The organism is Cupriavidus sp. 01L45 (assembly GCF_056399885.1).
On record NZ_JBFTSG010000045.1, the window covers coordinates 1 to 57,671 of the forward strand.

Annotated in this window: 51 protein-coding genes (1 of these 51 running past the window's edge); 43 read left to right on the forward strand and 8 right to left on the reverse strand. The window is 62.5% G+C overall.

What is annotated here, in order from left to right:
- The 13 genes from cheA to AC1DT6_RS27290 all read left to right on the forward strand — a co-directional run.
- On the forward strand, positions 1 to 1,599 hold a 1,599-nt coding region (gene cheA / locus AC1DT6_RS27230), incomplete at its 5' end, for a chemotaxis protein CheA (protein WP_477115085.1).
- Positions 1,600 to 1,620: 21 nt separating this feature from the next.
- On the forward strand, positions 1,621 to 2,115 hold the full coding sequence (gene cheW / locus AC1DT6_RS27235) for a chemotaxis protein CheW (RefSeq protein WP_035866976.1): 495 nt from the start codon (positions 1,621 to 1,623) through the stop codon (positions 2,113 to 2,115).
- 73 nt (positions 2,116 to 2,188) lie between these two features.
- Positions 2,189 to 3,091 carry a CheR family methyltransferase gene (locus AC1DT6_RS27240; protein WP_441637018.1) on the forward strand — a complete coding sequence of 301 codons (903 nt, stop codon included), beginning with the start codon at positions 2,189 to 2,191 and terminating at the stop codon, positions 3,089 to 3,091.
- Positions 3,091 to 3,747 (forward strand): chemoreceptor glutamine deamidase CheD, encoded by a 657-nt coding sequence (gene cheD, locus AC1DT6_RS27245; protein WP_477115086.1) that lies wholly within the window; start codon positions 3,091 to 3,093, stop codon positions 3,745 to 3,747. The genes AC1DT6_RS27240 and cheD overlap by 1 nt, the downstream gene beginning before the upstream one ends.
- A gap of 23 nt (positions 3,748 to 3,770) precedes the next feature.
- Entirely contained in the window at positions 3,771 to 4,847 is a 1,077-nt protein-coding gene (locus AC1DT6_RS27250; RefSeq protein WP_035866982.1) for a protein-glutamate methylesterase/protein-glutamine glutaminase, read from the forward strand.
- 88 nt (positions 4,848 to 4,935) lie between these two features.
- Positions 4,936 to 5,331 (forward strand): chemotaxis response regulator CheY, encoded by a 396-nt coding sequence (gene cheY, locus AC1DT6_RS27255; protein WP_043357014.1) that lies wholly within the window; start codon positions 4,936 to 4,938, stop codon positions 5,329 to 5,331.
- A 10-nt stretch (positions 5,332 to 5,341) separates the two neighbouring features.
- Positions 5,342 to 5,977, forward strand: a complete 636-nt coding sequence (gene cheZ, locus AC1DT6_RS27260) for a protein phosphatase CheZ (RefSeq protein WP_035866991.1) — start codon at positions 5,342 to 5,344, stop codon at positions 5,975 to 5,977.
- A gap of 257 nt (positions 5,978 to 6,234) precedes the next feature.
- Positions 6,235 to 7,377: a flagellar biosynthesis protein FlhB gene (flhB, locus tag AC1DT6_RS27265; RefSeq protein WP_441637021.1), complete on the forward strand. Its 1,143-nt coding sequence runs from the start codon at positions 6,235 to 6,237 to the stop codon at positions 7,375 to 7,377.
- Positions 7,374 to 9,461, forward strand: a complete 2,088-nt coding sequence (gene flhA, locus AC1DT6_RS27270) for a flagellar biosynthesis protein FlhA (protein ID WP_035866989.1) — start codon at positions 7,374 to 7,376, stop codon at positions 9,459 to 9,461. The genes flhB and flhA overlap by 4 nt, the downstream gene beginning before the upstream one ends.
- Positions 9,462 to 9,474: 13 nt before the next feature.
- On the forward strand, positions 9,475 to 11,922 hold the full coding sequence (gene flhF / locus AC1DT6_RS27275; RefSeq protein ID WP_477111320.1) for a flagellar biosynthesis protein FlhF: 2,448 nt from the start codon (positions 9,475 to 9,477) through the stop codon (positions 11,920 to 11,922).
- Between the two features lie 3 nt (positions 11,923 to 11,925).
- Entirely contained in the window at positions 11,926 to 12,744 is an 819-nt protein-coding gene (locus tag AC1DT6_RS27280; RefSeq protein WP_441636780.1) for a MinD/ParA family ATP-binding protein, read from the forward strand.
- Positions 12,745 to 12,783: 39 nt separating this feature from the next.
- Positions 12,784 to 13,500: an RNA polymerase sigma factor FliA gene (locus tag AC1DT6_RS27285; protein WP_006162649.1), complete on the forward strand. Its 717-nt coding sequence runs from the start codon at positions 12,784 to 12,786 to the stop codon at positions 13,498 to 13,500.
- Entirely contained in the window at positions 13,497 to 13,925 is a 429-nt protein-coding gene (locus AC1DT6_RS27290) for a flagellar protein FlhE (RefSeq protein ID WP_441636782.1), read from the forward strand. Before AC1DT6_RS27285 ends, AC1DT6_RS27290 begins: the two co-directional genes overlap by 4 nt.
- 762 nt (positions 13,926 to 14,687) lie before the next feature.
- On the opposite strand, the gene AC1DT6_RS27295 is transcribed toward AC1DT6_RS27290, so the two are convergent.
- The 3 genes from AC1DT6_RS27295 to flgA all read right to left on the reverse strand — a co-directional run bounded on the left by AC1DT6_RS27295 (position 14,688) and on the right by flgA (position 16,383).
- Complete coding sequence (locus AC1DT6_RS27295) at positions 14,688 to 15,146, reverse strand: flagella synthesis protein FlgN (protein ID WP_441636784.1); 459 nt, start codon at positions 15,144 to 15,146, stop codon at positions 14,688 to 14,690.
- Between the two features lie 55 nt (positions 15,147 to 15,201).
- Positions 15,202 to 15,504, reverse strand: a complete 303-nt coding sequence (gene flgM / locus AC1DT6_RS27300; RefSeq protein WP_441636786.1) for a flagellar biosynthesis anti-sigma factor FlgM — start codon at positions 15,502 to 15,504, stop codon at positions 15,202 to 15,204.
- Positions 15,505 to 15,663: 159 nt separating this feature from the next.
- Positions 15,664 to 16,383 carry a flagellar basal body P-ring formation chaperone FlgA gene (gene flgA / locus AC1DT6_RS27305; protein ID WP_441636788.1) on the reverse strand — a complete coding sequence of 240 codons (720 nt, stop codon included), beginning with the start codon at positions 16,381 to 16,383 and terminating at the stop codon, positions 15,664 to 15,666.
- 220 nt (positions 16,384 to 16,603) lie between these two features.
- Between flgA and flgB the strand changes: the two genes are divergently transcribed.
- The 11 genes from flgB (at position 16,604) to flgL (ending at position 27,318) form a co-directional block, all read left to right on the forward strand.
- Positions 16,604 to 17,017, forward strand: coding sequence for a flagellar basal body rod protein FlgB (flgB, locus tag AC1DT6_RS27310; protein WP_035874951.1), 414 nt, complete (start codon positions 16,604 to 16,606; stop codon positions 17,015 to 17,017).
- A gap of 7 nt (positions 17,018 to 17,024) precedes the next feature.
- The gene (gene flgC, locus AC1DT6_RS27315) at positions 17,025 to 17,432 is read left to right on the forward strand and encodes a flagellar basal body rod protein FlgC (protein WP_035874954.1); all 408 of its coding nucleotides are present in this window, start codon (positions 17,025 to 17,027) and stop codon (positions 17,430 to 17,432) included.
- 13 nt (positions 17,433 to 17,445) lie between these two features.
- Positions 17,446 to 18,117 (forward strand): flagellar hook assembly protein FlgD, encoded by a 672-nt coding sequence (locus tag AC1DT6_RS27320; protein ID WP_045235724.1) that lies wholly within the window; start codon positions 17,446 to 17,448, stop codon positions 18,115 to 18,117.
- Positions 18,118 to 18,150: 33 nt separating this feature from the next.
- Positions 18,151 to 19,392, forward strand: a complete 1,242-nt coding sequence (flgE, locus tag AC1DT6_RS27325) for a flagellar hook protein FlgE (RefSeq protein WP_441636791.1) — start codon at positions 18,151 to 18,153, stop codon at positions 19,390 to 19,392.
- A gap of 59 nt (positions 19,393 to 19,451) precedes the next feature.
- Entirely contained in the window at positions 19,452 to 20,195 is a 744-nt protein-coding gene (flgF, locus tag AC1DT6_RS27330) for a flagellar basal-body rod protein FlgF (protein ID WP_441636793.1), read from the forward strand.
- Positions 20,196 to 20,245: 50 nt separating this feature from the next.
- Positions 20,246 to 21,031 carry a flagellar basal-body rod protein FlgG gene (flgG, locus tag AC1DT6_RS27335; RefSeq protein ID WP_035874965.1) on the forward strand — a complete coding sequence of 262 codons (786 nt, stop codon included), beginning with the start codon at positions 20,246 to 20,248 and terminating at the stop codon, positions 21,029 to 21,031.
- Positions 21,028 to 21,711, forward strand: coding sequence for a flagellar basal body L-ring protein FlgH (gene flgH, locus AC1DT6_RS27340; RefSeq protein WP_441636795.1), 684 nt, complete (start codon positions 21,028 to 21,030; stop codon positions 21,709 to 21,711). Before flgG ends, flgH begins: the two co-directional genes overlap by 4 nt.
- A gap of 14 nt (positions 21,712 to 21,725) precedes the next feature.
- Entirely contained in the window at positions 21,726 to 22,859 is a 1,134-nt protein-coding gene (locus tag AC1DT6_RS27345; protein ID WP_441636797.1) for a flagellar basal body P-ring protein FlgI, read from the forward strand.
- 2 nt (positions 22,860 to 22,861) lie between these two features.
- Positions 22,862 to 23,896 carry a flagellar assembly peptidoglycan hydrolase FlgJ gene (gene flgJ / locus AC1DT6_RS27350; RefSeq protein ID WP_035874971.1) on the forward strand — a complete coding sequence of 345 codons (1,035 nt, stop codon included), beginning with the start codon at positions 22,862 to 22,864 and terminating at the stop codon, positions 23,894 to 23,896.
- Between the two features lie 239 nt (positions 23,897 to 24,135).
- Positions 24,136 to 26,052, forward strand: a complete 1,917-nt coding sequence (gene flgK, locus AC1DT6_RS27355; RefSeq protein ID WP_477102220.1) for a flagellar hook-associated protein FlgK — start codon at positions 24,136 to 24,138, stop codon at positions 26,050 to 26,052.
- A 36-nt stretch (positions 26,053 to 26,088) separates the two neighbouring features.
- A complete protein-coding gene (gene flgL, locus AC1DT6_RS27360; protein ID WP_477102221.1) occupies positions 26,089 to 27,318 on the forward strand; it encodes a flagellar hook-associated protein FlgL in 1,230 nt (409 codons plus the stop codon).
- Positions 27,319 to 27,397: 79 nt separating this feature from the next.
- On the opposite strand, the gene fdhD (AC1DT6_RS27365) is transcribed toward flgL, so the two are convergent.
- A complete protein-coding gene (gene fdhD / locus AC1DT6_RS27365; protein WP_441625031.1) occupies positions 27,398 to 28,252 on the reverse strand; it encodes a formate dehydrogenase accessory sulfurtransferase FdhD in 855 nt (284 codons plus the stop codon).
- 375 nt (positions 28,253 to 28,627) lie between these two features.
- Here fdhD (AC1DT6_RS27365) and AC1DT6_RS27370 point away from each other — a divergent pair, with 375 nt between their 5' ends.
- The 13 genes from AC1DT6_RS27370 (at position 28,628) to AC1DT6_RS27430 (ending at position 47,830) form a co-directional block, all read left to right on the forward strand.
- Positions 28,628 to 30,907, forward strand: a complete 2,280-nt coding sequence (locus tag AC1DT6_RS27370; RefSeq protein ID WP_477115087.1) for an FdhF/YdeP family oxidoreductase — start codon at positions 28,628 to 28,630, stop codon at positions 30,905 to 30,907.
- A 477-nt stretch (positions 30,908 to 31,384) separates the two neighbouring features.
- A complete protein-coding gene (locus AC1DT6_RS27375) occupies positions 31,385 to 32,329 on the forward strand; it encodes a bestrophin family protein (protein ID WP_441625035.1) in 945 nt (314 codons plus the stop codon).
- A gap of 1,071 nt (positions 32,330 to 33,400) precedes the next feature.
- On the forward strand, positions 33,401 to 35,713 hold the full coding sequence (locus tag AC1DT6_RS27380; RefSeq protein ID WP_441625037.1) for an FdhF/YdeP family oxidoreductase: 2,313 nt from the start codon (positions 33,401 to 33,403) through the stop codon (positions 35,711 to 35,713).
- A gap of 122 nt (positions 35,714 to 35,835) precedes the next feature.
- Positions 35,836 to 37,233, forward strand: a complete 1,398-nt coding sequence (locus AC1DT6_RS27385; protein ID WP_477102223.1) for a cytochrome ubiquinol oxidase subunit I — start codon at positions 35,836 to 35,838, stop codon at positions 37,231 to 37,233.
- Between the two features lie 47 nt (positions 37,234 to 37,280).
- A complete protein-coding gene (locus tag AC1DT6_RS27390) occupies positions 37,281 to 38,258 on the forward strand; it encodes a cytochrome d ubiquinol oxidase subunit II (RefSeq protein WP_477102224.1) in 978 nt (325 codons plus the stop codon).
- A gap of 162 nt (positions 38,259 to 38,420) precedes the next feature.
- Positions 38,421 to 38,831 carry a phosphate-starvation-inducible protein PsiE gene (locus AC1DT6_RS27395; protein ID WP_441625043.1) on the forward strand — a complete coding sequence of 137 codons (411 nt, stop codon included), beginning with the start codon at positions 38,421 to 38,423 and terminating at the stop codon, positions 38,829 to 38,831.
- 172 nt (positions 38,832 to 39,003) lie between these two features.
- Entirely contained in the window at positions 39,004 to 40,419 is a 1,416-nt protein-coding gene (locus tag AC1DT6_RS27400; protein ID WP_441625045.1) for an aminotransferase-like domain-containing protein, read from the forward strand.
- A gap of 1,080 nt (positions 40,420 to 41,499) precedes the next feature.
- Complete coding sequence (gene fdhD / locus AC1DT6_RS27405; RefSeq protein ID WP_477115088.1) at positions 41,500 to 42,312, forward strand: formate dehydrogenase accessory sulfurtransferase FdhD; 813 nt, start codon at positions 41,500 to 41,502, stop codon at positions 42,310 to 42,312.
- An 83-nt stretch (positions 42,313 to 42,395) separates the two neighbouring features.
- On the forward strand, positions 42,396 to 42,911 hold the full coding sequence (locus AC1DT6_RS27410; RefSeq protein ID WP_441625049.1) for a molybdenum cofactor synthesis domain-containing protein: 516 nt from the start codon (positions 42,396 to 42,398) through the stop codon (positions 42,909 to 42,911).
- 294 nt (positions 42,912 to 43,205) lie between these two features.
- Complete coding sequence (locus tag AC1DT6_RS27415) at positions 43,206 to 45,224, forward strand: FUSC family protein (RefSeq protein WP_441625051.1); 2,019 nt, start codon at positions 43,206 to 43,208, stop codon at positions 45,222 to 45,224.
- A gap of 43 nt (positions 45,225 to 45,267) precedes the next feature.
- Positions 45,268 to 45,480, forward strand: a complete 213-nt coding sequence (locus tag AC1DT6_RS27420) for a DUF1656 domain-containing protein (protein ID WP_441625053.1) — start codon at positions 45,268 to 45,270, stop codon at positions 45,478 to 45,480.
- Positions 45,477 to 46,394 (forward strand): efflux RND transporter periplasmic adaptor subunit, encoded by a 918-nt coding sequence (locus AC1DT6_RS27425; RefSeq protein ID WP_441625055.1) that lies wholly within the window; start codon positions 45,477 to 45,479, stop codon positions 46,392 to 46,394. Before AC1DT6_RS27420 ends, AC1DT6_RS27425 begins: the two co-directional genes overlap by 4 nt.
- Positions 46,391 to 47,830, forward strand: coding sequence for an efflux transporter outer membrane subunit (locus tag AC1DT6_RS27430; RefSeq protein ID WP_477115089.1), 1,440 nt, complete (start codon positions 46,391 to 46,393; stop codon positions 47,828 to 47,830). The genes AC1DT6_RS27425 and AC1DT6_RS27430 overlap by 4 nt, the downstream gene beginning before the upstream one ends.
- A gap of 87 nt (positions 47,831 to 47,917) precedes the next feature.
- Here the strand turns inward: AC1DT6_RS27430 and moaD are convergent, their stop codons facing one another.
- Both moaD and moaA read right to left on the reverse strand, forming a co-directional pair.
- On the reverse strand, positions 47,918 to 48,175 hold the full coding sequence (gene moaD, locus AC1DT6_RS27435; RefSeq protein WP_441625059.1) for a molybdopterin converting factor subunit 1: 258 nt from the start codon (positions 48,173 to 48,175) through the stop codon (positions 47,918 to 47,920).
- A 44-nt stretch (positions 48,176 to 48,219) separates the two neighbouring features.
- Positions 48,220 to 49,257, reverse strand: a complete 1,038-nt coding sequence (gene moaA, locus AC1DT6_RS27440; RefSeq protein ID WP_441625301.1) for a GTP 3',8-cyclase MoaA — start codon at positions 49,255 to 49,257, stop codon at positions 48,220 to 48,222.
- 592 nt (positions 49,258 to 49,849) lie between these two features.
- On the opposite strand from moaA, the gene AC1DT6_RS27445 reads away from it, so the two are divergent.
- The 3 genes from AC1DT6_RS27445 to AC1DT6_RS27455 all read left to right on the forward strand — a co-directional run bounded on the left by AC1DT6_RS27445 (position 49,850) and on the right by AC1DT6_RS27455 (position 52,352).
- On the forward strand, positions 49,850 to 50,590 hold the full coding sequence (locus AC1DT6_RS27445) for an EAL domain-containing protein (RefSeq protein ID WP_477115090.1): 741 nt from the start codon (positions 49,850 to 49,852) through the stop codon (positions 50,588 to 50,590).
- Between the two features lie 280 nt (positions 50,591 to 50,870).
- Positions 50,871 to 51,632, forward strand: coding sequence for a helix-turn-helix transcriptional regulator (locus tag AC1DT6_RS27450; protein WP_477115091.1), 762 nt, complete (start codon positions 50,871 to 50,873; stop codon positions 51,630 to 51,632).
- Positions 51,633 to 51,863: 231 nt separating this feature from the next.
- On the forward strand, positions 51,864 to 52,352 hold the full coding sequence (locus AC1DT6_RS27455) for a nitrate reductase associated protein (protein ID WP_441625065.1): 489 nt from the start codon (positions 51,864 to 51,866) through the stop codon (positions 52,350 to 52,352).
- Between the two features lie 37 nt (positions 52,353 to 52,389).
- On the opposite strand, the gene AC1DT6_RS27460 is transcribed toward AC1DT6_RS27455, so the two are convergent.
- Both AC1DT6_RS27460 and AC1DT6_RS27465 read right to left on the reverse strand, forming a co-directional pair.
- Positions 52,390 to 52,746 (reverse strand): hypothetical protein, encoded by a 357-nt coding sequence (locus AC1DT6_RS27460; protein ID WP_441625067.1) that lies wholly within the window; start codon positions 52,744 to 52,746, stop codon positions 52,390 to 52,392.
- A gap of 446 nt (positions 52,747 to 53,192) precedes the next feature.
- Entirely contained in the window at positions 53,193 to 53,552 is a 360-nt protein-coding gene (locus tag AC1DT6_RS27465; protein ID WP_441625069.1) for a hypothetical protein, read from the reverse strand.
- Between the two features lie 562 nt (positions 53,553 to 54,114).
- Here AC1DT6_RS27465 and AC1DT6_RS27470 point away from each other — a divergent pair.
- The 3 genes from AC1DT6_RS27470 to AC1DT6_RS27480 all read left to right on the forward strand — a co-directional run.
- Positions 54,115 to 54,432, forward strand: coding sequence for an ArsR family transcriptional regulator (locus AC1DT6_RS27470; RefSeq protein WP_441625071.1), 318 nt, complete (start codon positions 54,115 to 54,117; stop codon positions 54,430 to 54,432).
- A 927-nt stretch (positions 54,433 to 55,359) separates the two neighbouring features.
- Positions 55,360 to 56,760, forward strand: coding sequence for a hypothetical protein (locus AC1DT6_RS27475; protein WP_441625073.1), 1,401 nt, complete (start codon positions 55,360 to 55,362; stop codon positions 56,758 to 56,760).
- A 322-nt stretch (positions 56,761 to 57,082) separates the two neighbouring features.
- Positions 57,083 to 57,671, forward strand: the 5' portion of a protein-coding gene (locus AC1DT6_RS27480; protein ID WP_441625075.1) for a dihydrofolate reductase family protein. It continues 77 nt past the right edge of the window; 589 of the gene's 666 nt are visible here — the first part of the coding sequence; the start codon lies at positions 57,083 to 57,085; the stop codon falls past the right edge of the window.

A 57,671-nucleotide genomic window follows, 5' to 3' on the forward strand; every position in this document is an offset into this window, starting at 1 on the left:
GGCGGGGCGGCAGCCGCCGCGCCGGCGCCGGCGCCCGCGCCCGCAGCGGGCGGCGGGTTGAAGGTGACGCTGATCAAGGTATCGCCGTCCGACCAGGCGCTGTTACGCGAAGAGCTCGCCAACCTGGGCGAGATCACGGGCCAGCAGGAAGTGGGCGGCGATCTCACCGTCTGGCTGCAGAGCCAGTGCAGCGCCGACGACATCATCGCCGTGTGCTGCTTCGTCGTCGACGGCGACCAGATCGTGGTGGAAGCGGCAGACGCGCCGGCTGCCCCGGTAGCAGCGGCAGCAGCACCGGCACCGGCTCCCGCTCCGGTTCCGGCTCCCGCAGCCGCCGCACCGGCGGCCGCCTCGGCACCGGCTCCCGCAAAGGAAAAGGCCAAGGCGCAGCCCGCTGCCGCGGCTCACGCACAGGAGTCCGGCTCCATCCGTGTGCCGACCGAAAAGGTCGACCAGATCATCAACCTGGTGGGCGAGCTGGTCATCACGCAATCGATGCTGGCGCAGACGGCCTCGGCGCTCGATCCGGTGCTGTTCGACCGGCTGTTCTCCGGCATGGGTCAGCTTGAGCGCAATGCGCGCGACCTGCAGGAAGCCGTGATGTCGATCCGCATGATGCCGATGGACTACGTGTTCTCGCGCTTCCCGCGCCTGGTGCGCGACCTGGCCGGCAAGCTGGGCAAGCAGATCGACCTGGTCACCTTCGGCAAGGCCACCGAGCTCGACAAGAGCCTGATCGAACGCATCATCGATCCGCTCACCCACCTGGTGCGCAACAGCCTGGACCACGGCATCGAGACACCGGACTTGCGCGTTGCCGCGGGCAAGGAACCCACCGGGCAACTGATCCTGTCGGCGCAGCACCATGGCGGCAACATCGTCATTGAAGTGAGCGACGACGGCGGCGGCTTGCGCCGCGACAAGATCCTCGCCAAGGCGCTGCAGAACGGCCTGCCGGTGTCGGAGAACATCAGCGACGAGGAAGTCTGGCAGTTGATCTTCGCGCCGGGCTTCTCCACCGCCGAAGCGGTGACCGACCTGTCCGGCCGTGGCGTGGGCATGGACGTGGTCAAGCGGAACATCCAGGAAATGGGTGGCCACGTCGAGGTCACGTCGCGCCCCGGCCAGGGCACCACCACCCGCATCGTGCTGCCGCTGACGCTTGCGATCCTGGACGGCATGTCCGTCAAGGTGGGCGCGGAAACCTTCATCCTGCCGCTGAACTGCGTGATGGAGTCGCTGCAGCCCAAGCCGGAAGACGTGCACACGGCTGCCAACAACGACCGCGTCATGCACGTGCGCGGCGAGTACCTGCCGTTGCTGGAACTGCATCGCGTGTTCAACGTGGCCGATGCCGTGCATGAGCCCACCCAGGGCATCGCCGTGATCCTGCAGGCCGAAGGCAAGCGCTTCGCGATGCTGGTGGACCAGCTGATCGGCCAGCACCAGGTCGTGCTGAAGAATCTCGAAACCAACTACCGCAAGGTGCCTTGCATTTCCGCCGCCACCATCCTCGGCGACGGCAGCGTGGCACTGATCGTGGACGTCGGTGCGCTGCAGCGCACCGGTGTGCGCCGCCAAGACCCGGCGCTTGCTTAACGCTCAGGAGAACAAGACATCATGGCCGGCATCGGACACATCGATACCCCGGGGAGCGAAGCCTCCGGGCAGGAATTCCTGGTTTTCACGCTGGGGAGCGAAGAATATGGCATCGACATTCTCAAGGTACAGGAGATCCGCGGCTACGACGCGGTGACCCGCCTGGCGAACGCGCCTGACTTCATCAAGGGCGTGACCAATCTGCGCGGCGTGATCGTGCCGATCGTCGACCTGCGCCTGAAGTTCCGGCTCGGCAACGTGCGCTATGACCACCAGACCGTGGTCATCATCCTCAATATCGCCGGACGTGTCGTCGGCATCGTGGTGGATGGCGTTTCGGATGTGCTGACCCTGACCGGCGAAGCCATCAAGCCCGCACCGGAGTTCGGCGTTTCGGTCTCGAACGAGCACCTGACCGGCCTCGGTACCGTCGACGGCCGCATGCTGATCCTGATCGACATCGAAAAACTGATGACCAGCCCGGAAATGGAACTGGTGGAAGCCGAGTTCGCCTGATCCCGCATTCCGGTACGCGCAAGCACGCAAAAGCGCGCCTTAGCAAGACCACGGCCAACCGCCCTCGCAACACATGACGCAGCCTCGACCAACCGCCTTTGCCGCCGGCCCGCAATCGGCGCAGCCCGCTTCCATGCGGCGCGACGAGCCGCGTGACTTCCTGCTGACCGAGCGCGACTTCGAGAAGATCCGCGCCATGATCCATCGCCGCGCGGGTATCTCGCTCGGCGCCCACAAGCGGGAGATGGTGTACAGCCGGCTGGCCCGGCGCCTGCGCACGCTGCAGCTCGTCGACTTCGGCACCTACCTGGCCATGCTCGATGCCGATGATGGCTCCGACGAGTGGGAGTTCTTTACCAACGCGCTCACCACCAACCTGACATCGTTCTTCCGCGAGGCGCATCATTTCCCCTTGCTGGCGGAGCATGCGAAGAAGATCGGGCGGCCGTACTCCGTATGGTGCTCGGCCGCGTCGACCGGCGAGGAGCCATACTCCATCGCCATCACGCTGGCCGAAGCGCTGGGCGAGCGTGCCGCCACCGTGCTCGCCACGGACATCGATACGCAGGTACTGGCCAAGGCCCGTTCCGGGGTCTATACCACCGAGCAGGTGAACAAGCTCTCGCAGGAAAGGCTCAAACGCTTCTTCCTCAAGGGCACCGGCCAGCGCGCCGGCGCGGTCAAGGTCAAGCCGGACCTGGCAAGCACCATCAGTTTCGAGCCGCTCAACCTGCTGGCGCCGGACTGGGGGATTCGCGAGAAGTTCGACGCGATCTTTTGCCGCAACGTGATGATCTATTTCGACAAGCCCACCCAGGGCAAGATCCTGGAGCGCTTCGTGCCGCTGCTCAAGCCGCACGGGCTGCTGTTCGCGGGCCACTCGGAGAATTTCTCCTACGTGACGCGCGCGTTCCAGCTGCGCGGGCAGACCGTGTATGAACTGGCGCCGCCTTCGGCCCGGCTGGGAGGTTCGTGATGCGCACCCCGCAGTTGCCTGAAGCGATCGCCACCCGCAGCTATTTCGACCGCGAGTTCGGCAAGCAGGCCATCAAGCTGTTGCCGAACGAGTATTACGTGACGCGCGAGGACGTGGTGCTTACCACCGTGCTGGGTTCGTGCGTGGCTGCCTGCATCCGCGACGAGAAGGCCGGGGTGGGGGGCATGAACCACTTCATGCTGCCGGACGACGACGGCGCGGGTGCGGACCGGCTGCTCTCCGCATCGATGYGCTACGGCTCCTACGCCCTGGAAGTGCTGATCAACGAATTGCTGAAGATGGGCGCGCGCCGCGAGCGGCTCGAAGCCAAGGTATTCGGCGGTGGCGCGGTGCTGGCCAATATGACCACGCTGAATATCGGCGATCGCAACGCCGAGTTCGTGCTCAGGTACCTGAAGGCCGAAGAGATACGCGTGGCCGCCCAGGACCTGCGCGGCCCGCATGCGCGCCGCGTCAGCTATTTCCCGCTTACCGGGCTGGCGTTGGTGCGCCGGCTCACACGCCAGGATGACCAGGTGGTGGTCGAGCGCAACGAACGCGCCCTGGCGCGCGCCATTGCCAGCTCCGGCACCGCGCCCGAGAAGGGCGGCGCGGAACTGTTTCCACGGCGCACGCCATCGGCTGCCGTCTCCTGAACCGACAAGGATTTTTTCAAGACATGACCGCGGCCAAGATCAAGGTATTGTGCGTGGACGATTCCGCGCTGATACGCAGCCTGATGACGGAGATCATCAACAGCCAGAGCGATATGGAGGTGGTGGGAACCGCCCCCGATCCGCTTGTGGCTCGCGACCTGATCAAGCGACTGAACCCGGATGTGCTCACGCTTGACGTGGAAATGCCGCGCATGGATGGTCTGGATTTCCTGGAGCGGCTGATGCGGCTGCGGCCAATGCCGGTGCTGATGGTATCGTCGCTGACCGAGCGCGGTTCGGAAATCACGATGCGCGCGCTGGAGCTGGGTGCGGTGGATTTCGTCACCAAGCCAAAGCTCGGTATCCGCGACGGCCTGATGGACTACACCGACACCATCGCCGACAAGATTCGCGCGGCTTCGCGCGCGCGCATCCGCAGCGCCGCGCCGGCCAGCGCGGAGGCGGCAGTGCCTGCGGCCCCGATGCTGCGCAGCCCGTTGCTGTCCACGGAAAAGCTGATCATCGTCGGCGCATCCACCGGCGGCACCGAGGCCATCAAGGAATTCCTGATGCCGATGCCGCCGGATTGTCCGGCGGTGCTGATCGTCCAGCACATGCCGGCCGGCTTTACGCGCTCGTTCGCGCAGCGCCTGGACGGCCTGTGCCGGATCACGGTCAAGGAAGCGGAGCACGGCGAACGCGTGCTGCCCGGCTACGCTTATATCGCGCCGGGAGACTCGCACCTGCTGCTCGCGCGCAGCGGGGCCAACTATGTGGCCCACCTGTCGCAGGAGCCGGCGGTCAACCGCCACCGGCCGTCGGTGGAGGTGCTGTTCGACTCCGCGGCCAAACATGCCGGCAAGAATGCCATCGGCGTGATGCTGACCGGCATGGGCAAGGACGGGGCGCAAGGCATGCTGCGCATGCGCGAGGCCGGCGCCTACAACCTGGCGCAGGACGAAAGCAGTTGCATCGTATTCGGCATGCCCAAGGAGGCGATTGCCGCCGGCGGGGTGCATGAGGTAGTACCGCTGCACGCGATGAGCCAGCGCGTGATGGCGCGCCTGGCCACCTTCGGGACGCGCGCGCAGCGGGTTTGACGGGGCACAAGCGCTTGCCCGGCCGCATACCGGTGGGGCAGGCGCAGGTATTGAAGCAACTTTCCACAACTGTATTGGAGCCGTTAGAGTGGACAAGAACATGAAGATCCTGGTGGTCGATGACTTCCCCACCATGCGTCGCATCATCCGCAACCTGCTTAAGGAACTGGGCTTTGCCAACGTCGAGGAAGCCGAAGACGGCGCCGCCGGCCTGGAGAAGGTCAAGGACGGCAGCTTCCAGTTCGTCATTTCCGACTGGAACATGCCGAACATGGATGGCCTGAGCATGCTGCAGGCGATCCGCGCCGAAGGGCCGCTGGCCAAGCTGCCGGTGCTGATGGTGACGGCCGAGGCCAAGAAGGAAAACATCATCGCCGCGGCGCAAGCCGGCGCGAACGGCTATGTGGTCAAGCCGTTCACGGCAGCGACGCTCGACGAGAAAATCACCAAGATTTTCGAGAAACTGGCGAAGGAAGGGGCATAAGGTGGGCGATATGTCGACGACTCCGACTCTCAGCAACGAATCTGCCGAGCAGCTGTTCCAGCGCATTGGCGCCCTGACACGGATGCTGCGCGACAATATGCGCGAATTGGGGCTCGACAAGGAAATCGAGCGTGCCGCCCAGGCCATCCCCGATGCGCGCGACCGGCTCAGCTATATCGCCTCCATGACCGAGCAGGCTGCCGAGCGCACGCTGACCGCGGTGGAGCTGGCGCAGCCGATCCAGGCCGGCATGGAGAAGCAGGCCGAGGCGCTGGACAAGCGTTGGGAAGCCTGGTTCGACAAGCCGGTGGAGCTGGGCGACGCGCGCGAGCTGGTGCTCGATACCCGTGCCTTCCTGACGGACGTGCCGCAGCAGGCCCGCGCCACCGGCAGCCACCTGCTCGACATCATGATGGCGCAGGACTTCCAGGACCTGACCGGCCAGGTCATCAAGAAGATGATGGACATGATCCATTCCCTGGAGCAGGAATTGCTGCAGGTGCTGATTGATAACGTGCCGGCCGATCGTCGGGTGGAGGCGCCGGCTACGCTGATGAACGGGCCGCAGGTCAACCCGGAAGGCAAGGCCGATGTGGTCTCCGACCAGTCGCAGGTGGACGACCTCCTGGCCAGCCTGGGGTTCTGACCGTCCTGGCCAGGCAGCGGTGGCGCCCTTGCCGCGGCGCCGCGGCGGCCTGGCCGGATTTGCCGGCGCATTGCCGGTAAAGCCTCCGCCGCCATGGCGGAGGGTAGCGCGCCGCATCCGCCCGCGCCGCGCCTGGGGCGACGCCATCCTGCAAACAGCGCCAGAATCCCCGCCCTATTCCCCCTAATGCCCGCCGCTTCCCGCTCCGATAATCGTCCCTGACGAACGGCCGCATGCCGCTTCGTAACGGAGCGGCCATGTCCGAAGAAAGCGATCTCGAGAAAACCGAACCTGCCTCATCGCGGCGCCTGGAAAAGGCGCGCGAGGAGGGGCAGGTCGTGCGTTCGCGGGAACTCGCCACGCTGATCATGCTGATGAGCGGTGTGGCGGGCCTGTCGATGCTGGGCGGCACGCTCGCCAGCAAGCTCGACGCTGTATTGCACGCCGGCCTGGCCTTCGAGCCGGCCGTTGCCTTCGATACGTCGCGCATGATGTCGCACTTTGCCGTGACGGTCTGGGAGGGCCTGCTGGCCTTCCTGCCCCTGCTGCTCCTTTTTGGCGTGGCGGCGCTGGCCGGCCCCATGCTGCTGGGCGGCTGGCTGTTCTCCGCCAAGTCTTTCGCCCCCGACTTTTCCCGGCTCTCGCCGCTCAAGGGGCTGGGCCGGCTGTTCTCCTCGCAATCGCTGGTGGAACTGGCCAAGGCCATCGCCAAGGCATTGCTGGTTGGCAGCGTGGCCGGCTGGGTGCTGTGGCGGCGGCTGCCCGAGGCTGTCGCGCTGATGAGCGCACCGATCCACGAGGCGCTGCTGCACATGCTGGAGATGGTGCTGAGCGCCTGCGCCATGGTGGCGGGTTCGCTGGTGCTGGTGGCGGCGATCGACGTGCCCTGGCAGTACTGGACGTTTTACAAGAAGCTGCGCATGACCAAGGAAGAGGTCAAGCAGGAGCACAAGGAAAGCGAAGGCGACCCGCATATCAAGGCGCGCATCCGCCAGCAGCAGCGCGCCATGGCAAAGCGCCGCATGATGTCCGAGGTGCCCAAGGCTGACGTGGTGGTGACCAACCCCACGCACTTCGCCGTGGCGCTGCGCTATGAAGAAGGCCGCATGAGCGCGCCGCGCGTGGTGGCCAAGGGCAGCGAGGCGATTGCCGCGCGCATTCGCGAGATCGCCGTCGAGAACGGCGTGCCGTTGCTGTCCGCGCCGCCGCTGGCGCGCGCGCTGCACCGTCACGTAGAGCTGGGCCAGGAAATTCCGGCCGGCCTGTACACCTCCGTGGCTGAAGTTCTGGCCTGGGTCTATCAACTGAAGCACTGGCACCACAGCAACGGCCCGCACCCGGAGGCACCCTCCGAGTTGCCGGTGCCTGACGAGTTTGCCGTACCGGAAAGCCAAGCATGAACGCATTGACCTCGCTGTTCAACCTGCCCGGCGGGCGGGGAGGCGGCCAGATGAAGGCCCTGGCCGGCCCGCTGCTGATCATCATGATCCTCGGCATGATGATCCTGCCGCTGCCGCCCTTCGTACTGGACTTGTTGTTTACGTTCAACATCGCCCTGTCGATCATGGTGCTGCTGGTGGGCATGTACACGCAGAAGGCGCTGGATTTCGCCGCCTTCCCGGCGGTGCTGCTGTTCACCACGCTGCTGCGCCTGTCGCTCAACGTGGCCTCGACCCGGGTCGTGCTGATGGAAGGGCACACCGGGCCGGACGCCGCGGGCAAGGTGATCGAGGCCTTCGGCCACTTCCTGGTGGGTGGCAACTTCGCCGTGGGTATCGTGGTGTTCGCCATCCTGGTGGTGATCAACTTCATGGTCATCACCAAGGGTGCGGGGCGTATCGCCGAAGTTGGCGCGCGCTTCATGCTCGATGCCATGCCCGGCAAGCAGATGGCGATCGACGCCGACCTCAACGCCGGCCTGATCAACGAAGACGGCGCCAAGAAGCGCCGCGCCGAGGTATCGCAGGAATCGGACTTCTACGGCGCCATGGACGGTGCCAGCAAGTTCGTGCGCGGCGATGCCGTGGCGGGCCTGATGATCATGTTCATCAACGTTGGCGCCGGCATGGTGGTGGGCATGGTGCAGCACGACCTGGACTTCGCCACCGCGGTGCGCAACTACACCCTGCTGACCATCGGCGACGGCCTGGTGGCGCAGATCCCGGCGCTGGTGATCTCCACCGCCGCCGGTGTGATCGTGTCGCGGGTCTCCAACGAGCAGGACGTGGGCCAGCAGCTGACCGGCCAGCTGTTTTCCAATCCGCGCGTGCTGTACCTGACCGGCGCCATCATCGGCATGATGGGCATCATCCCCGGCATGCCGCACTTCGCTTTCCTGGCCTTTGCCGGCGCGCTGGTGTGGTTCGGCCGCTACGTGGCACGGCGTGATGCATCGCAGGCGCAGGAGAAGAAGCGCGAGGACCGCGCTCCCGCGATGGTGCCCGAGTCGACCGAAGCCAGCTGGGACGACGTCAGCCTGGTGGACCCGCTCGGCATGGAAGTGGGCTACCGCCTGATCCCGCTGGTGGACCGCGCGCAGAACGGCGAACTGCTCGGCCGCATTAAGAGCATCCGCAAGAAGGTGGCGCAGGAAATCGGCTTCCTGGTGCCGGTGGTGCATATCCGCGACAACCTGGAACTCAAGCCCAACGCCTACCGCATCACGCTCAAGGGCGTGGAGATCGGCCGCGGCGAAGCGACGCCCGGGCAGTGGATGGCGATCAACCCCGGCCAGGTCTCCGGCCCGTTGCCGGGCACGCCCGGCCAGGACCCGGCATTCGGCCTGCCGGCGGTGTGGATCGAGGGCGGGCTCAAGGAGCAGGCGCAGATCTACGGCTACACCGTGGTGGATGCCAGCACAGTAGTGGCCACTCACCTTAACCACCTGATCCATATGCACGCGGCCGAACTGCTTGGCCGCCAGGAAGTGCAGTCGCTGCTGGACCGCATCGCCAAGGAATCGCCCAAGCTGACTGAAGACCTGGTGCCCAAGGTCATCACCCTCACCGCGCTGCAGAAGATCCTGCAGAACCTGCTGGACGAGAGCGTGCCGATCCGCGACATGCGCACCGTGCTGGACGTGGTGGCCGAGCACGCGCCGAAGATCAGCGATCCCAACGAACTCACGTCGCTGGTGCGCGTGGCGCTGGGGCGTGCCATTACCCAGCAGTGGTTCCCCAACGGCGCTGACCTCCAGGTCATCGGCCTCGACGCCGGGCTGGAACGCGTGCTGTCGCAAGCGCTCACTAACGGCGGCGGCATCGAGCCTGGCCTGGCCGATGCCCTGCTGCAGCAAACGCAAAATGCGGTGAACAGGCAGGAACACCTGGGGCTGGATCCCGTGCTGCTGGTGCCGCATCCGCTGCGCCCGCTGCTGGCGCGCTTCCTGCGCCGGACCATGCCGCAGCTCAAGGTGCTCTCGCATGCCGAGGTGCCGGACAACAGAAATATCAGGATCACCGCCATGATCGGTGGCGCAGCGTGAGGGGTTTCGCAAGATGAGCGTAGCTAAATTCGTGGCGGCCAATGGCCGCGAGGCCTTGCGCCAGGTGCGCGAGGCAATGGGACCGGACGCCGTGGTGCTGTCCAACCGCACCGTCGAGGGGGGCGTGGAGATTGTCGCCATGCGCGACACCGATCTCGGCGCCATCGCCAGCACCGCACCGGTATTCACGCCGCCGCCCGCCGCCGTGGTGGCCGTCGACGGCGCCCTTGGCGACCTGCGCGGCGAACTGCAGACCATGCGCGCCATGATGGAGCGGCAGTTCTCCGGCGTAGGCACCCACAGCCTGCCGTCGCTGGGCGGCGATCCGCTGCGCGATTCGCTGTTTACCTGGTTAGTGACTGCTGGCTTCTCCGGACAGCTTGCGCGATCGCTGCTCGGCCACCTGCCGCTGGGTCATGACCGGCCCGCCGCCATGACCTGGATCCGCCAGGAGCTGGCGCGCAAGGTCCCGGTGCTCAACGACGAAGATGCGCTGTTCGCGCAGGGCGGCGTGCTGGCGCTGGTCGGCCCCACCGGCGTGGGCAAGACCACCACCACGGCTAAGCTGGCAGCGCGCTTCGTGCTCAAGCACGGCCCGGAACGCCTGGCCTTGCTGACCACCGACACTTTCCGTATTGGTGCGCACGAGCAACTGCGCATCTACGGCGACATCCTGGGCGTGCCTGTGCACGCGGTCAAGGATGCGGCCGACCTGCGCTTCGCGCTGGCGGCGCTGACCGATAAGCACCTGGTGATCATCGACACCGTCGGCATGAGTCAGCGCGACCGCAACCTGTCGGAGCAGATCGCCATGCTGGCCGGCGTGCAGGCGCCGGTGCAGCGCATCCTGTTGCTCAACGGCGCCAGCCACGGCGACACCCTCAACGAAGTCGTGCACGCCTACCGCCACGATGCCACGCCCGACGGCGGCATCGACGGCTGTATCGTCAGCAAGCTGGATGAAGCCACGCACCTGGGCTCCGTGCTCGACGTGGTGATCCGGCACCGCCTGCCGGTCTACTACGCCTCCACCGGCCAGCGCGTGCCCGAGCACCTTGAACTCGCCAACGGCGTGTCGCTGGTCGAGCGCGCGTTCCAGACGCCGCGCCGCGGCTCCGTATTCGCCGACGCGGAAGCCGCGCGCCGTGCCATGCCCGCGCAGGACGATGGCGACGCCACCCGCGCGACCAGCGCCGGCGGCGCCGACGGCATGCTGCGCTCGCTGACCGACAACGCCAACGCGGTGGGCGATTGCGTCCAGCAGCTGAACGCTGGCAGCTACAGCTTCGAGCTGGTCCGCTCGCTCTGGCAGCAGCGCACCGAGAACGCGCCCTCGCCGCGCCTGATGGCGCAGCAGGTGCGCGAAGCCGCCTGCCGCGACCTGAGCCGCCATTGCGATCGTTTCGTGCTTTCGCTCAGCGCCACGGTCGCCGCGCCGGTGGCAGGGCGCCGCGCGCCGCGCCCCTGGCAACACACGCTCTGGCTGGCTGACCGCGACGGCCTGCCGCTGGCGGCCGCCGCCGCGCCCGCCGGCCGCACCGGCCCGGCGCTGCAAGCCGGGCAAGGCGGATGGGAAGCCGACGCTGCCACCCTGTGCGCCGCCATCGCCGCCGCCCGTACCGTGGTCAATCTGCTGGATGCCATGCCCGCCGCCGCCACGCTGGCGCGCTGGCAGCAAGCCGGCGAGCGCTGGCTTGCCACCGCGCGCAAGACCACGCGCGTGGTCAGCGGTGGCGCGGCCGTCAAGCTCGATGCGCTGGCCGAAACGCTGACCTTCCACGCGGTGGAAGATATGGACTATCGCGGCCGCGACGCCGTGCAGTGGATCGCGCAAACGCCGGTGCGCGTGCTTGAGGGCCAGGCACGTGGCACGCGCGGCGCCGCCGAGAGCGGCATCGAGGCCGGCCTGCTGGTGTCGCGCGTGGTCGATCGCGAGAACGGCCAGACGCTAGCGGTTCACTACCTGCTGTGCGACCCGGCGTTGTCGGCCGAGGGCGTGCAACTGGCCCGCTGGGCCCGCTGGGCTGAAGCCGGCGAAGCGCAACTTCGCACGCTGCGCCACGCAATGGATCACCTGGGGCAGGGCGGGCAGGCAGGCGGCAACGAATCCTCGCTGGCCGAAGCGCAAGCCTGCGCGCGTCTGCTCGCCCTGCAGATGGCGGTAGCCGCGCTGCGGCTGGAGCAAGCGTGCGACGATAGCGCCGCCGCGTTCCTGGCGCGGCTGACCGGCCGCGCGCCCGCCCGCCAGATGCCGGCCGCCGCCGTGCTGGTGGAAGGCCTCGGCCGTTTGCTGGCCTTGCTCGACGTGCTGGAGAACTACCCCGGCCGAGGTGGCCGCGCCACGCCGTCCGCCACCCACGAAGCGCCGCAGGAGGCCTTTCATCCCGGCGACGCCGCCGGCCTGCTCGAAGCGAGCATGAACGGCAGCCGCGTGTTGCAAACGCTGACGCAGGGAGAATAAGACGTGACTTCACTCGCCTCCGACCAGGCGGAAAGCTTGCGGCGCATGCTGGCGCCCCGCGCCACGCGCCGCATCGCGGTGGTCGCGAGCGATGCCGGTGCCGGCGCCACCACGGTGGCCCTGGGGCTGGCCAACGCACTCGCCATGCAAGGCGAGCGCGTCCTGCTCATCGATGAAGACCGCTTCGGCGCCCGCGCGACCCGCCTTGCCGGCGCCATGCCGGAAGGCACCCTGGCCGCCGTGCTGGGCGGCGCCGTGACGCTGGAAGCCGCGCTGGGCAAGCGCCCGGCCGGCACCATCGCGGTGTTGCCCGGCAGTCCGCAGGCCGGTGGCGGGCTGCAGGCGCTGAATGGCTTTCGCACTGTGCTCACCGATGCCCGCAGCGACGCGGACGGCGGCTTGTCGCAGGTAGCCGGCACGGCGCACAACCTCGTTGTGGTGCTGCGCGCGGAGCCGGCCTCGATCAAGGCCGCCTATGCCTGCATCAAGCGGCTCAATCACCTGTACGCCTGCCGGCGCTTCCACCTGGTGATCAACGCCGCCGCCAGCGATGCCGCCGCGAGTGCCGTGCTGGGCAACCTGGCGCGCACCGCCAGCCAGTATCTCGGCGTCGAGGCGAGCCCCGCCGGCAGCCTGCCGTACGACCCGCTGGTGGAACGCAGCGTGGCACTAGGCCGCTGCGTGGTGGAGGCCTTTCCCGCGGCGCCCGCTACCGCCGCGCTACGCCGCATCGCCACGGGCATTGCCAACTGGCCCTTGTCCACCGATTCCCGTTCAACCCCGACGGCGCCGCTGGCGCCGTCAGCCCCGGCCCTGGCTTAAACGCCTGGGCCTGCAGCCAGGACTCACGAGAATTCCACCATGTACACGATTCAGGGAAAGCTCGAACAGACCGACACCGTGACGGCGCATGCCTCGCTGGTGCGTCGTATCGCCCTGCAACTGGCAGCCAAGCTGCCTGCCAGCGTGCAGCTCGATGACTTGATCCAGGCTGGCATGATCGGCTTGCTCGATGCCGCCAAGCGTTACGAGGACACCCACGGTGCGCGTTTCGAGACCTATGCCAGCCAGCGCATCCGCGGCGCCATGCTTGACGAGGTGCGCGCCAATGACTGGCAGTCGCGCAGCCTGCGCCAGTTCACCCGGCGCATCGAACGCACCGTGCGCGGCCTGGAGCAAACGCTGGGCCGCGCGCCGCTCGACTCCGAAGTGGCGCAGGAGCTTGAGCTGCCGCTCGACGAATACCAGACACTGCTCAATGAAGTCTATGGCTGCCAGCTGCTGCACTACGAGGACTTCGAGCGCTCCGGCGAAGAGGACTTCCTGGACCGGCACCTGAGCGTCAGCGACGATGGCAACCCGCTCACTGTGCTGATGGAAAGCGGCATGCGCGAAGCGCTGATCCGTGCCATCGAGCGGCTGCCGGAGCGGGAAAAGCTGGTGCTGTCGTTGTGCTACGACCAGGAGCTCAATTTGCGTGAGATCGGGGCGGTGCTGGAGGTGACGGAGTCGCGGGTCTGCCAGATTCGCAGCCAGGCTATTACGCGGCTTCGTTCGCAGCTGCGCGGCTTGCTATGAGGGGCTGGTGCCATCGTCTTGGCGCTGCGGTGCTGGCCGCGGCCTGCTGCGCGGCCTGGGCCGCGCCCGCCGGGCCGCTGCATTCCTGGTCGGCTTCCGTGAACGGGCCTGCGCTGCATGGCAAAGGGTTGCGTACGGTGTCGCCGCCGATCTTGCCTACCGGTTACTTGCCGCAGGCGGAGGGGGCTATTACTACCGTGCGGTGGCGATATAGTTTTGCTAGTACGCCGCCYAATGAGCTGCAGGCTTATTTGTGCAATGCGCAGCGTTGTGTGTTGTTGCCGGGGGCGGAGGGGCTTACCGAGGCGTTTAGCGGGGATGATGCGGCCAAGGGGTTTGTGTTTGCGTTTCAGGTGCCTGGGCGGGGGGCGCTGATGCCGGTATTGTTGGGGCAGTCGAATCAGGTTACGGTTAGTTTTAGGTGATGTTGCTGTTGCTGGCGGCGGTGGGTTATAAAAACATAAATTCAAAAGCTTAACGTCAAAGGCTTAAAGTCAAAGGCGGTTTTACCCCCTGCGGGGGGCGACCTACTTTCTTGTCTTGCCAAGAAAGTAGGCAAAGAAGCGCGCCGGATGGGGCGACACCCCCTCGGGATCCGGCGAAAAGAGCGGCCGGGACCCAAACTCGCATCGCCTTAAGGCGATACTCAAACATGGGTACCTCTTTTCCGCTCTTTTCGCCGGATCCCGAGGCGCCCCATACGGCCTGGTAAACCTTGACGGCTCGCTTCGCATCGCGTTGGGGTGTGGCCCGCCCCTCGGGCGCTCCCCACGGCTACACCGATCGTGGTTCTGGCGGCATCGCTTCTTCTTGCAATTCCTTCACGGTTTCGAGCCTTAGAGCCTTCGGGGTTTGACGGGGGCGCTGTTGTCCAATGTTGCGCTGGAGCAATCCGGTGTTCGGTGCGCAAGGCCCGGGCTTGTATATCGGGGATCTCGAAGGTACGCCGCTGATTGGCGCATTGACTCGCTTCGCGCAGCACGGTTGCTGCTCGCCGAGCGTTGATACCTGCCGGTGAACGTCAAAGGTGGTTTCACCTCACTGCCCGGGGTGGCCTGAGGGGGATGCGCTGTCGCCTTCTGTTGCCAAGCGGCCTTTGATCCGGGTGGCCCCGAGAACCGCTTCTTGATGTTGCGGACTAACCAGTGGCAGTCCAGGTCGGATCCGGAATCAAGATCCGGAAACCATCAGCCGCTGGCCAGGCTGACCCCTTGCGGCCCAGTCTGCGTCCGTCCGTCCTTCCCGTAGAGCGTCGCATTGTCGCCACGCTGACGCAGCGCCAGGATCGCTTCTTCGGTGAATTCAAGATGCGCGTCCACCACGGCGGAATTGAGCGCATTGGCATCGCGCGCACTGCGCGCGGCAAACACCAGCGTCCGCCATGCGGCTTCAACGCCCGCATCGATCTGCCGCCCGAACAATTGTCCGCCCGCGCCGGTGCGAATGCCCAAAGCCCCCATCTGTGCCTCGCGGGTGCGCGTCAAGGCACTCAGCAAGCCGGCAAGTTCGACCTTGCGTTCCAGCAACCCGGCCAGGGCCTGGTAGTCGCCGGCCTTGATCATGGTTCTTTCCTCGCCGAGCACGGCGGCGAATTCCTGCGCCAGCTCGGTTTCGCGGCGCAGGTTCTGGATCAGGGACTGGCTCATGGCGTGCCTATCTTGGGTATGGGTTGGCTAAACAAATGGCCGCGCAGCAGGGGGATCAGGCGCCGCCGTTCAGCTCACGCAGGGACGCGAGCAGGCCGTCGGCGATCTTGCTGGGGTCGATCCTGATCCGGCCTTCGGCGATGGCCTGGCGGATTTTCTCGACCTTGGCGGTATCGATATCGTCGTCACGATCTTCTACCAGGCGGGCGCCGATCTCGCGCACCTGGGCCGACAGGGGGCTGACGCGCACGCTGGACGTATCCGGGGCCGTGGTCGGCCCGGGGGCGCCGGCCACGCTGCGCGTGGCGCCGTCGATGGCGTCGCCCGCCCTCGACGAGGTGGTCTGATTGATCTTCACGGTAATTCCTTGCTGGGTACCTTTGGCTTATCGGATGGCTCAGGCAAAACTTTAGGGTGAAATGGCGTCGGAAAGCCCCGCTTTCCCGGCCCTGAGCCTGCGCGCCATTGTCTCATGAGACGGTTGCGTAACCCCATGGGCCACGCTTGCCGCGTTCCCCTATTGTTGCAGCACCACCGTGTCGCCGCTGCGCACCAGCGCATTGACTACCTGACCGTTCTTTAGCCGCACCTGCACGTTGTTGCCCACCGGCGCGTCGGCCATCACCTTGCCTTCGCTGCTGAGCTGGAACGATTCGCCTTCCACCACCACGGTCACGTTCTGCCCCTGCCGTACGGCAATGGCCTTCTTCAGCAGATCCATCCGCAACGGCGAGCCCGCGGCGATGCGGTTCGCCGCCACCGCGCCGGTCACTTGCACGGGATCGGTCACCACCGCGCGCGGCAGCGAGGCCAGGTCGCCCTGGCGGACTTCCATGTCGGCCGCGTCGACGGGTTCGCCGGGCATGAGGTTGCGCGCGGCCACATAGTAGTCGGCAACCACCGACACGCGCGCCTGGACATAGCGCGTCCACGGACGCTCGCCCGCGCAGCGCACGCCCACGGAGACGCGACCCCAGGGCGACGCGCCTGGCGGCAGGAAGGGTTCGGGAAGCGGGCAATCCGGCGCGCGCCCGCCCGAAGGCGGCACCACCTGGATGTTGGCCTTGCCTGGCAGGCCGGCGGTCTGGCGTTCAAGGAACTGCTCGACCGCGGTACGCACCGGGTCTTCGGTAAAAGGCGAGGGCGGTGCCGCGCCGGCGCCGCCGGGCAGCGTGCCGCTGGCGGCGAGCACGCAGAGCAGGGCGCGCGCCGCGGCGGCCCGGAAACGAGTGTTCATGTGTGTATCCCGGCAAGAAAACGACGTGGGGCGCGCCGCGGGAGCGGGCGCCACGTGCGTGACAACGGGTCCCATTGTAGGCAGCCCTGCAATCTTGCTCGGGTCGAAATACGCAGGTTTCTTTGCCCTATTCGTGCGATTGGCATGGCGGGGCCGCCCCTAAGATGACACACCTGAAAAGGTCGACCTTCATCGCTCTCCCCTTCAGCGAGACACAGACATGATTGACAGACTCGATGCGGCATTGCGCTTCCAGCAAGAAGCGCTGAGCTTGCGGACCCAGAGGCAATCAGTGATTGCCTCCAATATCGCGCACGCCGATACACCCGGCTACAAGGCGCGCGACTTTGATTTCTCCAGCACGCTGGCGCAGAGCGTCGAGCGGGGCAAGCGCGCCGAAGGCGTTTCGCTGTCCACCACGTCGGTGCGGCATTTGCCGGGCCAGGCGTCGGCGTCGGGGATCGACGAGAGGAACCTCGAGTACCGCATCCCGATGCAGTCGAGTATCGATGGCAATACGGTCGAAATGGATACCGAACGCGTCGCCTTTGCCGACAACGCGGTGCATTTCGAATCCGGGCTCACCGTGATGAGCGCCAAGATCAAGACCATGCTGTCAGCCATCCAGCAGTGAGCGCACCATGCCAGCCATGAACATCTTCGAAGTCACCGGTTCGGCCATGGCTGCGCAGTCGCAGCGCCTGAACGTGACCGCCTCCAACCTCGCCAACGCCGACAGCGCCGTTGGCCCCAATGGCCAGCCTTACCGCGCCAAGCAAGTGGTGTTCGGCCTGGCCGCGACACCAGGCCAGAGCGACATCGGGGGCGTGCAGGTGGAGGGCGTGATGGAGGATCCGTCGCCGCCGCGCATGGTCCACAACCCCACGCATCCGCTGGCGAACGCCGACGGCTACGTGACGATGCCAAACGTCAACCCGGTGGAGGAGATGGTCAACATGATCTCGGCCTCGCGTTCCTACCAGGCCAACGTGGAAGTCCTCAACACCGCCAAGAACATGATGCTCAAGACACTGACCATCGGTCAGTAAACCGGGATACGCAATGACTACGACCTCCGCCACAAGCAACAACACCAGCGCCGCCGGGATTGCCAATACGCTGCAAAGCGGAAGCGCGAGCGCGGCCGACCTGCAGAACAACTTCCTGAAGATGCTGGTCACCCAGATGAACAACCAGGACCCGCTCAACCCGATGGACAACTCGCAGCTGACCACGCAGCTGGCGCAGATCAGCACGGTGAGCGGCATGCAGACCATGAACGCCACGCTGAATACGCTGCTGGGCCAGGTCAGCGCCAGCCGCGCCATGGACTCCGCGGCACTGATCGGCAAGACGGTAATGGTGCCGGGCAGCGCCACGTCGGTGGCGGGCGGCGTGCCGGGCAAGATCGGTGTCGACCTGCCCGCGACCGCGGATGCGGTCACCGTGCAGGTGCTCGACAAGGACGGCAACACCGTGCGCACCATCGACATGAAGGGCCAGGTTGCCGGCGTGCACGACATCGCCTGGGACGGCAAGAACGACGCGGGCGTCGCGGTAGCGGACGGCGACTACAGCTTCAAGGTGACCGCCACCGCCAACGGCAAGGATGTCACGCCGGTGGCGCTGGTGTACGGCAAGGTCAACAGCATCAGCGGTGACTCCACCGGTGTGCTCGTCGATATCGGCAATGACCGCACCGCGTCGGTCGACGACGTTCGCCGCATTCTTTAAGACATCAGCGAATCAGCTAACTAGGGGAATATCATGGGTTTCGGTCAAGGGGTAAGCGGCATCAACGCCGCCGCATCGAATCTGGACGTCATCGGCAATAACATCGCCAACGCCAACACCGTCGGCTACAAGCAATCGACGGCCCAGTTCGCCGACGTGTATGCCGGTACCAAGATTGGCCTCGGTACCACAGTGAACTCGGTGGTGCAGTCATTCAACCAGGGCAATATCGAATCGAGCGGCAGCGCGCTCGATGTGGCGATTACCAACGGCAATGGCTTTTTCCGCCTGACCGACTCGTCGGGCTCAGTCTTTTACTCGCGCAATGGCCAGTTCCAGCGCCAGCAAGACGGCCGCATCACCAATGCGCAGGGCCTTCAACTGAGCGGCTATCCGGCAGGCGCGACCGGCGGCGGTGCGGTGCAGCCGCAACCCCTGGTCGTGCCGAACACCACGATGGCGGCCAAGGCTACGACCACGCTGGGCGTTTCCTTCAACCTGGATTCCGGCAGCAAGGTACCGGGAGCGGCATTCGCCAGCACGCCGGCGGCGCTGCCTACGTCCAATATGTACAACTACAGCTCCGGCGTTACGGTGTACGACTCGCTGGGCAACGCCAGGCAGCTGACGGCGTACTTCTCCACGGGTACCCCCGGCGCGGGCACGTTCCCGGCAGCCGGTGGCGGTGGCACCGACTGGACGATGAACCTGACCGATGCGGCGGGCAATGTCGTCGGCGCGCCGATCACGCTGAAGTTCGACTCGAAGGGCACGCTGCAGGTACCGGGCGCAGGTGCTACCACCACCATCAATATTGCGGCTTCCAACGGCGCGGCTCCGCTGGCCATCGCGATGGACCTGACCGGCACCACGCAGTTCGCCGGCGCCAGCGATACCAAACCGCCTGTCCAGAACGGCTATACCGCCGGCAGCCTGCTCGGCTTCGCGATCCAGCCGGACGGCACGATCCTCGGCAGCTATTCGAACCAGCAAAAGCAGTCGCTGGGCCAGGTCGTGATGGCCGGCTTCGGCAACACGCAGGGCCTGAAGCCCGAAGGCAACAATGTGTGGTCCGAGACGGGCGCGTCGGGTCAGGCGGTGATCGCCGCGCCTGGCGGCAGCCTCGGCCAGCTCAAGTCCAACGCGGTGGAAGCTTCCAACGTGGACTTGTCGGGCCAGCTCGTCAGCCTGATCGTGGCGCAGCGCAACTACCAGGCCAACGCGCAGACCATCAAGGCGCAGGACACGGTCATGCAGACCCTGGTCAACCTGTAATGCGCAGCGTCGGCAGGATAGGCCGGACGAACCGGACGAGCGGGAGTTAAAGGGACGCCATGGACCGCATGATCTATACCGCCCTGTCGGGCGCCAAGCAGACGCTCGACCAGCAGGCCGCGGTGTCCAACAACCTGGCCAACACGTCGACCCCCGGCTTCCGGGCACAGGTCAATATGTTCCGCGCGGTGCCGGTGGTGGGGCAGGCGTCGCCGACGCGCGCCTTCGCGCTGGCCTCCACGCCCGGCGCCGACCTCAAGGCCGGTCCGCTGACCTACACCGAGCGTCCGCTGGACGTGGCGCTGCAGGGCAACGGCTGGCTGACGGTGCAGGCACCGGACGGTAGCGAAGCCTACACCCGCGCGGGCTCGCTGCAGGTGTCGGCGGACGGGCAACTGCAGACCAGCACCGGCCTGCAGGTGATGGGCGACGGTGGCCCGATCGCGGTGCCGCCGGGTGCGGCGGTCAGCATCGGCAGCGACGGCACGATCACGGCGCGCGGCCCCGGGGAAACCTCCGCCGGCCTGGCCCAGATCGGCAAGCTGCGCCTGGTGAATCCGCCGCCCGATTCCATCGCCCGTGGCGACGATGGCCTGTTCCGCCTGCGCCCCGGCGCGCAGCCGCTGCAGGTCGATGCCAACATCCGCGTCATTGCCGGCGCGATCGAGGGCAGCAACGTCAATCCGGTCGAGTCGATGGTCGACATGATCGCCAACGCCCGCCGCTTCGAGATGCAGATGAAGATGATCCAGAGCGCGGATTCCAACGAACAGCGCTCCAACCAGCTGCTCTCGACCAACTGAAATTGAATTGATGTGCCGCCGCGGCTCGCGGCGGCCTTGTGAGGACAAACATGATCCGCTCTCTCTGGATTGCCAAGACCGGCCTCGATGCGCAGCAGACGCAGATGGACGTGATCTCGAACAACCTGGCCAACGTCTCCACCAACGGCTTCAAGCGTGGACGCGCCGTGTTCGAGGAACTGATGTACCAGACCGTACGCCAGCCAGGCGCGCTGTCTTCGGACCAGACCACCCTGCCGTCCGGCCTGCAGCTGGGCACCGGCGTGCGCCCCGTGGCAACCGAGCGCATCCATACCCAGGGCAATCCGCAGCAGACCGGCAACAGCAAGGACGTGGCCATCCTCGGCAACGGCTTCTTCCAGGTGGCACTGCCCGACGGCACCACCGCCTACACGCGTGACGGCTCGTTCCAGAGCGACCAGAACGGCCAGCTGGTGACGTCCAGCGGCTTTGTGATCCAGCCTGCCATCACCCTGCCGGCCAACTACACGTCGCTGACCGTGGCGCGTGACGGCACCGTCTCGGTGACGCAGCCCGGCTCGGCCAACAACGTGCAGGTCGGCCAGCTGCAACTGGCGACCTTCGCCAACCCGGCCGGCCTGGAAAGCCTCGGCGAGAACATGTATGTGCAGACCGACGCATCGGGTGCACCGAACACCACCGTGCCTGGCCTGAACGGCGCCGGCACGCTGCAGCAGAACTACGTGGAAGCGTCCAACGTCAACGTGGTCGAAGAGCTGGTCAGCATGATCCAGACCCAGCGCGCTTACGAGATCAACAGCAAGGCCGTGCAGACGTCCGACCAGATGTTGCAGCGCCTCACCCAGCTCGGATGATCATGATGGCCTCGCTGATTCGCCTGGGCGCGCTTGCCGTGTGCTGCTTCGCGACTGGTTGCGCGATGGTTCCGCGCGAGCCGCTGGTGCAGCTTCCCACCACCGCACGGGCCGAGCCGCGCGCGCTGGCGCGGTCGAGCGGATCGATCTACCAGTCGTCGTATGCCGGCAATCCGCTGTTCGAGGATCGCCGGCCGCGCAACGTGGGCGACATCCTCACCATCGTGATCAGCGAGAACGTCAACGCCAGCAAGAACTCCGGCACCAACGCCAGCCGCACTTCCAACAGCGCGCTGGCGTTCGACGCGGTGCCCAAGGCGCTGGCTGGCCTGTTCAGCAGCAGCCAGAATGCCACGATGAGCGGTGCCAACGCGCTCAAGGCCAGCGGTGGCGCCAGCGCCACCAACACATTCAACGGCACCATCACCGTGACCGTGCTGGAAGTGCTGGCCAACGGCAACCTGATCGTCTCCGGCGAAAAGCAGATGGCGATCAACCAGGGTGCGGAGTTCATCCGCTTCTCCGGCGTGGTCAACCCGCGCACGATTACCGGTGACAACGCGGTGCCCTCCACGCAAGTGGCGGACGCGCGCATCGAGTACACCGCCAAGGGCTATATCGACGAAACGCAGAACATGGGCTGGCTGCAGCGTTTCTTCCTCAATGTTTCACCGTATTGATCACCGACCGCGTCATGTTCCTGTCTTCGCTCCCTGCCTTGCGCTGCCGCTTTGTCCGCGCTCTCTTCCTTGCGCTGACGCTGGGCCTGCTCGCGAGCGCGGCGCACGCGGAACGGCTGAAGAATCTCGCCACCTTCCAGGGCGTGCGTGACAACCCGCTGGTGGGCTACGGCCTCGTGGTGGGACTGGATAACACCGGCGACCAGACCATGCAGACGCCGTTCACCACGCAGAGCTTGACCAATATGCTCTCGCAGCTGGGCATTACCCTGCCCGCCGGCAAGAACATGCAGCTCAAGAATGTGGCGGCGGTCATGGTCACGGCCACGCTGCCGCCGTTTGCGCAGCCGGGCAGCCAGCTCGACGTGGTGGTGTCCTCCATGGGCAATGCCAAGAGCCTGCGTGGCGGCACACTGCTGATGACGCCGCTCAAGGGCGCCGACGGCCAGGTCTACGCGATCGCGCAGGGCAATATGCTGGTGGGTGGCGCGGGCGCGTCGGCCAACGGCAGCAAGGTACAGGTCAACCAGCTGGCGGTGGGCCGGATCGCCAACGGCGGCATCGTCGAGCGCGCGGTGCCGGCGTTCCAGCCGGAAGGCGGCATCCTGAACCTGGAGCTGCGTGAAACCGATTACGGCACGGCCGAGCGTGTGGTCGAGGCGATCAATCGCTCGATGGGCGGCGGCGTAGCCAGTGCGCTGGACGGCCGGGTGGTGCAGGTGCGCACGCCCGCTGCGCCAGGCGCGCGCGTGGGCTTCATGGCCCGCATCGAGAATATCGACGTCACGCGGGCCAAGGCTGCCGCCAAGGTCATCCTCAATGCCCGTACCGGCTCGATCGTGATGAACCAGGCCGTCACCGTGGACGACTGCGCCGTGGCGCACGGCAATCTGTCGGTGGTGATCAATACCCAGCCGGTGATCAGCCAGCCGGCCCCGTTCAGCGGCGGGCAGACCGTGGTGGCGCCAGTGTCGCAGATCAACATGAAGCAGGAGGGCGGCGCGCTGCAGATGGTCAAGGCCGGCGCTTCCCTGGCCGCCGTGGTCAAGGGCCTGAACGCGCTCGGCGCGACCCCGGCCGACCTGCAGACCATCCTTGAGGCGATGCGCGCTGCCGGTGCGCTGCGCGCCGACCTCGAGATCATCTGACCATGTCCAGCAGCCGCCTGGCCGCCCAGGCCGATCTCTCGCAACGCTTCGCGCTCGACACGCAGGGCTTCGAAGGCCTCAAGCAGAATGCGCGCACGGGCGCCAGCCCCGAAACGCTGCGTACCGCCGCCCGGCAGTTCGAGGCGGTGTTCACGCAGATGGTGCTCAAGAGCATGCGCGATGCCACGCCGCAGGATGGCTTGTTCGACAACGAGCAGACCAAGCTGTACATGTCGATGATGGACCAGCAGCTGTCGCAGCAGATGTCCTCGCGCGGCATCGGCCTTGCCGATGTGATGGTGCGCCAGCTTGCGCGGGCCAGCGGCGCGGGCCTTCCGCCCGAGCTTGCCGGCGCCGCCGCGAAGCAGGCGGCCGTGCAGGCCGGCATGGACGACGCGGCTCCCGGCCTGGCGCGCGCGCTGGACATGCGCAACGGCGACGGCGCGGGGGATGCCGACAGGCCGCGCGTCGGCAGCGTGGTGGCCGGCACCAGCTGGAACCCCACGGCGGGCCTGCGCCAGTACCAGCCGCAGGAACCAGGCGCCTGGCAGGGCGGGGCCTCCGTGTTGCCGGAAGACACGCCCGCCCACATCAGCGCCTTCGTCTCGCGCATGGCCGGCCCCGCCCAGTCGGCGGCACGTGCCACCGGCGTGCCGGCGAAGCTGATCCTCGGCCAGGCGGCGCTCGAATCCGGCTGGGGCCGGCGCGAGATCGCGTACCCGGACGGCAGCACCACCTTCAATGTCTTCGGCATCAAGGCGGGCGCCAACTGGAAGGGCCAGGTCGCGGAAATCACCACCACCGAATACATCGACGGCCAGCCGCAAAAGGTGCGCGCGCGCTTCCGCGCCTACGCTTCGTATGACGAAGCCTTCGCCGACTACGGCCGCTTGCTGAGCAACAACCCACGCTACGCCGAGGTGCTGGCCGCGGCGACGCCGGACGACGCGGCGCGCGGCCTGCAGCGGGCCGGCTACGCCACCGATCCGGCTTATGGCGAGAAACTGGTGCGGATCATGCGAAAAGTGCCCGTCTGAGCGCCCGGAACAGGCTGACCGGACGCCGTGCCAGGCGGCTGGCGCGGCCACCGGAGAGCCAGGCGCAAATTCCCCGCGCCGCGCACTAAAGTCTCTTTGTACTTCTGCCGTTACTCACATCATTCACCGCCGTCGATGTCCGGCAGCGGCGACCCGGCATCGAAGGGCCAGCACAGGCGGCCACGGTGCGCGGATCGCCCGGTCAGGCGCGCGGCAGCCACCAGACGCGGGGTTAGAGCATGTCTCTCTTCAATATCGGACTTTCCGGCCTGAACACGGCGCAGAACGCGCTGACCACGGTTGGCCACAACGTCAGCAATGCGGCCACCACGGGCTATACGCGGCAGAACACCATCATTGCCTCCGCGGGCGGCCAGTACACCAGTTCGGGGTTCTATGGCCAGGGCTCCAACGCCACCTCGGTGGTCCGCGTCTATGACGAGTTCCTGACCGGCCAGCTGCGCGGCGCGGTGACCGCCAGCGCGCAACTCTCGACCTACTCTGCCCAGATCAGCCAGATCGACAACCTGCTGGCCGACCAGAAGGGCGGCCTGGCACCGCTGATGCAGAAGTTCTTCGCCGCGGTCCAGGGCGTATCGGACACGCCGGCGGATCCGGCCGCGCGCCAGAACATGCTCAACGCCGGGCAGTCGCTGGTGGGGCAGATGCGTGCCGCCAACTCCTACTTCCAGCAACTGCGCGATGGCGTCAACACCCAGCTGCAAAGTTCGGTGACCCAGGTCAATGCCTACTCCCAGCAGATCGCCAAGCTTAATGACCAGATCACGCGGGCCGTCGCTGCCGGCGGTGGCCAGCAGCCCAACGACCTGCTCGACCAGCGCGACCAGTTGGTCTCCGAACTGACCCAGATAGTCGGCGTCAAGGTCGTGCCGCAGGACAATACCTACAACGTCTTCATCGGCAACGGCCAGCCGCTGGTGATGGGCACCGCCTCCTACGACCTGAAGGCGGTGCAATCGTCCGCGGACCCCTCGCGTACCGCGATCGCCTACACGCAAGGCAACGGCAACGTCGTCGAGATGGACGACAGCACGCTCACCGGCGGCTCCGTCAGCGGCCTGCTCAAGTTCCGCAGCGAGACGCTGGACTCCGCGCAGAACGCCATCGGCCGGCTGTCGGTGACGCTGGCCCAGACCTTCAACGACCAGCACAAGCTCGGCGTGGACCTGACCGGCCAGGTTGGCGGCAACCTGTTCAAGCTGGGCTCGCCGTCGGTACTGCCAAAGAGCACCAATGCCGGCAACTCGCTGGTAACGGCCACCATCAGCGATACGTCGCAGCTGACCACCAGCGACTACACCCTGAGCTACGACGGCACCAACTACAACCTGGTGCGCATGTCGGACAATAAGACCGTTAGCCAGCCGGGCGCCGCCGCCACCTATCCGCTGACACTCTCGCTCGATGGCGTGGACGTGCAGATCCCGACGGCGATGTCGGCCAACGACAGCTACCAGATCCAGCCGACCCGCAACATTGCTTCGGCGATGGACATGGCAATCAAGGATCCGGCCAAGATCGCGGCCGCGAAGGCCCCGCTGACTGGCAGCGCAGGCGCCGCAAACACCGGTACGGGTACCGCGAAGGTCACCAACGTCGCACCGGGCGCCAGTAAGCCGCTCACCGCGATCACGGCCACCTACGACGGAGCCACCGCCAAATACATCTTTACCGACCCGACCGGCGCCGCGGTGCCGTCGACTGGCCCGACTCCGAACGGCAGCGCCCAGGACTACGTGATCAACGGCATCACCGTAAGCTTCAGCGGCACGCCGGCGAACAACGACAAGATTACGCTGACACCCAACGCCAGCGGCGCCTCCGACAACGGGAACGCGCTGGTGCTGGCCAAGCTGCAGAGCGCCAAGACCATCGGCGGCGTGTCGAGCTACAACGACGCCTATGCGCAGCTCGTCAACGACGTTGGCAGCCGCGCCAAATCGATCCAGATCGCGTCGACCTCGCAAGACAGCGTCACCACTCAAGTGACGACGGCGCAACAAGGTGTGTCCGGCGTGAACATGGATGAGGAAACGGTCTCCATGCTGCGCTTCCAGCAGCTCTACCAAGCCAACGCCAAGGTTATCCAGACTGCCACTACCCTGTTCGACACCATCATCGGCATCGGCCGCTGAGCGCCCTGACGAATCGGACCCCGAAAAGGAACAGACATGCGCATCGCAAGCTCCACGCTCTATCAACTCGGCCTGGCCTCGATGAACAGCCAGCAGGGTTCCCTGCTGCATGTGCAGCAGCAGCTCGGCACCGGCCGCCGCATCCTCTCGCCGTCGGACGACCCGGTGGGTGCAACCCGGGCGCTGGTGGTAGCGCAATCCAGCGCGGTTAACGACCAGTACGCTACGTCGCGCAAGCAAGCCAACAGCAATCTCGCGATGGAAGACAGTACGCTCAAGAGCGTGACTACCGCGATCCAGAATATCCAGACGCTGGTGGTACAGGCCGGTGACGGCACCATAAGCGATGCCGATCGCGCCTCCGTCGCCTCGCAGCTTGAAGCCAACTACAACCAGTTGATCGGGCTGGCCAACAGCGATGACGGCAACGGGAATTTCCTGTTCGCTGGCTTCCAGTCGCAGTCGCCGCCGTTCAGCAAGGACAGTGCCGGCGCCGTGCAGTACAGCGGCGATAGCGGTCAGCAGTTGCTGCAGGTCGACGTGGCACGTCAGCTGGCGACCGGCGACAACGGCCGCGACATCTTCCTGAGCGTGCAGAACACGGCCACCTATGTTGCCTCGGCTAACAGCGGCAACACGGGCACGGCAACCTACAGTGCAGTCACGGTGTCGGACCCGACCAACGCACTGTATGGGCACAGTATCTCGATCAACTTCGGCACAGATCCGGCCACCGGCGTTTTGCAGTATCAGCTGAAGGACGAAAGCGCTGTTCCGCCTGCGGCAATCGGCGTGCCAGTGACCTACACGGATGGCGCCGGCATCCAGGTGGCGGGCCTCTCGCTGTCGGTCAAGGGTACGCCGGTCGCTGGCGATCGCATGGACCTGCAACCTGCGCAGCTTGCCGGCACCGATATTTTCAGCAACGTCAAGGATGTCATCAACGCGCTGAAGAAGCCCCTCTCGACCGATGCCGATCATGCGGCACTGGCCAATGTGCTGGCCACCGCCAATCGCAAGATGAGCAATTCGCTGGACAACGTCAGCACGGTCCAGACCAGCGTTGGGGCGCGGATGCAGGAGCTGGACGCGCTCGATACGATTGGCTCGAACCGTAGCCTCAATTACAGCCAGACACTTTCCGGACTGCAGGATCTGGATTACTACTCGGCTATTACTGAGTATTACCAGCGTCAGACTTCGCTGCAGGCGGCGCAGCAATCGTTTATGCAGATCCAGGGGATGAATCTGTTTAAATTTCTGTGATTGGTGGTAGGCGTGCGGCGTGCCGTTGTTGTGTGAGGCGGAAACAAAGTTTGGGGCGGGTTGATTTACAGCTGGACAGTCAGCGTACCTGCGGGATACGCAGCCGTTCCGGATGCGTGTAGACGACCAGGCTGCCAGTCCGCACAAAGCCGGCCAGCGTTATCGCAGCGGAGTCTGCCAGCCGCACGGCGAGTACCGTTGGACCGGATACCGCGGCAAGGATCCCCGCACCGATCGATGCCGTCTTGAGCACCATCTCGTAGCTGGCCCGGCTGGTGATAATCACCGCGCCGCGCTTGGTATCCTCGTTGGTACTCGCAAGCGCGCCGGCAAGCTTGTCGAGCGCGTTGTGACGACCCACGTCTTCGCGCACAAAGGCCAATGCGCCATCCGCACGCAGCCACGCCGCCGCGTGCGTCGCCCCGGTATCGCGCAGCAGTGCCTGGCGCTTGACCAGGGCGGCAAACGCCGCATCGAAGACAGTCGGATCGAAGATGGCATGGCTATGCACCGGCTGCGGCACGCGCATGATCTCGCCCAGTGACTCGATGCCGCACAGGCCGCATCCGGTACGACCCGCCAGCGCGCGGCGCCGGGTCTTTAGCCTGGCGAAGGCGGCGGTGGCGATCTCCAACTTGACAGTCACGCCGTTCGCACCGGCTTCCACGTCGATGCCATAGATCTGGCTCGCGCTGTCGACAATGCCTTCGCTGAGGCTGAAGCCGATGGCAAAGTCATCGAGATCGGCTGGTGTAGCCAGCATGACCGCATGAGAGATGCCGTTGTACTCGAGCGCGACCGGCAATTCCTCGGCCAAACGGTCTTCCTCGGCCGTCACGGTGCCGTGACGCCAGCGTCTGACTGCGAACGAGCGCTGCGTCGGCACATCTTCAATGCCTGCGCCGCTGTCTTCCACTGGCACATCGCGCCTCATCGGATCTCCGCTGGTGGCCTCAATGCGTTTCCATCCCGGCCGCGGCTATGGACAGCCCGATCAACTCCACGACTAGTCCCATGCCAGCCCAGAATGCGACTAACCATAACAGCTTTGTACGCTGATAAGGTCTTCGATATGCGGGTATACGCCAGGCAAGAGTAGACGTTACGATTTGCATGTCTCGGATGGCTCATATTGAAAATTGAGAACGCGTGTAAGGTTTCAGTCATGCGCTTGACGGCGGCGCCATTTGTAACTGGCACTTGCCGAGCAGGAAGCCGAGGCTATTGTTAGGAAAAGCTCGCCTGGCGGCGACCCTGCGGCAACAACTGCCCCAGGCAGTCTGAGGCGAATGGGCTTCATGGAGCAATCATGGCTACGCGACGGGAAGTGCCCGGCATCAGGCCCTACGACGGGCCCGCTGGCGGCTGGGGCGCGCTTCGTGCGACGACCCAGGCGATCCGCCTGCAAATGGAAACGGTCAAGGCGCCGCTCACACTGATGCGGACCAACCAGCCCGACGGGTTCGATTGCCCCGGGTGCGCGTGGCCCGACAAGGAGCATAAGTCGACGTTCCAGTTCTGCGAGAACGGTGCCAAGGCCGTGACTTGGGAGGCCACGACGAAACGGGTGCGGCCGGATTTTTTCGCGAGCAACACGGTGTCGTCGCTGCTGCAGCGATCCGATTTCGAGTTGGAGGATATGGGTCGCCTGACGCATCCGCTTGTGTATGACCGTTCCACTGACACGTTCCGCGCGGTCGAATGGGGCGATGCGTTTGCCCGGATCGGCGAAATCCTGCAGGCGTTGTCGCCCGACAAGGTGGAGTTCTACACGTCCGGCAGGGCCTCGAACGAGGCTGCTTACCTGTTCCAGCTGTTCGCGCGGGAGTATGGGACGAACAATTTCCCGGATTGTTCGAACATGTGCCACGAACCAACCAGCGTTGGCTTGCCACAGTCGATCGGTATCGGCAAGGGCACCGTGTCATTGGAGGACTTTGACAGCTGTGAGCTGATTATCTCCATCGGCCACAATCCCGGGACCAATCACCCTCGAATGATGGGTACGCTTCATGAAGCGGCCCGGCGAAATGTCCCAATAGTGGTATTCAATCCACTCAGGGAGCGTGCGCTCGAGCGGTTTGCGGATCCCCAGAACTGGTTGGAAATGGCGACATACGGGTCGACCAGGATTGCGTCAACCTATTATCAGGTTGACGCTGGCGGCGACGCTGCCGCGCTCAAGGGCATAATGAAGGTGCTCCTGGATATGGATGCTCAAAATGGGGATGTCCTGGATCGCGATTTTATCGCGGTGCATACAGAAGGTTTCGACGCATTTGCCGCCGACCTGGCTGCGACCTCGTGGGRGGATATCGAGAAGGCAAGCGGACTGACCCGCGCGGATCTTGAGCAAGTCGCAGATCTCTATGCGAAATCGAATGCCACGATTGTCACTTATGGCATGGGTGTGACGCAGCACAGTAAAGGCACCGCCAACGTCCGCCTGATTGCTGATTTGTTGTTCCTGCGTGGAAATTTTGGCAAGCCCGGTGCGGGCATTTGCCCATTGCGCGGCCATTCCAACGTGCAGGGGAACCGCACGGTCGGCATCACCGAGAAGCCGTCGGCCGACTTCCTTCAGCGCATCGAAAACACCGTCGGCTTCAAGCCGCCCACCGGGCACGGACACGATGCCGTGAAGGCGATGCAGGCGATGATTGATGGTTCGTCCAAGGCACTGATCTGCCTGGGCGGGAACTTCGCAGTCGCACTGCCCGATTCCGGGCAATCCTTCCCCGCGATGGCGAAGCTCGATCTGAGCGTGCACATCGGCACCAAGCTGAATCGCTCGCACCTGCTGGTGGCCAAGGAAACGTACGTGCTGCCGTGCCTGGGCCGCACGGAGCTTGACGTGCAGGCTGGCGGGCCACAATCGGTGACGGTCGAGGACTCGATGTCCATGGTCCATGCCTCGGCCGGCAAGCTCACGCCGGCCTCTGAATTCTTGCGTTCCGAGCCGTCGATCGTCGCGGGAATGGCTACCGCGACCTTGCCTGACAGCAAGGTGCCGTGGTCGGACCTGGTTGCCGAGTATGACAAGATCCGCGATCTGATTGAAAAGACAGTGCCGGGATTCGATGATTTCAATGCACGCATCCGCGTCCCCGGCGGATTCCGCCTGCCACTTCCGCCGACCGAACGCAAGTGGACTACGCCATCGGGCAAGGCGGTTTTCTCCGTATATGGCGGCGTGAAGGAAGACGCCGACGTCCTGGGCGGCGAGAATGTTCTGCGTCTCATGACGATCCGCAGTCACGATCAGTACAACACCACCATCTATGCACTGGATGATCGCTATCGAGGCGTATTCGGTCGACGCGATGTGCTATTCATGCACGAAGCCGACATGGCCGCACGAGGCTTGGAACATGGGGACCTGGTGGATATCGAGACCATCGTAACTGGCAGACAGCTAAGTCTAAAAAGGATCACTGCCATCGCCTATGCAAACATCGCACGGGGCTCGGTGGCGGCGTATTACCCCGAAGCGAACGTGCTAGTGCCTCTGGACTACATTGACAAGGAAAGCGGTACGCCCTCGTACAAGAGTATTCCTGTCCGTGTGTTGCGTTCGGAAGTGACATAGCGGAGGGGGCGGGCATGACTTGGCTTGGTGGGGACACCCGCCTCGAATGATATTTGGGCGGGGGTAATACCGGCGTTTTCACATCTCGACTTAGACCCGTCCGCCTGTCGAGGCACCATGGCGTCGATCCAGATGGGGGGGGGCTGGCGAGAAGTAGGGAAGTAGCACGTCAAACGAATCGACGCAAACGTAGTGCTAGCCCCGTCCCTCAGCCCCTTCGCGCTTTGTGCCACTCGCTTCGCGGACGATCCAGGCTTCAGGTTTGCCAGCATTGCGGCGATGAGCACGGAAGCACGTTCTGTTCCGGTGCCGAGCCAACCGGGAGGCTCGGAACTTGGAGTTACGACCATCGGCAGTTGCTGCGCCACCAGGTAGCTGGATTTCCGGCGACTCGGTGTGTGTGTGTGCCTGACCCGACGGGTCTGCAAAACCCGTATGTGGTTCGAGCGGAAATAGGTTCCTGGGCAAGAGAAAATCATGATCGTGCGGCCAAAGCGAAACTGGTTCAGCATGCTGTTTGCGTGGAGCGGGTCAGTATTGCAGACCATCATTCCGCAACTTCTCCTCCTGGCTTTTGTCAGCGGCTTTGCTGTCCTGACCCATGGGCGAATATTGGGTGAAAAGATTCCGCTCAATACGGCTCCCTTTACACTCTTTGGCGTCGCGCTGACCATCTTTCTGGCGTTCAGAAACAATGCTAGCTATGAGCGCTTCAAGGAAGCCCGTCACCTTTGGGGAAGCGTGCTCATCGCCTCGCGTTCGCTTACGTCGCAAATACTGTGCTACTTGCCCGCGGACGGCAGCGAGGATCGTATCCGGCTGGTAAATCGTCTTATCGCCTTTGTCTATTCGCTAAAGCATGATCTGCGCGAGACGGATCCGACGCAGGATCTCGTGCGCCTTCTCGGGGAAGACGCTATGCAGAGGCTGCGTGCGAAGTGCTACGGGCCTACGGCAATTCTTAACGAGATACGCTATAACCTCGCAGAGCTGCAGATGCGTGAGCTGGTCTCGGAAGCCAAGCTCTGGATGCTCGATGCCCAGCTTAATGAGTTGGGGAAAACCGTTGGTGGCTGTGAGCGCATAGCATCCACACCGATTCCGTTTGCGTACGGGGTCTTGCTTCACCGTACCGCATACGCGTACTGCGTGATGCTCCCTTTCGGTCATGTCGATTCGACGGAGCTGTTTACCCCGATTATCTGCGTCTTCGTCGCCTACACCTTGATCGCGCTTGAGGCGATTGCCGATGAGATTTCCGAGCCGTTCAGTATGGCCCCCAACGCGCTGGCGCTGGACGCGATCTCGCGCAATATCGAGCGCTCGGTGACCGATACTGATGCTTCAGCAGTCAGCATCAGGAACGTGAAGCGTTCGGCGCAATGGCCATTAATCAGATATTCCCCGGAGCACCTCCGTTAAAGTCTTCAACTCATCGCTTGAAAATAGCTGGTTCATTGTTATCCAAGGGAATTGCATCCCGCTTCTCGAATCAATGAATGCGATGAGAGCGAGGTCCTTGTCCAGCAGGCATCGAAATATCCTGAATCCCAGCGTTGCATGCGTGATTAGATACTCGGCGCCGTGCCGGAGCGAAAACCCGACCTTCCCTTGCTGAAAGCGGGCGATAGGAGACTGCAAGCCATCGGTTACCCGTTCCGTGAGATGCTCCTCGAGCCAGTCATCGTACCCGAGGTCGGTTTCTCCGCTTGAGGTCTCGCTAAGCCATTGGTCAACACGATTTACGGAGTTTTGGCGAGTTGGCGACGAAATATCGATACTATCCGATTCAATTTTCAATTTTCGGCGCAGATTTCTACTGAGTTGGATTCATTACGAGCGGATCTTGGCGGAAGCCCACTAATCCTTCCGTATAAGAATCACGACCACCCAATCTGGCAGTTTGGCCAGCTCGCAATGTAAGTGCATAAAAAGCATTTTTTCCGCGTCTCCGCTGGGGAGGTGGATAAAAGCTCATTTGTGGCGGGAGAGCCTCTCCGCGAGTCGCTTCCAGTGCCAGTGCCTATACACCTCAAGGAAGTGCTGCGGAATTCCTCCGGATTGGAAGCGCCGAGGCGCCTCCACGGATGCGCCGCGTCTGGTATGAAGCCTAGCGGCCGGCGCCGCCCGGGATAAGTACAGTTCGCCAGGTTGCGGCCAAGCACAGTGTGCTGCCCGCCCGGGCACGCCGAATGGCGCTGCCAGTCTCGGCACTCATCCTGAACAGGGCCTCGCGGCAGACATTCCATCCGGATGCCATCTTCCGACAATCCGTCACGCCATGCTCGCCGGTTTCGAGGCGTCGGCCCGGTCGCGTCCGCGATGCAGTCGGCCTACCTGCAGGGCGTGAAAACTGTACTCCCCATCTTGCTCAGAATTTGTGTGCTCCTCGGTTAGCGCGCTCCATCTACTCTTCGCCTACAGATTGCTTCTACTCGCACAGCCCCGATCCCCGGTTGCGGTGCAGCGCCCATCCACATAGGAACCATCGCTATGGACGAGTCTAAAACTCAAGGAAGAATTGAACCATATACCCATCCTGCCGCTGGTTGGGGGGCACTAAAGTATGTCGCCATCAATCTTCTAAAAGAGAGGGTAGCGGGAGGAAAGTATCGGACGCTATTCAAGCAGAATCAGCCGGATGGCTTCGACTGCCCCGGCTGCGCGTGGCCGGACCGGGAGCATGCCTCCACCTTTGAGTTCTGCGAAAACGGTGTGAAGGCGGTCGCTGCCGAAGCCACAAGCAAGCGCGTCACGCCCGATTTCCTGGCCCAGCACACAGTTGCGGAACTGCTGAAACAGTCAGATTTTGAACTGGAGCAGCATGGCAGGTTGACGGACCCGGTGGTCTACGATTCAAAGACTGACAAATACAAGCCGATTGCCTGGGGCGATGCGTTCGCGCTTATCGCCAAACACTTGAATCGGCTTGATGACCCGAATCGTGCAACCTTCTATACGTCGGGTCGGGCCAGCAATGAAGCCGCGTTCCTGTATCAGCTTTTCGTGCGCGCCTACGGGACAAATAACTTCCCCGACTGCTCCAACATGTGCCACGAGGCCACCAGCCGGGGCCTGCCAGGTACGGTCGGGATCGGCAAAGCGACGGTGACGCTTGATGATTTTGAGCACTGCGACACGATCATCGTGTTTGGCCAGAACCCGGCGACCAATCATCCGCGCATGCTCGGCGAACTTCGCGAAGCCGCCAAGCGAGGCGTGACACTCGTATCGGTAAACCCGCTCCGAGAACGCGGACTCGAGCGCTTCACCAGCCCTCAGCATCCCCTGGAGATGCTGACGCTGTCGAGTACGCAGATCTGCTCGACATTCATTCGCCCAACGCTTAGCGGCGACTTCGCACTGCTGAAGGGCGTAGCGAAGCGCGTGGTGGAACTGGATGACGAAGCGCTCGCGAACGGGAAACCACGAGTGCTCGATGTGGACTTCATCAAGGCACATACCTCCGGTTTCAAGCAGTTCGCCGAAGATTTGAGAGCGGAAAGCTGGGCGCTTATCGTCAAGGAGTCCGGCGTACCCTATGAAGAAGTCGATGCACTCGCCAAAATCTATTGCAAGGGTGAGCGTGTCATCGTGACCTGGGGCATGGGCTTGACGCAGCACAAGAACTCCGTCGCCACAATTCACATGCTGTCCAATCTGATGATGATGCGGGGAAACATCGGGCGGGAGGGGGCGGGACTGCTGCCCGTTCGCGGACACTCGAATGTCCAGGGTGACCGGACGATGGGCATCGAAGAGCAGCCTGAGCCAGCATTCCTGGACCGGCTCAAGGAAGTGTTTGGCTTCGAACCGCCTCGCCATCACGGCATGGATGTGGTTGCGACCGTCGACGGCATGCTTGATGGCACGGTTAAGGTCTTTATCGGCCTGGGCGGCAATTTCGCGATGGCAACGCCAGATACGCCTCGCACCTGGGAAGGGCTTCGCGCGTGCGACCTGACGGTGCAAATTGCCACGAAGCTGAATCGCAGCCATCTCATTCATGGCAGGGATGCCCTGATCCTTCCGACCCTGGGGCGCACAGAAATCGACATGCAAGCCGGAGTCGCCCAGGGTGTGACCGTGGAAGACTCGGTCTGCATGGTCCATATCTCGTATGGCATCAACGAGCCGGCCTCGCCCAACCTGATGTCAGAGACCGCTATTGTGGCGAGAATCGCTGAGGCCACCCTCGGCGGCAGCAAAATTGAATGGCTCTGGTATGCCGAAGATTACGCCCGCATCCGGGACGCTATCGAGAAAGTCGTTGAAGGCTTCCATGATTACAACGCCCGTATCGCCGAACCGGGTGGCTTCCACCTCCGGGTTGCGTCTCGCGAGCGTGTCTGGAAGACGCCAAGCGGCACGGCGCAATTCGTAGTCCATGAAATCGAACAGGACACACCGATTCACCGGGCCCGCGCGAAGTACGGCGAGAAATTGATGGTTCTGATGACCACGCGCTCGCACGACCAGTACAACACCACCATCTACGGCCTCGACGACCGTTACCGCGGCGTCTTCGGCCAGCGTCGCGTGATTTTCGCGAATCGGGCGGACATTGACATGCTCGGCTTTGCGCCCGGCGAATTTGTCGACCTGATTGGCGTCTGGGATGACGGCATCTCGCGGCGCGCCGACCGGTTCCTCCTGGTTGAATACGACATTCCGCGCGGTTGCATGGGCGCTTACTACCCGGAAACCAATCCATTGGTTCCGCTTGACAGCTTTGCCGACGTAGCGCGTACCCCTACTTCGAAGTCGATACCGATTCTTCTCGAGCGCTCGGCTCCTGACGCCTAGCGGGGCGCCGGCGGCATCGAGAGTTGGCCACTCCCTTTCGAGGGGTCCGCCGACTCGCCTCGCGCCCGGGGGTTACTCAATCAGGTCGGAAGGTTATTTTTCATTTGAGCGGAGGCACCAAAATGCCAGTTAGTGATGTCCTGAATTTATCAAGGGCCCAGTTTGCCATGACGGCAATCTTCCACATACTGTGGCCGATCTTAACCATTAGCCTTTCAGCATTTCTTCTCGTCGTCGAGACGCTTTGGATCAAGACTGGCAACGTGGCGTATTACCGGCATGCACGGTTCTGGAGCAAGCTGCTGGTGCTGAACTTCGCAGTGGGTGTCGTGAGCGGGATTCCCATGGAGTTTCAGTTCGGGACAAACTGGGCGCCGTTCTCGCAGCATTCCGGGCAGTTCCTGGGGAACATCCTGGGGTTTGAGGGCGCCATGGCCTTCATGCTGGAGGCTGGGTTCGTCGGAGTGATGATGTTCGGGTGGGACCGTGTATCTCGCGGAACGCATCTGTTTGCGACCGGCATGGTCGCATTTGGCTCCACCCTCTCGGCTTTCTGGATCATGGTTGCCAACTCCTGGATGCAGACGCCGGCCGGTGTGACTGTGGTCGATGGAAAGGTTGTGGTTGCCGACTATCTGCGCGCGATCTTCAACCCGGACATGATCTGGGGCGTCACGCACATGTGGGTGGCCGCAATCGAGACCGGCCTGTTTGTGGTCGCCGGCATCTCCGCTTACTACTTGCTAAAGCGCCGGAATCCTGAGTTCTTTGCCCGCTCCTTCAAGCTCGCGCTATGGATCCTGGTGTTCGTTGCCCCGCTGCAGGTTTGGCTGGGCGACTCGAGCGGTGTCGACGTGTTCGAGACGCAACCTGCCAAGGGCGCGGCAATCGAAGGCCACTGGCACACGAATCCGTCGGGACAGGGCGCATCATGGTCACTATTGGCATGGCCGAATCAGGCCAAGCAGGAAAACGATTGGTCCATTGAAGTACCCGGCATGCTGAGTATCCTTGGCACCCATAGCCTGACGGGCAAGGTGACAGGCCTCGCCGATATCGCCCGCGAAGACCAACCCACCATGCTGCCGCTGCTTTACTACGCCTTCCGTGTGATGGCGGGAATCGGCTTCCTCTTTGTGGTACTGGCGTTCTGGACGGCATACGTTTTCCGCAAGACCCGAGGCAGGCTGAGCGCACTGCTTGAGAACCGGATGCTGCTGCTTGCCTGGGTGTTGTGCATTCCTCTGCCCTATATCGCGGTGGAGTGCGGGTGGATCGTCCGCGAAGTGGGTCGTCAACCCTGGATTGTCTACGGACTACTGAGGACCCGGGATGCGGTTTCGGCGGTTCCCGCAAGTGCAGTGTCAGGGAGCATGTTCATGTTCGCCGCATTCTATGTAGTGCTGTTCATTTCCTTCTTTGTCTTTGCGAAGAAGTGGCTGAAGAAGGGGCCGGATCTCACACTCATGCCGCCGGTAGAGCAGGTTCGTGCCGTCCCCGCCGCGCATTCTGGCTATTGATATGGCTTTGAAAGCAGGAAGCTGAAATCTTTACATAGAGGGAAAAAATGAATTCGTCTCCAACCTCCATGCTTACCATTGCGTGGTTCGGTCTTATTGGTTTATTTCTGATATTTTATGTCATTACCGATGGATTCGATCTCGGTGTCGGCATACTGAGTCTTTTCACGAAAAAGGAAGAGCACCGCGACTCCATTTTCGCTTCGATTGCCCACGTCTGGGATGCGAATGAAACGTGGTTGGTCGCACTCGGCGGTGCCCTCTTCGGGGCATTTCCAGGCGCATACGCGATGCTGCTGCAAAGCTTGTACGTGCCAATCATGGTGTTGATCGCGAGTCTCATTCTGCGCGGTGCGGCGATCGAATTTCGGCACGCGGCGCACCGCAAGCGCGGCTGGGACCTCATTTTTGGCATCGGCAGTTTGCTGGCGGCAGTTACCCAGGGTGTCATTCTCGGCAAGGTGATTACAGGCCTTGCACCCGGGATCGGTAGCGAGGGCTTCACCGTGGTTGCTGCTGTGGGCGTAACAGCAGGTTATGCGCTCCTTGGCGCAACGTACCTGGTCAAGAAGGTAAGTGGTCAGCTTGAGCAGATTGCCCGCCGCTACACCGTCATCAGCATGCTCCTCACAGCTGCCTCTGCCATCCTGTTGTCCGCCGGCACCATGCTGTTTAGCCCGATTGTCCAAGCGCGCTGGGCGCAACCTGGCGTATTTCATGTCCTTGTTGCACTGGCTACGCTTGCGATCCTGTCGTTTGTCTACATCGCTTATGCTCTGCGCGTAGGCAGTGTCCGGGGACCTTTCCGGGCATCGGTGCTGATTTTCATCGTTTCGTTCGCGGGCCTGGCGATCAGCCTGTTCCCGAGCCTTATCCCCGGCCAGCTCACCATCACGGCAGCAGCGTCGGAGAATCCCACGTTGGTGTTCATGCTGTTGGGGATTGGTACCGTCCTGCCCATCATGATTGGATACAACCTTTACCAGTACCACGTCTTCCGTGGGAAGGTCGTTGCCCACCACTAGCCCGGCGGAACCGGCATCAAGCCGCATGGCATGGCGCCATGCGGCTTCTGCCGCCAGAAAAGGGTGGCCGTAGAAGACCCCCTGTCGCTTGATTTCAACGTAAATCGGCTGGTTTGTGCAAATTAAAGGATGAGGATGGTGGAAGAGCGAAGGGATTCGTTGATGATTGTTCGAAATCGATTCGAAGGATTCATTGGTGTCGGGGAGCTGGTCGGCTTGATTCTGATCGGATTGGCCACAAGCTTCGCAATGGGGCATGAGGCGTGGAAGGTTGTGGAAATTGGGCAGGTAACGCTGACGGATCTGCTCCTTATGTTTCTCTATCTCGAGGTTCTGGCCATGGTGGCAAGATACCTGAAACTAGGGCAACTCCCGGTCCGCTTTCCGCTCTATATCGCCATGGTTTCGCTGGCCAGAGACCTGATACTCCGCTATAACGAGGCGACCGAGTTGCATCTGCTCGCATCCAGTCTGGGAATCGTATTGCTTGCCCTGGGTGTGCTCATCCTGCGCTTTGGCCAATCCAAGTACCCGAGTAGCGACGACACGGGACCGGAGGAGCCGATACGATAGACCCGAGAATCTCTTGGGCTATTGCCTGATGGTATCCGGTGGGGACGCGCTCGGTGCCAGTCAGGCGTTTGTTCGCTATCGTTCCGGCCATCCTGATGACTATAATGAAAGCCATGCCGAAGTGGCGGCGGATCAACTTCGCTCTTCCTCACGAGCTTGAGGAGATGGCAGCTTGAAACTATATGAGAAACTTGTTGCCGAGATCGAGGCCATGGTCTCGCATGGGGTACTCCTGCCGGGAGAAAAGATACCTTCCGTGAGGCAAACCAGCCTGCACCACCAGGTCAGCATGACGACGGTGATACGTGCCTATGTGCATCTGGAGAGCAAGGGCATTATTGAGAGTCGGCCCCAGTCCGGCTATTTTGTACGACGGCGCGCAGGCGAGCCGGTCGGCATGGAACTGCGAGCATCACAGCCGATTCCGATTTCCGCGGAGGTCGACGTTAGCAGGCTTGTGTTATCCACACTTAGGTCGATACGCGGGCACAACGCCGTTCCCTTTGGTTCTCCCTATCCCGATCCGTCCCTGTTTCCCTGGCGGCGCCTTAATCAATATGCAAGCACGATAGCGCGCCGGCATCCGCACTGGGATGTCATGGATGATTTGCCGCCCGGAAACACGCAATTGATAAGGCAAATTGCCCGGCGGCACCTGGAAAATGGACTTTCTGTCGACCCGAACGAGATAATTGTGACGGTCGGGGCAACCGAGGCTATTAACCTATGCCTGCAAGCGGTGGCGCAGCATGGGGACACTGTGGCCGTCGAGTCGCCGACGTTTTACGCAATGCTGCATGCGATAGAGCGCATGGGGATGAAGGCAATCGAGGTCGCGACCGATCCTCGCGAGGGCATCGATCTGGGTGCGCTTTCGAAGATAATCAGCGGACAGAAGATTGCCGCTTGCATGGTGATGCCAAATTTCCATAATCCTCTTGGCTTTCAGATGCCGGATGAGAAGAAGCGGGCGCTGGTAAAGCTACTTTCCGAACACGATATTCCAGTCATAGAGAACGATGTCTACAACGAGCTTTATTATGGAGAGAGCCATCCCGGTTCGCTGAAGTCCTATGACGAAAAAGGACTGGTTCTATATTGCGCTTCCTTCTCGAAGAGCCTTGCAGTCGCCCATCGCATCGGCTGGGCCATGCCTGGACGGTATCGCGATAAAGTGGAGAAGCTGAAATTCCTAAATACACTGACGACCCCCTCGCTCCCGCAGATGGCAATTGCCGAGTATTTAAAAAATGATGGATATGATCATCATCTTCGAAAGGTGAGGCGTACCTACGCTCAGCAAGCTAGCATCATGGTGTCAATGGTGAATCGCTTTTTCCCCGCCGGAACAAGCACTTCGCACCCCGTGGGCGGCTATGTCCTCTGGGTCGAGCTACCGGACAGCGTAGACTCCATGAAGTTGTATCGCAGCGCCCTCGAACAGGGAATCACGGTCGGACCGGGTTATATGTTCTCCCCATCCAATGGGTTCAAGAATTTCATTCGCCTTAATTATAGCTACGCCTGGACGCCGCAGTTGGAGAGTGCCTTGATCACGCTTGGCAAGATAGTTACCTCTTGCATTTGAGTTTCGATTGGAGCCCGCGCGCCCCCTCCGGCACGCGAATGAATGCGACCAAAGGCGCATTTCGAGTATGATTTGGGCATTGAAAGGCACTTCCATGGCAGCCGGAGCGAGGCGAACTTCCGCGACGCCGCGAGACTGTTATCCCCGCTTCTTCGCGCCCCTGTATGCCCCTCCCAACGCCACTGGCGTCTACTCTTGCAGTGCGTCTCGTCCGTCGATAGCACTCGTGAAATTACTGGATGCGTGCCGTTCGAGAATCGCGGAATCAGTAGCCTGATGCACGTACGGCTCATTGCGCCGCTGCGGTGGTTTGAGTGGGCCGCCAGTCACACAATGCGAGAGGGTGTGGGAATGAACGAAAATTCGGATTCGAACAGATATCTGGTGGCGGTGGAGTTTCTGATCGCGCTTGGTGGCGTTGTCATTTTTATGTGCAGCATCCTGGCTTCTAGCCAAATCTAATCATTTCGAATCATAAGCGACAGCTTGCGCTGTCCCCGCGACGTGCCGGATCTCGACGGTCAGGTGGAACGTGCTGCGGTGCTTCAAACATATTCACAAAGTGTTGGTGCCGGCAGCCCGAGGTGCCTGCGCAGAAGTAAGGCGCACTTGGGCAGAGAGTACCCCAGGGTGTGGTTGCCCTCGCCTGCCATCAGCCGTGACTCCCTCACGCCCAGGACTACATTGCTGGTGTTGTTTCGGCGGTGGGTAAGTGTCGGCCTTGGCACCCTCTTGACCGTCTCATCAGAGGGTAGCGGCCGTGCTGCTTCCCCATTTGCCGGGCACCCTTTCTCTCATATTCCTGGCCTGTCGTCGCCTCGATCGAACAACGATCCCGAGGTGGCTGCGTCCTGTCTCCGCGACAGGGCTGTCTTGATTCACGCAAGCCGCAATGTCGAGCGCCCGGCTGAACCCGGCCTCGCGATCGCTTTTCGACGACTGCATCTGTAGTCCTCGCTTGTTGGCCATTCTGTATCTTCGTGTCCGACAACCGGTTCGTACAATGGCTTCAGTGCAATTCACTTCTACTACGAGTGAGCGGCGATCGTCGCCGCGTTGACTATTTCTAGGGGCAAGCCAATGTACTGCGAAGAACGGAGCGAGCGCAGCGGATTCAGGGAGCGCGAGATCGTACGTCACCGTGGCGTGATACAGACACGGGACAACGATAAGGTGGCCGAGGAGTTTCCAATCGCCTTGGTGTTCAACGGCATCTCACATGCCGTGATGATGGCGACCCCGCGCGATCTGGAGGCCTTTGCAGTTGGATTCGCGCTGACCGAGGGAATTGTCGGCAGTGCCCGCGAGATCTTCGATATCGAGGTGTTCATGCGCGAGGATAGCGCCGAGGTGCAGCTGACCGTGGGACAGCCATCCTTTCTCGCATTGAAGGGGCGACGACGTGCGCTTGCCGGACGGACTGGCTGCGGAGTATGCGGAATCGAGAGTATTGAACTTCTGGACTTGCACCCGGAACGCATTGAACCGCCGGCGATGCACGTTGTCGCGACGAATGTCGTCATTGCGCGTGCTGCCGAGGCGCTACAGGACCATCAGTTGCTCATGCGAGCGACCGGCGGCGTGCACGCGGCTGCCTGGTGCAATCCGGAAGGAGAAATTCTCGCCGTGTACGAGGACGTGGGCCGTCACAACGRCCTCGACAAGCTCATCGGTGCCCTGGCCATGAAAAGGATCGACATGAAGGCGGGTTTCGTCTTTCTGTCGAGCCGCGCCAGCTACGAGCTGGTGCGAAAGACAGCGCGAATGAATATTCCAATGCTTGCCACGATCTCCGCGCCCACCTCCCTGGCAATCAGCATCGCCGAGCAGGCGGGCATGAAGCTTGTGAGCTTCTGCAGGAAGGACGGCTTCGTTGAGTACACCGAGATCTGAGCGTAATCACGCCGCAAGCCGCGGACGCGAAGATGCGATCGGGAAGCGCGCTGCGTCGTAATGAGGCTGGAAGAGAAGACCGAATGAACCACGCAAACAATATGTTCCTGAACTGTGCAGTGATGACGGTGAGCGACACGCGAACACCGGATGATGATGGCTCCGGCGACTATCTGGTAGATGTACTCTCACGTGAGGGGCATCGATGTGTAGACCGCGATATTGTCAAGGACAACATCTACGAGATTCGTCGCATCTTTAGCGAGTGGATTGCCGATTCCAGGATTCAGGTGATCATCAGCAGTGGTGGCACGGGCTTCTCCCTGGCGAATTCTCTCCCGGAGGCGGTGAGGCCACTGCTGGACAAAGAGATAACCGGCTTCGGGGAGATCTTCCGGCAGCTTTCCTACGGGGAGGTCGGTAGTTCAACGATCCAGTCACGTGCGCTGGCCGGGTACGCGAACGGGAAGTTGCTGTTCTGTCTTCCCGGAGCCACCAAGTCCTGCGTGACCGCGTGGGAGGGAATCATTCGAGATCAGTTGGACTGCACCTACCTGCCCGGCAACTTTGCGACGCACCTCGCTTCGACAGGCGGGTGATACAAGCGAGCGTGAATTATGGTCGAATTTGATTGTGCACAGGCCATACTTGCCCGCAGCGGATCAGGGCGCAATGGATGGCTACGCGATGCGGCACGCTGATTATCGGCCCGGTTGCACGGTGCCGGTGCAGTAGCGGTGAGAAAGGTCGACACATCAGCGGGCTGCGATTCGCAGTCGCCGGGTCGAGACCGGACGCTGGCTAAAGCTTCTTCTGCAACCCGTCGCCGTGGCCCGGAGCGTCTGGTGATGGGCCATGCTAAATGGAATCAATCGTGAATACAGGTGTGCAACATGGCTAGCTGGCTGAGTGCACGGCAATGGCTCTTTTCGCTAAAGGTGTATGCGGCAGCGATGCTGGCGCTGTACATCGCGCTCGCCCTTGCATTGCCCCGACCCTACTGGGCAATGGCGACGGTCTATCTCGTGTCCAATCCGGTGACGGGAGCGACGCGTGCCAAGGCGGCCTATCGCGTAGTGGGCACGCTGCTGGGCGCAACCGCCGCGGTGGTGACGGTGCCCCTCCTGGTCAATGCGCCTGTGTTGCTGATGGGGGCGATTTCGCTCTGGTCTGGCGCGCTGCTCTATCTATCCCTGCTTGATCGGGCACCGCGCAACTACATCTTCCTTCTGAGTGCCTACACACTGCCTATCGTTGCGCTGCCGGCGGTCAGCCAGCCTGTGGAAATCTTCGACCTGGCCATCGCTCGCGTCGAGGAAATCGCCATCGGGATCGTCTGCGCCGGCATGGTGAGTGCCTTGTTCTTCCCCACGAAAGTGGCGCCGACCTTGCGCGACAGGGCGGCTGTCTGGCTCGGCGACGCGGGGCAGTGGGCCGCGGAAATTCTGTCGGCCGCGCCGGACTCGAATGCGTTCTCGCATGAAAATCGGCATCGCCTGGTATCCGACATTTCCACGATAGACCAGTTGATCAAGCAGCTCTCTTATGACACCGAGGGTACCGAGTCCCTGCGTAATGCCCGCGCACTGTGGGAGCGGATGGCCATGCTGTTACCGTTGCTGTCGTCATTGGCAGGTGTAGTGCGGGCGTTGCGGAGTCAACTGGCTGGCATCCCCGAGGACCTGGCCCGCCATATGACCGAAATGTCGCGCTGGATCCGCGGAGGCTTTTACGGTCCGGCACCGACCCAGATACCGCCAGCCACGCCCCCCGCCGCGAATGGGATGGCACCGGGCTGGCATGCGAGCCTGGTGGCTACCGCCAACGAGCTGTTGCTCGCGCTGGCGGCGTTGGGCGAAGATTGCCGGGCACTGCAACGCAGCATCGGCGACCGGACCACCGGATCCAGCGAATCTCCGCTAAGGGTGCGCGGGCTGTCCGCCGACCGTGCCAGTCATCATGATCACGGCATGTTGCTCTTCTATGCCTGCTCCACCAGTCTTGCTGTTTTTTGCGCGGGCCTGCTGTGGATCGTGTCGCAGTGGGAGGCCGGGGCCGGGGCCGTCGTGCTGGCGGCAGTCACCAGCTGCTTCTTTGCCACGATTGAGGAGCCACGGTCGGCGGCGCATTCCTTTTTGCGGTGGAGCGGCGTCTGTTTCGCCGTGTCCGCCTTTTACCTGTTCGCGGTAGTGCCATATGCGCATGATTTCGTGACGCTGGCTGGCATGCTGGCAGTGCCATACCTTGGGATCGGCTTGCTGCTGCCAAGGCCGGGGTTCAATCTCATCGCGCTGCTCTTGTCGCTGAATACGGCGTCCTTCGCGAACTTTCAGAGTGTCTTTGACGCCAACTTTCTTGCCACCATCAACGGTAGCCTGGCGAGCATCGGCGGCATGCTGTTCGCGCCTCTGTGGGCCATGGCGACACGGCCGTTTGGCGCCCGAGTCGCGGCGCGCCGCCTGATTCGCGCGAGCTGGAAGGACCTGGCGCAGGCTGCCACCTGCAGCGAAGCACCAAAAGTGGCAAAGCTGGGTGGCCGCATGGTGGACCGGCTTAACCAACTTGCGCCGCGGCTGACGGCAAGCGTCGGGAACATGCCTTCGGATGGTTTCGCCGAGTTGCAAATCGGATTCAGCTTGCTGGCCCTGCGGCGCGGTCTGTCCGCCATGCGACCCCAGGCGCGCAGGGCGGTAACCGGTGTGTTGAACGCCGTCGCGAGCCATTTTCGCGCCCGGCTCGGAACCGGGACGGGTTCGGCGTCGCCAGCCACGCTCCGCGCATGTATCGAGAAGGCCATCGGAGAACTTGCCGCCTTCCCGGGCGACGGCACTCGACATGCTCTGGCTGCCCTGGTGGTGCTCCGGCTGACCTTGTATCCGATAGGGAAAGAATCGCAGGAGGTATCACCTTGATCCGGCAATGGCCTTCGGATACCGCGCTGTACACGGAGGGAACATGCTGAGCGGCGAGATCGATGTTTATGGCGTCTTCGTGCCTACCCTGCTGGCGTTGATGCTGGTGACCTTTGCTATCACTACCTGCATGCGCGCGCTGCTCGCCCGCTTCGGCTTCTACCGGTTGGTGTGGCATCGGTCGCTCTTCAATCTTGCCATCTACCTTATCGTGCTAGGCGGCGTAGTCGCCATTGCGCGTTCGCTTCAATCATGAAAATCCATCTTCGTTCGCTCGGCTCTGTGGCGCTGACGTTAATCGCCACGGCGGTTGCCTTTTTTGTCGTCAGGCATCTATGGGATTACTACACCATCGCGCCGTGGACGCGTGACGGCCATGTGCGTGCCGATATCGTGCAGATCGCGCCTGATGTGTCGGGGCTGGTGACGCGTATCCTGGTCAAGGACAACCAGCAGGTGACGCGTGGGCAGCTCCTTTTCGTGGTCGACCAGGCCCGCTATGAGCTTGCCTTGCAGCAGGCCTTGGCTACGGCGACTGCGCAGCGCGTCTCGCTGGCGCAGCTACGCAGGGAGGCAGAACGCAACCGTACCCTGTCCGAGGTGGTCTCCAAGGAGGTCGTCGAAGAGGGTTTCGCCAAGGTCGATCAGGCCGCGGCCGCCTTGGCGCAAGCCGAAGCAGCCGTCGACCTCGCGCGGCTCAACCTTGCCCGCACGAACGTCGTTAGCCCGGTGAACGGCAATCTCAATGACCGGCTGCCACGGCTGGGAGACTATGTGACGACCGGCCGGCCGGTGCTTTCGATGATCGATGTGGACTCCATTTACGTGGAGGGCTACTTTGAAGAGACGAAGCTGCATCGCATACGTATTGGCAATCCGGTGGACGTGCGAATCATGGGCGAGGGCGAGCATCTGCACGGACACGTTCAGAGCATATCGGCCGGCATCGAAGATCGCGACCGTAGCAGTGGATCCAATTTGCTGCCGAATGTGAATCCTACCTTCAACTGGGTGAGGCTGGCGCAACGCGTGCCGGTGCGCATCGCGCTTGATGACGTGCCGTCCGGCGTACGACTTGTGTCCGGCCGTACCGCGACAGTTGCCGTGCGGGAAGCGCCAATGGCAGGGCAGGCGCATCCAGGCGTGGCGCAACTGGAGAAGTCAAAATGAAGAAGAGACTCAGCCTTGCCCTGCTACCGGTACTGATGCCGCTATTGCAAGCCTGTACCACGGTCGGTCCTGATTACCATGTGCCGGCGCATGCCGCCGTGCATGCGCCGCAGGCCAATGGCCCCTTGCTTGGTACGAAGCATCCGGCGGTTTCCCTGGCGCCGGTGCCGGACGCCTGGTGGCGCCTGTACGACGACCCGAGGCTGGACAAGCTGGTCCGGGAATCGCTCACTGCCAATACCGATTTGCGGGTCGCTGCGGCTAACCTGCGGCGGGCCATCGCGATGTATCACGAGGTGGAAGCGGACAACCTCCCGCAGGCAAGCGTCTCCGCGGCAACAGAGCGCACCCAGATCTCTGGCGAGAGCTTCCTGATGAAGGAGAAGATACCGGTCTTCAGCATTGGCGACGTTGGCTTCTCCGTGTCCTACCTGGTTGATTTCTTCGGCAAGCTCGAACGTGCCGACGAAGCGGCCCTTGCAAGCGCCGAGGCGAGTCAGGCCGCGCTCGACATGGCACGCGTCGGGGTTGTCGCAGAGACCGTGCGTGCATATGTGCAAGGCTGCGCGGCCACGCATGAGTATGAAGTGGCCGAGCGGCAACTGGCGTTGCAGGAGCGTGGGGTGGACATCGCCCGCAAGATGGTCGCCGCCGGGCGGGGGCAGCCGGTCGACGCGCTGCGCGCGCAAGCCCAGGCGGAGACCTTGCGGGCCAGCCTTCCGCACTTCAAGGCAGAGCAGGAGAGGGCCGCATACCGGCTGGCCGTCATGCTGGGCAAGCCGCCGGCCGCGCTTCCTGTGGCAGAAGCGGAGTGCCACGAGGAACCGAAGCTGCGCCAGGCGATTCCGGTGGGGGATGGTGCTGCGCTGCTCAAGCGCCGGCCCGATGTACGGCAGGCCGAGCGCGAGCTTGCATCGGCTACGGCAAAAATCGGCGTGGCCACGGCCGATCTCTATCCGTCGGTCAGCATCGGGGCATCGGCGGGCCTCACGGGGCTGCTCAGCGACCTCGGTACGGGGCAGACCGCTCACTGGGCCCTAGGCCCGATGCTGACATGGAACCTCCCGACCAACGGGGTGCGGCCACGCATTCACCGCATGGAGGCGGGGGCCGATGCGGCGCTGGCGAACTTCGATGGCGTGGTGCTCAAGGCGTTGCGGGAAACCCAAAGCGCGCTCAGCGCCTATACCAGGGAGTTGGAGCGCAACCTCGCCCTGAGGGCGGCACGGGACAATGCGAGCGAGGCGGCGCGGCAGAATCGGCTCCTGTACCAGGCCGGCCGCGCGCCCTATCTGTCCAGCCTCGACGCAGACCGTACGTTGGCCGGTTCTGACGCGGCCGTGGCGGCGTCGGATAGTGAGGTGGCGATCGACCAGATCAATCTCTTCCTGGCCCTGGGTGGCGGATGGCAGAATAGCCCGGACGTAACGAAGTGAAAAACTCGTCCCGCCTTCCGGCAAGGACCAGCGCACTGCCAAGAGTAACGCATGGAGATTTGCGCGGCCCTCTTTTGCGAGAGAAATTCAGCCACCAGTAACAGGCGGGAAGAAAGCGATCTCGCTTCCGTCGAGTAGCGGGAAGGCACTATGCCGGACCGCATGGTCGACGGCTACCCGTACGGGGCGATCGTCCGAAAACGCGTCTTGAAGCGCTGGCCGTGTCTGCGCAAGCCATTGTTTGAGGCTGTCGACCGTGAGCGAATCCGCATCAACATGGACTACCTCTTCGGAGACCCCTACGGTCTCGCGGATACTTGCAAAGTACTTGATTGTTAGCCTCATCTTTTTACCTTATGCATAAGGGTTAAAGCTGACCATGGGAATACCTAGCCGCCGACCAGCGACATGCGGACAGTCGGATACGACTTCTTTCCGTTGCTGGCCAGTCTCTCGGTACGTAGCTCGGAATAACGGTCGTCTCGTCGCTCCCAGCGTGAGCGAATCGCATCACGCAGCGCCTCTGGCGAGGTGGATTCGGTGAGCCACTGCCGCAGGTCGACGCCTCGCTCAGCAAACAGACACAAGAACATCCGACCATCGGCGGAGACCCGCGCCCGCGTGCAGTCGCCACAAAACGGCTTGGAAACGCTCGAAATGAACCCCACTTCACCGCCGCCATCGGTGTACAAAAAGCGTTGCGCCGTATCGCTGCCGCGAAATCCCGGACGAGGAACCAGGGGATATGCCTGCGCAATGCGGTCCCTTACGTTTTCCGATCTCAGGACACGCTGCATGGACCATGACTCGGCACCACCCACATCCATGAACTCAATGAAGCGCGGGGTCACACCGCTATGCCGGAAGTATTTTGCCAGTGGGAGAATCTGACTATCATTGACGCCCTTTTCAATAACGGTATTGACTTTGACGGTATCGATCCCTGCGTTCCGGGCGGCCTCTATGCCGTCCAATACCTTGCCGACAGGGAAGCCGACGTCGTTCATGTGCCGGAAGACCGCGTCATCCAGGCTGTCAAGGCTGACGGTTACTCCGGCCAGGCCAGCATCCTTTAATGCCCGCGCCTTCGCAGCAAGGAGTGTGCCGTTTGTGGTCAGCACGATCTCGACGGGCCTTCCATCAGGGGTGGTAAGCCGTGCAAGCGCTTCGACGAGTTTCTCAATATCCTTGCGCAAGAGCGGTTCTCCGCCAGTTAGCCGGACCTTTTCGACGCCCAGACTGACGAACCCTTTGGCAATCGAGACCATCTGCTGGAAAGAAAGCCGGGATCCCGCCTTCAGGAAAGGATAATCCTTTGTGTAGATCTCCTTTGGCATGCAGTAGGTGCAGCGGAAATTGCACTGGTCAATCACCGATAGGCGCAGGCTCTTGAGCGGCCGTTGCAGCTGATCCAGGCAGACAGGCATGCGCGTCGATATGGCATCGAAGGCAGAGGGGCTCTCAAACAGAAAGGGATCTTGGACTCCAGCCTTAGCGTCTGTACTCACTTTAATGTCCTTTACGCCGCGCATGGCGTTGTCTTGTCAGCCGGTGATTTGCCGGGATGCATCGAAGGGGCCGGCAGGGCACTTGCGACTTCTACTTGACTGGGAGCATAGCGGTGACGGCCTGTTGGCCCCGCATACAGTGGACTACGCGTTGTAGCAGTACAGTTCCGGGCGGCTCCGCCGGTCGGATCGCTAGTGCGGGTCGGGGATGTCAGTCGCTTGCGCCGTCGCAGATGGCCGGCAGGGATGAGCGAAGAGGAGCCGGAGCCGCTTGGAGCGGCAAGCCCGATATCTCGGTGCGAAGAAGGCTGCCTAGGGTGCTCCGCACGCGGCTCTGCGTCGATTCCACCTGTCTAACCCACTACACAACGGTGTAGCTGGAGCGATTGCTGGATCGCGGTAGACTTTAAACGTCACACCTGGTCAGGCGAAGGGACAACGGATCCGCATCCCTGAAACCTCTTGTTGCAGATACCTGAATGTGATTGGCGACATTATCCGCGGAGAAAATGTGATCCGAGAGTACATCGAGGCGCGAGAAGCGCTCGCGAGCCATAAGTTCTTCTTTGACCTCCAGCCGATAGTGAGACTACCGGATGGCGGGACCTTCGGCTATGAGGCATTGCTTCGCCGCAAGACTGGAGATACGGTGCTGCGTGCCGCCGATTTCCTGGAGGTATTCGAGGCGGAGGCATTGGCCAATCAGATTCAGGCGCAAGCGCTACAGGCGCTGGATCCATACACCGTCGGTGAGCGTTGTTTCCCATTGAGTATCAATGCCACGCCCAGGCAGCTATGCAGTTCGGCCTTTCGCGAGCAGTTGCTGGAATTTGCCGCGAGGAACGATATCAAACCAAGCCTGATCGAGATCGAGGTGACGGAACGGACGCTGCTCTCTGCCATTGACGGGGCGGCGGAGGCCATGGGCCGCCTGCATCGGTGTGGCTTCAGGATTTGTATCGACGACTTCGGTGTCGGCTTCTCTTCTTTGCTATATCTAAAGCTCTTTCATTTTGATTGCATAAAGATAGATAGAGCGTTCATTGTGGATATTGTGGAGAACAAGCGAAGCCAGGATATCGTGGAAGTGATATGCGGATTGGCTGCGCGATTTGGCGCCAACGTCGTTGCGGAGGGTATCGAAACCGGTGCGCAGCGTGAGATCGTGACCGCATGTGGTGTTGGTTTCGGGCAAGGCTATTTATTCGGGAAGCCCAGGCCGCCATGCATGCTCTGGCCCGGGTTTCCATAGGCACTGGGAAGTGTCGCGTAGCCGCACGAACGGGAAGATCCGGAAGATGAACCTCGGTGCGGGTGCGGGCGTCGCACTTGCACCTTCTCTGAGAGATCGTGACGACTTCCTGTCGTGGCTCCTTGCTGGCGCCAGCTGTGCTCTTTGGGAGAGGGCTCGTCTGTAACTGATGGCGCAAGGCAACCCCTATACACTGCCTCCGGAGCCATGAAGGATGCGTATCGCGGTCCATGCGTGGAAGTTTGATTTTTTGCAGGTGCGGTAACGCTTGTTCGGACGTATGATTCATCTTAAGCAGAACTCCGTTGATGATGGTTTAGCGGATATTCACACAGAGATTCTGGCAAATATTGATCGGTCCAGTAAGATCCAGGACATTTGTGGAAACCTGGAACGTTCCACCCGTCTTCTCGGATTCACGCATTTCCACCTGCAGTACAACCTGTATGTGACGGGGAGGGAGTCTTCGGTTGGAAGCCTGACAAACCTCTCGAACGGGCGAAATCTGACTTTGCAGGATTACAGCCCGGTGCTTGCAACGCTTGCGAGCGAGGCACTCGATTCATTGGTGCCCATGCTATGGGCCGGACCTATCCAGTTGCAGAGAGAGAGCCCGGATCTCTCACTTCCGGCGGACTCGACAATGGGCGCGGCAATCATATTGGCCGTGCATACGCCACGAGGGACCGGTGGATTCCTTGCTCTGTTGAGCGCGCGGCCGCTCAATGCGGAAGGCCCGGAATTTCGCAACGCTAAACTGTACGGTCCGGCCATTGCGCAGCGTACCGTCAATTCCGTCAAGTCCATCCTGTTCTCGTCGAAGAATTTTGTAGTGGGTTTGACCGCCCGTGAGATAGAGACCCTGAGGTGGGTTGCCGCGGGGAAGACTTCCTGGGAAGCGGGGAGGCTTCTTGGCATTACAAAGCACGGCGTGTCGCACCACATGCGTAATGTGATGAGAAAGTTGGAAGTTTCGAGCAGGCTTCAGGCAGTGCAGAAGGCGATTGCGCTGGGGTTGCTCACAACACGATGGTGGGACTAGTGCCATGGGTACTCATGGACCCGGCGGGGGTCCTGCACTGCCGGCCACCTCTCGCACGGGCCGGCCAGGACGACGACGTGCGGCTCCCCGTATATGGAAATTCCCCCGGTGTCCTATACTTTAGGCGCGCAACGGGATGTGGCTTGGACGCGGTGTTTGCCTGCGTCGTGAGATAACGGCACAGGGCGTTGGACTTTCATCTCACTGCGTTTTCAGTTTGAGGGGATCGACATGTTTCTTTATGAGAAATTGCCATTATTTGTGTTTGAGATAGAAGCGTGCGAAAACCTCAAATACGTACCCATGTGCGTCCGGTTCAATCTGGATTTTTATGGATACACATTCTCTCTTGCGGAGTGGCAGGCCCTTCCTCTCGACGCGCGTGAGATGCTCGCGGGTTTCCCGGCGGCCACGGATGGGAAGGAGAGCGGTTTCGTGTCGGAGCTTCAGCGCCTGGTCCAGCAATATCTGAACAAGACGCCGGAGAAGTTCACGCCAGATCCGGGCTCTCCATGGCATCAGGTATCTGCGATTCCTGACGCCATCCTGACGCAATTCTCCCTGGTCGAATTGGCACCGATGACTCCCGACGTCTGGTCCGGGTTATCGCTTCTCAAGCGATATGTGCTGACAAAGTTGTCCGCGCGCGGCGTCAAGAACCACTGCTTTGTTCCTGCGCTGCTTGAGTTTGGGCTTGTCAGGTCAAAGATACCGGACTGATTGGCGCCGATTTGCCCGACGCCAGAATCACCGCTTTTCAGGCAGGCATGCTGTCTGCGGGAGCCGAACTGTGGCCCGGCGGCGCCGAGGGGCCGGTTCGATCCATTCCGGCGAGTTGGATCGAGCCTGGGAGAACGGATGCAGCATGGCTGATGTCCGCCAGGGGAGCGGGCGGGCCATTGGCACGTGCGCCGTCACTGAACGGATCGCGGGAGCGGTCGATGCGCGCACCATCGGTGAAGGGATCTCGCTTGCCCCGGTGCAAGTCATAGCCGTACTTGTCGCCGGGGAATGTGCTGTCCCTCGGCGCGGTGGCTTGAGCTGGCAAAGCAGTCATGGCGCTCGCGCACACGAGTGCGGTAGAGAGTAGCGTTTTCAGTAGCGCGGTTTGCATGGTTATCTCAATTCAATCARGAAGAGAAAGGCAGCAGGTATGGCGACCGGTGTCTCTGACGCTCGGTGCAGATGCAGAGTCGGCATCTCGGTCTGCGGTCGCTAACCTGATGTTTTTGCAGTAGGGAGGTGGCAGCGTGTCATGCGGCCTTCTGTGGAGTGCCGGAGGCGGTTGTGCTACCTGAAAATTGGGACGGCTTTTGATTTTGATGCTGCTTGGACTGTATCGCCGCGGCGCGCGCGCGCTCGATGACGGTCCAGTCCGGACCTGCGATTGCTGACAGCGACGAGGCAAGAGCAGCAGCTCCGGCGAGTGCAAGGAATAGCGGTTTGATGCTAGGTTTCATTTTGATGCTTAGGTTTCAGTATGTATACCTGGAATCGAGGATATTGGCTTTGCGAGCAATTCGCCAATATGACTTCCGATGAAGTGACAGCCCGTTACTGTCAGGCAGCCTGCTCGCTATTGTCGGATGCGTTTGCCGGAGGTGCCGAGACACCGGTGCGGTCACGACCGGCGACGCTAAAGGTCTTGTCGGAGGTGTTCACGGCCTGGCTGCGGGCGCCATCGGTATAGGGGTCACGGGCAGTACCGATCCTGGCTCCGTCGGTATAGGGATCGCGGGCGTCGTCAACCCGGGCGCCGTCGGTGTACGGGTCACGAGTGCCTACATGCAGGTTGTAGCCGGATTCATCTCCGGAAAAGGTACTGTCCTTCACGGTAACGGCGCCTGCCTGGGCCATCGAAAGGAGTGCCGTGCCAAGAATGGTGGCGGAAAAAAGCGTCTTGATCAGTTTGTTGCTCATGGTATTGCCCTCTATCTGTTTTTTAAAAGAAACGTATCGGAAAGGCGCATCCCATGTGGCTTGCTTGATCGGGACACCGTTTGTTCTTGCGCTTTCCGTGGACTGAATATTAGTAGGCGCGGAAGCTTGTCAACGCGTACACCTTGCCCGAAGAAAAAGAAGCACAGTCCTCTGGAATGAGGCCAAGGCCCATGGAGGGGCGACTGCTAGCGCACGCGCGGGGGCGCGGCATGACGATCGGCGGGACTTTGGCATCGGGCGGAGTGCCACGTGCCCCCGTTTGGTCGCATCCGTGTCAATGCAATCGTGAAGGTCGCCAGGGGATATCTTGATCTGCTTGAGGATCGCTTGGACTGTGCCGATGCAGAAGCTGACTAGCTACTAGCTACTAGCCGGAAGTGCGGTTGGGGGCATATCATGGGTCGCGCTCGCTAGCGAGCCTGCATTGGGCGTGCGCCATCTGTGCTCCAACGTGGCGTTAGCTTCTGTAGTCTATCCCTGCCAGTGCGGAAACTATTATCGTGAGTGGGCGCAGGTTGCGCATTGTTGAAGAGGCGAGCAGATGTCAGCGATTAAAAGAAATATCGGAGAAGATACCAATCCTATCGGGGCGGAAATTGCGGGCGATGATGTTGGCATGGATCCCATACTTGCGGAACTGCTGGCACAGCTTTGGTGTGCCGCACAGGGTGCTCCTGAAAAGCGGTGGTCGTTGGCGAAACTAAGCAAACAAAGCGGGATGCAGATGAGTACGCTTCGTCGGTATCTCACCGAGCTCTCAGCTGCGGGCATTGTTGATGTGCTGGTTCGCGAAGACGGAACCGGTATTGCAAGCCTCACTGGCAGCGGGAAGGAACTGTGCGCATTGGCCTTCATGTAGCTTGGGAGGGCAGGCGCCGTCTGAGCCGAGGTTGTTCGAGGCTGTAGGGCGGTGATCGGGACGATAGCCCATGCAGCATCAAGACGGCCTGGCGCTGACATCCTGCTGCAAAAAGCACCGAGCCGGCGAATTGTTCGCCACGCTGCGCGGCAGCATCCTTTTCGTCCCTCATGCTTGACTAAGCATATAGAGCATCCCCCACGTAAGTGGGGACTCCGCAACCGAATTCGGCTTTGCCCCGGCTCCAATTTGGGATAACGTTGTAGAGACAGGTAAAACAGCACCGCGCAACTCGGCGCGCCCCGGCGGCGGCCCTGCGGTAGCCTGTTGATACCATTGCCGCTTGATCGCTCAGGTCCGCAGTTCACACGTCACGTTCCGGGGGGAAATCGTGTGCGCAAGCTACTGACGCAATTGCTGCGTCCGTTCGGACGCATCAGTACGACCGCCATTGCACCTGGCGCGCCGCCGCTTGGCCTGCTTAGCACGATCGTCGTGCATTCGCTCTACACAGACTTGCTGGAAAGCATGCGCGCCCGCGATTCAAGAGCGGCACCGACGATATCGTCCAGCAGATCGATACGCGTTCCGGCTCTACACCGACGTCCCGCGCAAGGAGGCAACTCAGCCGTTCGGAGGGCTGCGTTGGCTCACTATTCTCTCCGCCGACGTCCGGGCCATGGCGCGCCCGCAACACTACCTGAAGGGTGCGGTGCCTGCGGCCGGGCTGATCAATACCACGCTGTTGGGGCCCCGCCCACTGGCACCCACTTTTAGCGATGGCCGGGCGTGCGTGCAGAGGCTGCGGGATCGGTTGAGAAGTGCCGAGCCGACTGACTGACTGACTGACTGACTGACTGACCATAGGCGCTTTCGTGGCACCCCGCCCACGCCCGGGCGGGGCGCCGTTCTGCCGGAGACGATGCGATGATAGATGCATTGCTGTTCAGCAAGCCGTTTACTTTCCTGGCCTGTCCACCGATAGCGGAACTCAAGGAAGCCATCGATGCGCTTAACGCGCTGCCGGGACATTCGCGCTGGCTCAATGACGAAGACACCATCCGTCGCGTTCATGTGCCTGCCTTTGTCGAGCAGAGCCGCCAGGCCCTGGAGGCGCTTGTTCCCGGCAGATCCCTCATGGTCGATAGCCTCTCCGAACGGATTCGGCACGCACCGCGCGTGCTACAAGAGTTGCGCGAGCACGGCCCCGAGGTGGCAGCTGCCGCTCACTCCTACTTCTACTGGCGCTACTCGGCCGACGTGCTCGGACGGGCGCAGGGCATTCCGCGCAGTGCGCTGGAGCGTCAGTTTGGCAGGGTGGCGGCTCGCGATGGGTCGCACAAGATCATCTGGGACTGTCCATGTTGCGATCAGCCGGCGCGATACCAGGTTGATGGGCTACTTGCCATCCAGCGCCCGTCGCGCCAGGGCGGCTTTGCGCTCGAATGCGATCATTGCGGGCATCAGGAACGGGTGTATGCCGGATTTCTGCATTACGGGCGTCTCCAGTGCCAATGCGCCGCGTGCAAGAGCTATGTTGGCATTCTTGCGTATGACATGGCCAGGGCCGCGCGAAAGCTTGCTGAGAATATCGAGAACTACGCCTGGATCCAAGCCGCCGAGACCCTTGCCGAGATCGAGGAATACAAGGACGAGTCCCTGCAGATTCTCTACCGCCGGGCTAGCCCGTCACGCAATGCCGGTTCCTTCGCAGTGGAAGTCACGTCTGGCAGGCACGAATCGATGGCCGCCATTCTAGCGAGCCTGGACCCTGGCCTGGAAGGCAGCATTGAGAAGAATCCCAGGGGCTGGGCATTGCTGTGCGAACTGCTGCGCGAAGGCGTGGTTGACGCGGAATGCCTGATCTACCAGGAAGCCGACCGCGAGCGCGTCGCGCTGCAGCTCTCACTGCTGGAAGAGCCTTCCCCCACAACGGAGGGATTGCCGCAGAAAAATCTTGAAACTGTGCTGCAAGGATATCAGCCCGCATCTCGCGAGTCCTTCGTGGCATGGCTGAAAGCAAGCATGCAATTGGGGCTTTTCACCAGCAAATTCTGTACTGCGGTGGAGGTCACCTGGAGACCCAATGTGCAGCGCTGCGAACTCGTTGCCAGCAACCAGGGCGGCCAGCCCCGCGAGCTTCCGGACGATGCGACGCCGAGATCGGCCGCAACCTTCGCAGCGTCTTCGAAACGAGCGCCTCACGCCGACGCCGAAATCGAAGCGGTGACGCTACTGAGATCACTGGGGTACATCATTGTGGCGCCTGCGGTAATCGAAGCGCATGGCTACTCCAGGCTGGAGGAATGCACGCCACTCAACAAGTAGCCCCGCGTAGCATGCCTTCTGCTGCCAATTCTCATTGGAGGCCGGGAGCCAAACAACATCGTCGACCAGGATCATCGGGCCGGCAAGCGCGCCACCCGGCCGATACGTTTTAGCTTCCGCATATATCGGCAGAAAACGGGGCAATGCCGCTGTGCGATGCGAGGGGTGATAAGGAACACGGAGGGAGACGATATTCTTCATGTCGCCTGTCGATACCGCGTGTCCTCGATCGTCTAAGCTTTGATGCGGCGCGCGTTGCGATCCGCAGGCCGGGCCGGAGCGCTGGTCCGCCAAAAGACATGGCATTCACGGAGAGGCACGTATGTCCAGGTTACGAGTTCACTGCTTTTCGGTTTCCATTGATGGCTACGGCGCCGGCCCAAGCCAGAGCCTGGCGGATCCGCTTGGCGTGGGAGGCACTGCGTTGCATGAATGGGCCATCGCCACGCGCACGTTCCGGCACATGTTCGGCGGCGATGGCGGTACGACGGGCGTGGATGACGATTTCGCGGCGCGCGGATTCAGCAACGTCGGTGCCTGGATTATCGGTCGCAATATGTTCGGTCCTGTCCGTGGTCCATGGCCCGACGATCTCTGGAAAGGATGGTGGGGACCCAATCCGCCTTACCACACCGAGGTCTTCGTGTTGACCCACCATCCCCGCAAATCGGTCTCGATGGACGGCGGCACAACCTTTCATTTCGTCACCGAAGGTATCCATGATGCGCTGAAGCAGGCGAGGGATGCGGCACGCGGGCGAGACGTACGGCTTGGCGGAGGCGTAGCGAGCGTGCGGCAGTATCTGCGCGCCGGCCTGGTGGATGAGCTGCACCTGGCCATGGTGCCGGCCGTGCTGGGCGCCGGAGAGCCCCTGCTGACCGGTATCGATCTCAAAGGCCTGGGCTACGAAT

Bases quoted from the DNA above. Each gene is read 5' to 3' on its own strand.
- cheW (WP_035866976.1), top strand. From the start codon at position 1,621: ATGGCCGGCATCGGACACATCGATACCCCGGGGAGCGAAGCCTCCGGG.
- AC1DT6_RS27240 (WP_441637018.1), top strand. From the start codon at position 2,189: ATGACGCAGCCTCGACCAACCGCCTTTGCCGCCGGCCCGCAATCGGCG.
- AC1DT6_RS27250 (WP_035866982.1), top strand. From the start codon at position 3,771: ATGACCGCGGCCAAGATCAAGGTATTGTGCGTGGACGATTCCGCGCTG.
- cheZ (WP_035866991.1), top strand. From the start codon at position 5,342: ATGTCGACGACTCCGACTCTCAGCAACGAATCTGCCGAGCAGCTGTTC.
- flhB (WP_441637021.1), top strand. From the start codon at position 6,235: ATGTCCGAAGAAAGCGATCTCGAGAAAACCGAACCTGCCTCATCGCGG.
- flhA (WP_035866989.1), top strand. From the start codon at position 7,374: ATGAACGCATTGACCTCGCTGTTCAACCTGCCCGGCGGGCGGGGAGGC.
- flhF (WP_477111320.1), top strand. From the start codon at position 9,475: ATGAGCGTAGCTAAATTCGTGGCGGCCAATGGCCGCGAGGCCTTGCGC.
- AC1DT6_RS27285 (WP_006162649.1), top strand. From the start codon at position 12,784: ATGTACACGATTCAGGGAAAGCTCGAACAGACCGACACCGTGACGGCG.
- AC1DT6_RS27295 (WP_441636784.1), bottom strand. From the start codon at position 15,146: ATGAGCCAGTCCCTGATCCAGAACCTGCGCCGCGAAACCGAGCTGGCG.
- flgA (WP_441636788.1), bottom strand. From the start codon at position 16,383: ATGAACACTCGTTTCCGGGCCGCCGCGGCGCGCGCCCTGCTCTGCGTG.
- flgB (WP_035874951.1), top strand. From the start codon at position 16,604: ATGATTGACAGACTCGATGCGGCATTGCGCTTCCAGCAAGAAGCGCTG.
- flgC (WP_035874954.1), top strand. From the start codon at position 17,025: ATGCCAGCCATGAACATCTTCGAAGTCACCGGTTCGGCCATGGCTGCG.
- AC1DT6_RS27320 (WP_045235724.1), top strand. From the start codon at position 17,446: ATGACTACGACCTCCGCCACAAGCAACAACACCAGCGCCGCCGGGATT.
- flgE (WP_441636791.1), top strand. From the start codon at position 18,151: ATGGGTTTCGGTCAAGGGGTAAGCGGCATCAACGCCGCCGCATCGAAT.
- flgF (WP_441636793.1), top strand. From the start codon at position 19,452: ATGGACCGCATGATCTATACCGCCCTGTCGGGCGCCAAGCAGACGCTC.
- flgG (WP_035874965.1), top strand. From the start codon at position 20,246: ATGATCCGCTCTCTCTGGATTGCCAAGACCGGCCTCGATGCGCAGCAG.
- flgH (WP_441636795.1), top strand. From the start codon at position 21,028: ATGATCATGATGGCCTCGCTGATTCGCCTGGGCGCGCTTGCCGTGTGC.
- AC1DT6_RS27345 (WP_441636797.1), top strand. From the start codon at position 21,726: ATGTTCCTGTCTTCGCTCCCTGCCTTGCGCTGCCGCTTTGTCCGCGCT.
- flgJ (WP_035874971.1), top strand. From the start codon at position 22,862: ATGTCCAGCAGCCGCCTGGCCGCCCAGGCCGATCTCTCGCAACGCTTC.
- flgK (WP_477102220.1), top strand. From the start codon at position 24,136: ATGTCTCTCTTCAATATCGGACTTTCCGGCCTGAACACGGCGCAGAAC.
- flgL (WP_477102221.1), top strand. From the start codon at position 26,089: ATGCGCATCGCAAGCTCCACGCTCTATCAACTCGGCCTGGCCTCGATG.
- fdhD (WP_441625031.1), bottom strand. From the start codon at position 28,252: ATGAGGCGCGATGTGCCAGTGGAAGACAGCGGCGCAGGCATTGAAGAT.
- AC1DT6_RS27375 (WP_441625035.1), top strand. From the start codon at position 31,385: ATGATCGTGCGGCCAAAGCGAAACTGGTTCAGCATGCTGTTTGCGTGG.
- AC1DT6_RS27380 (WP_441625037.1), top strand. From the start codon at position 33,401: ATGGACGAGTCTAAAACTCAAGGAAGAATTGAACCATATACCCATCCT.
- AC1DT6_RS27385 (WP_477102223.1), top strand. From the start codon at position 35,836: ATGCCAGTTAGTGATGTCCTGAATTTATCAAGGGCCCAGTTTGCCATG.
- AC1DT6_RS27390 (WP_477102224.1), top strand. From the start codon at position 37,281: ATGAATTCGTCTCCAACCTCCATGCTTACCATTGCGTGGTTCGGTCTT.
- AC1DT6_RS27395 (WP_441625043.1), top strand. From the start codon at position 38,421: ATGATTGTTCGAAATCGATTCGAAGGATTCATTGGTGTCGGGGAGCTG.
- AC1DT6_RS27410 (WP_441625049.1), top strand. From the start codon at position 42,396: ATGAACCACGCAAACAATATGTTCCTGAACTGTGCAGTGATGACGGTG.
- AC1DT6_RS27415 (WP_441625051.1), top strand. From the start codon at position 43,206: ATGGCTAGCTGGCTGAGTGCACGGCAATGGCTCTTTTCGCTAAAGGTG.
- AC1DT6_RS27420 (WP_441625053.1), top strand. From the start codon at position 45,268: ATGCTGAGCGGCGAGATCGATGTTTATGGCGTCTTCGTGCCTACCCTG.
- AC1DT6_RS27425 (WP_441625055.1), top strand. From the start codon at position 45,477: ATGAAAATCCATCTTCGTTCGCTCGGCTCTGTGGCGCTGACGTTAATC.
- AC1DT6_RS27430 (WP_477115089.1), top strand. From the start codon at position 46,391: ATGAAGAAGAGACTCAGCCTTGCCCTGCTACCGGTACTGATGCCGCTA.
- moaD (WP_441625059.1), bottom strand. From the start codon at position 48,175: ATGAGGCTAACAATCAAGTACTTTGCAAGTATCCGCGAGACCGTAGGG.
- moaA (WP_441625301.1), bottom strand. From the start codon at position 49,257: ATGCCTGTCTGCCTGGATCAGCTGCAACGGCCGCTCAAGAGCCTGCGC.
- AC1DT6_RS27450 (WP_477115091.1), top strand. From the start codon at position 50,871: ATGATTCATCTTAAGCAGAACTCCGTTGATGATGGTTTAGCGGATATT.
- AC1DT6_RS27455 (WP_441625065.1), top strand. From the start codon at position 51,864: ATGTTTCTTTATGAGAAATTGCCATTATTTGTGTTTGAGATAGAAGCG.
- AC1DT6_RS27460 (WP_441625067.1), bottom strand. From the start codon at position 52,746: ATGCAAACCGCGCTACTGAAAACGCTACTCTCTACCGCACTCGTGTGC.
- AC1DT6_RS27465 (WP_441625069.1), bottom strand. From the start codon at position 53,552: ATGAGCAACAAACTGATCAAGACGCTTTTTTCCGCCACCATTCTTGGC.
- AC1DT6_RS27470 (WP_441625071.1), top strand. From the start codon at position 54,115: ATGTCAGCGATTAAAAGAAATATCGGAGAAGATACCAATCCTATCGGG.
- AC1DT6_RS27475 (WP_441625073.1), top strand. From the start codon at position 55,360: ATGATAGATGCATTGCTGTTCAGCAAGCCGTTTACTTTCCTGGCCTGT.